Origin of the sequence: Mesorhizobium sp. M6A.T.Cr.TU.014.01.1.1 (genome assembly GCF_004022765.1) — a bacterium.
GTDB lineage: Bacteria > Pseudomonadota > Alphaproteobacteria > Rhizobiales > Rhizobiaceae > Mesorhizobium > Mesorhizobium mediterraneum.
Genome location: NZ_RZPG01000017.1, coordinates 55943 through 111076, shown reverse-complemented (window position 1 = coordinate 111076; position 55134 = coordinate 55943). Strand labels below are relative to the sequence as shown.

Genomic DNA, 55134 nt, shown 5'->3' with positions numbered 1-55134 from the left:
GAAGACGAGCTCGCTATAGGCCGCCTGCCACAGAAGAAAATTCGACAGCCTGAGTTCGCCGCTGGTGCGGATGACCAGTTCAGGGTCCGGAATACCCTGGGTATCGAGAGAGCCGGCAAAGGATTCGGCCGTGATCGCCTCGCTGTCGAGCTCGCCGCGTGCCACCGCCGAGGCAAGCTTGCGCGCCGTGCGCACGATCTCGTCACGCCCGCCATAGTTGAAGGCGATGACCAGGGTCAGCGCCTCATTGCGCATGGTCAGCGTTTCGGCCTCTTCAAGCAGGGTCCTGATATCAGGCTGCAACCCTGCCCTGTCGCCGATGATCCTGACCCGCACGCCGCTCTGGTGCAGTTCGGCGAGATCGCGGCGGATGAAGATTTTCAAGAGACCCATCAGGTCGCTGACTTCGGACTTCGGTCGCGACCAGTTTTCCGACGAGAAAGCGTAGACGGTCAGGAAGGAGATGCCGAGGCCAGGAGCGGCGCGTACCGTGTTGCGTAGCGCCTCGACGCCGGCACGATGCCCGGCAAGCCGCGGCATGCCGCGCGCTTTGGCCCAGCGTCCGTTTCCGTCCATGATGATCGCGACATGCGCGGGGCTTGTCATAGTTTCGCTTTCGGGTCGGACCCTTAAACCTGCATGATTTCAGCTTCCTTGTCGGAAAGCAGATGGTCGATGGTGCCGATCATCTCGTCGGTGAGCTTCTGCACCTGGTCGGACCGCTTGCGCTGATCGTCCTCGCTGATATCGCCGTCCTTTTCCGCCTTTTTGAGAAACTCCATGCCGTCCCGGCGCACGTGGCGCACGGCGATGCGGGCATTCTCGGCATAACCATGCGAGATCTTGACCAGCTCCTTGCGGCGCTGCTCGTTGAGCTCGGGCAGCGGAATTCTAAGATTGGTGCCGTCGACGATCGGATTGAAGCCGAGATTGGATTCGCGGATGGCGCGATCGACCGCGCCGACCATCGACTTGTCCCAGACCGAAACCGAAATCATGCGCGGCTCCGGCACCGACACGTTCGCCACTTGGTTGATAGGCATGGTGGTGCCATAGGCCTGCACCTGGATTGCGTCGAGCAGGTTGCTCGAGGCGCGACCGGTCCGCAGCGAAGCCAGATCGTGCTTGAACGCAGCGATCGCCCCGTCCATACGCCGTTTGAGATCATCGTATTCGCCACTCATCATCGTCTCCTCGACCCGTTAGCCCGGGTTCACTGTTCAGGGATAACCCCGTGTTCGAGCCTCAATCCGAAACCGGCTCCCGCTTTTCGCTTACGCGGACCCTCGGTTCGGGATAGTGCTCCCGATCAGTCGTCCGCGACGACCGTGCAACGGCCGCCGCCCCTCAGAATATCACCGAAACCACCCTTCTCGTGGATCGAATAGACGATTATCGGAATGTTGTTTTCGCGCGCAAGTGCAATCGCGGCTGTATCCATGATCGAAAGGCCGCGTTTTATGACTTCGCCATGGCTGATGCGCTCGAAGCGTGTAGCATTCGGGTCCTTCTTGGGATCGGCCGAATAGACGCCGTCGACCTGCGTGCCCTTGAACAGCGCATCGGCGCCGATTTCCGCCGCGCGAAGCGCCGCGGCCGAATCGGTGGTGAAGAACGGATTGCCGGTGCCGCCGGCGAAAATGACGACCTTGCCCTGGTTCATGTAGGCGGTCGCCTGGCGCTGCGAAAAGCTCTCGCAAAGCTCTGGCATGGCGATTGCCGACAGCACCACCGCGTCGACGCCGATCTTGTTCAGCGAAGTGCGCAGCGCCAGCGAGTTGATGACGGTGGCGAGCATGCCCATGTGGTCGCCGGTGACCCGGTCACCGCCCTTGGACGCAACCGCCACGCCGCGAAAGATGTTGCCGCCGCCGATGACGACGCCGACCTCGATGCCCAGGGCGCGGGCCTCGGCGATATCGGCAGCGATGCGATCGACCACCGATACGTCGATGCCGAAATGCTGTTCACCCATCAGCGCTTCGCCCGAAGCTTTCAGCAAGACACGTCGATAGAGGGGCTTCACCGTCATCTGGTCCTCATCATTATGCATGTGACGCGTCTGGGGCGGCTTCCCCGCGCAGGCGCTGCCCCGAAACATTGGCGTTCCGATACACGAAGGGCGCCGCGATGTCACGCGGCGCCCGAGCCGGAAAACTCTCTTCCCCTCTTAGCTTACGCCAGCAAAAGCACCTTGCATGAGCAGATCCGGCAGATAGCCAGCCGGCTTATCGCCGACCGCCTGGCCTCCCGTAAGGCCGCCCTGTATTTCCGAGCCGAAGAACGAATACGGAAAGGGTGTGATCGGTCGGCTCACCGCATCGAGCCGTGCCCGAAGCTCCTGCGGAATGTCGAAATCGAGCGCGCCGAGATTGTCCTTGAGTTGATCCAGCTTCGTCGCACCGATGATCACCGACGCAATGCCGGGCTGGGTCGCGGCCCAGTTCAAGGCGACCTGAGCCATGCTGCGGCCGAGCTGACTTGCGACCTTTTCCAGCTCGGCGACGATCTCCCAGTTGCGATCGTTGAATTTCTGAAACCCAGGATTGGTCGAGCCGCGCATCGTCTCCAGCCTGCCGCCTGCCTCATTCACTGTATCGGAACGATATTTCCCGCTGAGCAGACCGCTGGCCAACGGGCTCCAGACCATTATACCCGCACCGTGGCGCGTGCCGAATGGCACGAACTCATGTTCGATGTTGCGCTCCGCCAGCGAATATTCGAGCTGAAGCGCCGAAACCGGTTCATAGCCGCGGTGCTCGGCTACCGACTGGGCCCGGCTTGCGTACCACGCCGGCACGTCCGACAGGCCGACATGGCGGATCTTTCCGGCGCGGACCAGATCATCCAGCGTCCGCATCACCTCCTCCGGAGGCGTCAGCCTGTCCCAGGCATGCAGGATGTAGAGATCGATATAATCGGTGCTGAGGCGCTTCAACGAGCCTTCGACCGCGCGGATGATGTTCTTGCGGCCGTTGCCTCCGGCATTCGGATTGCCTTCTTCGAGGTTCATGCTGAATTTGGTGCTGATCACCGCCTTGTCGCGCAGCCCACGCTCGGCGATGAATTCGCCAAGCCAGGTTTCGGATGTGCCTCCGGTATAGGCGTCGGCCGTATCGAAGAAATTGCCGCCTGCCTCGACATAGGCATCGACCATCGCGCGGGCCGTTTCCTTTTCGGCTCCCCAGCCCCATTCCGTGCCGAAGGTCATAGTGCCGAACGCGAGGCGGGTGACACGCAGCCCGCTGTTGCCGAGCGTGTAATAGGACATGGTCATTGGTCGTCTCCTTGCTGCTTACAGAATTGGTGTTCAATGCAGCCTAGATGCGCCTCCTCTGTCCGATTGATAAGTTTGCATTATTAGCATGGACTATGCGATGTTGTTCATGAATGGATCGAGACCTGCTCAGCCATCTTCCTGTCGTCGTCGCTGTGGCGCGGCGCGGCGGCTTTGCCTTGGCCGCCGCCGAACTCGGCATGAGTCCGTCGGCAGTCAGCCATGCGGTGCGGCTGGTGGAGGAGCGGATCGGCCAACCGCTGTTTGCCCGCACCACGCGCAGTGTCGCTCTGACTGAGGCCGGCGAGGCGCTTGTCGCGGCAGCGGAGCCGGCGCTGGGAGACATCGCGGACCGGATGGAGCGTATCCGCTCGGTCAAAGGCAGAGCGAGCGGGCTGCTCAGGATCAACGCGCCGCGCATTGCGCTGCCTCTGGCCCTGATGCCCATCCTGTCGGCAATGGCGGAGCGTTATCCCGACGTGACGGTGGAGATCGTCACCGACGAACGCTTGAGCGACATCGTCGGCGAAGGTTTCGACGCTGGCATCCGGCTTGGCGAGATGATCGCCGAGGACATGGTGACGGTGCGGCTGACCCAGCCTTTCCGCACCATCGTCGTCGCCTCTCCGGCCTATGTCGGCCGTCATGGGCAGCCACGGACGCTGGCCGATCTCTCGGCGCACAACTGCATCGGATACAGGCTGCTGCGATCGCGTGCTCTCTACCGCTGGGACCTGAACGACCAGGGCAAGGATATCAGCGTCGAGACGCGCGGCAGCGTCGTCCTCACCGATCCGCTTTCGGCGCGAGATATGGCGCTGGCCGGCATCGGCCTCGCCTATCTGTTCGAGCCGCTTGTCCGGGCTGACGTAGAGGCCGGCCGGCTGGTAGAAGTCCTGCGCGACACCTCGATCGATGAACCGGGGCTGTTCCTCTATTTTCCACGCCGGGCGGCGATGGCGCCGAAGCTCAGGGCCTTCATCGACACCGCGCAAGAAATCGGCCGGGCATCCTCGCGGACACCCGGCCGTAAAGTCTTTTCAGAAAGATAGAGTGCGGTTTACTTCTTGACCGCTGCCGCGACTTCCGCCGCGAAATCGGTCTCTTCCTTCTCGATGCCCTCGCCGAGCGCGAAGCGCAGATAGGCAGTGATCTTGGCCGGTGCGCCTATTTCCTTTTCGGCATCCGTCAGCGCCTTCTCGACGGTGATGTCGGGATTGAGCACAAAAGCCTGCTTGAGCAGCACGACCTCTTCGTAGAACTTGCGCAGACGGCCCTCGACCATCTTCTCGATAATCGCTTCCGGCTTGCCGGACTGGCGCGCCTGGTCGGCGAAGATCGCCTTCTCGCGCTCGACCGCGGCCGGATCGAGTTGTTCCGTCGTCAGCGCCATCGGGTTGGTGGCGGCGACATGCATGGCGACCTGGCGGGCAAAGGCGTTGGCTGCCTGCGCGTTGCCTGTTGTTTCGATGGCGACCAGCACGCCGAGCTTGCCAAGGCCGTCGGCAACCGCATTGTGGACGTAGGTCGCAACAGCGCCGTGTTCGACGGTGAGCTTGGCCGAACGGCGGAAACCAAGATTCTCGCCGATCGTGCCGACAGCGTCCTTGATGGTCTCGGTGACCGACTTGTCCGAACCCGGATACGGCGCGGCTGCGACGGCCTCCGTCTTGCCGCCATAGGCGAGCGCGACCTTGGCAACCTTGGCGACGATCTCCTGGAAGGCGGCGTTGCGGGCAACGAAGTCCGTCTCGGAATTGACCTCGACGACTGCCGCCTCGCGGATACCGGAATCGACGCCGATGAGACCCTCGGCCGCGGTACGGCCGGCCTTCTTGTCGGCCTTGGAGATGCCCTTCTTGCGCAGCCAGTCGACGGCCTCTTCCATGTTGCCGTTGGTCTCGTTCAACGCCGCCTTGCAATCCATCATGCCCGCGCCGGTCAAGTCGCGGAGTTCTTTGACCTGTGCAGCCGAAATGCTCATTGTCGCCTCTTTGTTTTAAAATGCACCGACGCACCACCGGTCCTCGATGATGCGCCTGGCGCCAGCGCTCAGCGCGCCAAAATATGAGAAAGATGAAGGCCGAAACCGGCCTTCGCTGTTACGCTTCCGGTGTCTGGGCAGCCGGTGTCTCGGCGGCCGGCGTCGGCTCGACCGGAGCCTCGGCCAAAGCGCCGACATCGACGCCGAGCGCGCCCTGCTGGCGGGCGATGCCGTCGATTGCAGCCTTGGCGATCAGATCGCAATAGAGCTGGATGGCGCGGGCAGCGTCGTCATTGCCCGGAATCGGGAAATCGATCTTGTCCGGGTCGCAGTTGGAATCGATGATGGCGACGACCGGGATGCCGAGACGCTTGGCCTCGAGGATGGCGATCGCTTCCTTGTTGGTGTCGATCACGAACATCAGGTCGGGCGTCGAGCCCATGTCCTTGATGCCGCCCAGCGCCTTGTCGAGCTTCTCGCGCTCGCGATCGAGGTTGAGGCGCTCCTTCTTGGTGAGCCCTTGGGCCTCGCCTGCCAGCATCTCGTCGAGCTTGCGCAAGCGCTGGATGGAATTCGAGATCGTCTTCCAGTTGGTCATCATGCCGCCGAGCCAGCGGGAGTTGACATAGTACTGGGCCGAGCGCTGCGCGGCGTCGGCGACGATGTCGGACGCCTGACGCTTGGTGCCGACGAACAGCACGCGGCCACCCTTGGCGACGGTGTCGGAAACCTGCTTCAGCGCCTGGTGCAGCAGCGGCACCGTCTGCGAGAGGTCGATGATGTGGATGTTATTGCGGGCGCCATAGATATAGGGCGCCATCTTCGGGTTCCAGCGGTGGGTCTGGTGGCCGAAGTGAATGCCAGCTTCCAAAAGCTGACGCATGCTGAAATCAGGCAGAGCCATTCTCGAGTATCCTTTCCGGTTAGCCTCCACGGACACAGGCATTTCTGGACTTTGTCCTCGAACGCCACCGGAGGTTTCAGCCGGATTTCTCCCGGGCAGACACCAAAGTCCGTGTGTGGAATGAGCGCGCATATAGAGGGGATGCGCGACAAACGCAAGCGCTGCGGTGTCTTGCGGCTCAACGTGCGGCGATCAGCGCACCGGTGCCGATCATGGCGCCGCCGGCAAACCTGTTCATCAAGCGCATCCGCCTCGGCGTTTTGAACCAGCTCGAAGCCTGCCCGGCAAGCACCGCATAGACGCCCATGGTGATAATATTGACGCCGATCACGACCGCAACCACGAGCAGCCCCTCAGCGAGGCTCATCGTGTTGAGATCGAGGATCAGCGGCATAATCGAGGCGTGGAACAGGATCGCCTTGGGATTACCCAGAGCAATGGAGATGCCGAGGAAAAACGATCGGGACAGTCTTGCCTGCGTTGCCTGCAGTCCGCTCGATTCCGCCGAAGCCGATCGCCACATCCTGATGCCAAGAAACATCAGATAGGCAGCACCCGCATATTTCAGGATGAGAAAAACCCATTCGAAGGTCTGTGCCAGTGCCACGAGACCGAGCAGCGCCAAAGTCACCAGCACCGCGTCGCCGGCGGCGATGCCGAGACCAGCCAGGAAAGCGCGAACGAAGCCACGCGAGACGCCGTTGGCGATGACCGTGAATACAGCCGGGCCAGGCGTGGCGGCGGCAAATGTGATCGCAGCGCAGTAAGCCAGAAATACCGTCAGCGTCATGGTCGTATCTTCCCCTTCGGCACGCGAACACGCCGGAAAACAGCAACGATCTCCTCGCGGCTGCATTCGAGGGCGCCTAGCCGTACCGCGCGGTCGCGTTCGAAGCCGGTTATGTCATAATGCGGCGCCGATGTCTTCGGCGGTCCCTGATAGGACGAACGCTTGACGCCGAGCTGTGCTGCAAAACGGTGCAACTCGTCGGTGTCGTCGGCCAGCAGGTGACACCAGCGGTGGCCGACCCATTTCCAGATCGCCGCGTCGACATAGACCGCCATGAGGCTCGCCGCACTCCTTCATCTTGCGCCGTCCAGCGGAGCCAGCTCAAATGGAGCCAAGATCCAATGCTAGTGATGATAGAAGGGATTCGGATAGAAAATGAAGCCGCCGGCGGCTTCGAGTTCGGCTACGGTCCTGGTGACGGCCTCCTGCATGCGGCTGTGCAACTCTGCAAGCGCATCTTCGATCGAGCCGGGATAGGCGTGCAATCCCAACGGCTCCGGCACCCGGATATGAGCGCAGCGCGGCCCGGCCGGTTGCGGCACGAAGCGGTTAATCGTATCGCGCAGCCCGCCCTTGCAATAATCGTTGCGAATGCGCTTCAGATGTTCCGCGATCTCCTCCTGCGTGATGCGCGGGTTGGCTGAGGCCCACCGTCCGACGCGTTGGAGACGCTGGATCGTGTCTGCCAGCGCCCGGACCTGTTTTTGCCGTTCGGTGTCGCCGATCTCTTCCCGCAGCCAGCGGCGCGACCTGCGCAAAAGCTCGGCGATCTCGTTGGCGTCGGGATCGACCGAAATACCCTCCCCCAGGCGCCGGCTCAATTCGAGCAGCAGTTGCTTCTGACGCGCGGCATACGAAGCCCGTTCGTCGGGCGCCATGCCACAGGCGATCTCATCGCGTGACAGCAGCGCCGCATAGATATGGTGGACGCGCTCCGGCAGCGTATCGATGGCACGACGTTCGATCTTCAGGCTTTTCTCGACATAGGCACACTCCTGCGCCAGCGCCGGCTCGACATTTTTGGTGAAGGCGAGCTTCCAGACAACCGGCGCGATCCAAACCCTGGAATCCTGATCGGTGGCGCGACCGCGCTTGAGCGCTTCGAACCCCATCTCGACAGCGCCCGGAAGAAGCGGACCGACGACATTGGCATGCCAGCCGACGCCGCCTTCGGGATGCAAGAGCACACCATGCCCTTTCAGCGCCCAGGCGATCGAGTGCTCCTTGGCAGCCCCGCTGTTGCCGGGAATCTGGGCGATCAGATTGTTGGCCAGCCAGAATTTCTGCATGATCCGGCCGAGGCCGTTGACGACGCCATGCGTGGCCCAGGATGCCGCGAGTGGACTGACCTGCGAGACGATCTCCTTGTCGATCATCCAGTCAGTAAAGAATTCCGGATGGTTGGGCGTGATGAACGTCGCCTTGCCTGCGCCGCAACAGGCCTTCAGCCGCTGCCGGTCGTCGTCGGGAAAGTCGATATGGCGAACATAGGCGACGCCGCGCAATCCGGCCAGGCGGTTGAACGGCAACAGATCGCGAAACCCGGGAATGCCGTGCAGCATGACAAGCCGGTTGACGACGGTCATGATCCTGATCAGCGCCGGATTAGGCCTCGGCGCCACGAACACATCGATTCTGCTCAACCCACCCCCCGATCGACCCGTCGGCATAGAGGTTGAGATGCAAATGCGGCGTGTTCAAGTCATTCGTCGCCGCCTTGCGGGCGTGATTAACCTGAAGCCCCTATTTCGGCGGACAGGGCTTCGACTGATCGAACAACGACAGATTGACCAGCTTGCCGGTCATCGAGAACTCGCCGTAGTCCATGACGAGGTCGCGCGTGATGCCGTTCTCATGCAGCTTGAAGCTGATCCGGTACTCCGGCACCTCCTCGCCTGACTTGTCGGTGCCGTCGAAATAGGCGATGTCGACTGGCCAGTATTTGTCGGTGGCGAGTTTCGCCAGTGCCGGCGCTTCCGGATCAGTCTTGTCGGCATCGGCTTTCTTGCCGACGACGACGGTGGTGGTCATCACCTTGTCTGCATCTTCCGAGCCGTCGAATAGGTTGGTTTCGTAGAAATTTTCGCCCTTTTCGGCCTTGTCGATCAGTTCGACCAGGTGCTGGGTCGGAAACTGGGTGGCGGTCAATTCGAGGCTGTTCTTCTCCGGCTTGTCGATGTCGACCTTGAGGCCTTTCGTCTCCTTCGTCGCCGTGCCCTTGACCTCCTTGTCAAGGTTCTGGTCGACGAAGGATTTTGTCACGAACGAGAAGGTCTTGCCTTCGGCGTCCTCGAAAGTGGTCGTCTGCTGGTCGGTCAGCTTTGTTGTATTGTCATTGGTGGCGATCTGGGTGACGAAGCGGAACTTCACCGTGTACCCTTCGCAAGGCGAGCCGTTGAACTCATAGACCATGCGGCCGGAAATGCCGGTGATGCCCGAGCGGTCGGAAGCCTTGTCCAGGCTCAGATCGTAAACCGCGCGATGCGCCTGCAGTGCCGGTACCGCAAAAGCCGGCGCCATCGAGAACACCGCTGGCAGCAGGACTGCATGGAATGCGAGGCGTGTTGCGCGCATGAGGAGCTCCGATCATCGCGCCTGATGGCAGGCAGCAGGGAAAGATGGTCCAGCTTAAAAAAAGTCGTGGCGGAAGCGAGGCAAAAATAGCAATTTCGGCCCGACCTGCGCGGCGTCATCAAGCAATAGGGAAATACCATGAATGAAACAATCGAAAAGCGGCTAAGCGACCTCGGCGTGACGCTTCCGATCGCCGCCGCGCCCGCCGCCAACTACGTGCCCTTTTGCAGGTCAGGCAATCTGCTGTTCACCGCCGGACAGCTGCCGCTCAAGGACGGCAAGGTGCAGGCGAGCGGACTGCTCGGCCGCGATGTCGACACCGCAACTGGCAAGGAAGCGGCAAAATACTGCGCGATCAACATATTGGCGCAGGCCAAGGCAGCACTTGGCGATCTCGAGAGAATCCGCCGCCTGGTGAAGATCACCGTCTTCGTCGCCTCGGCGCCCGATTTTGTAGAGCAGCATCTGGTTGCCAACGGCGCCTCGGATTTTCTGGTTGCAGTGCTTGGCGATCACGGCAAACATGCCCGCTCCGCCGTCGGCGCCGCCTCCCTGCCGCTTAATGCCGCAGTGGAAATCGAAGCCACTTTCGAAGTCGAATGAGCCAGACATGACCGACCTTTCCTGGCTGACCGCCCGACCCGTGGCCCATCGCGGCCTCCACGACATGAACAAGACGCGCTGGGAGAACACTCTCTCCGCCTTCGCCGCGGCAGCCGAACGCGGCTATGCGATCGAATGCGACGTGCATCTGTCGTCTGACCGCATCCCGGTCATCATCCATGACCGTGATCTGAAGCGGCTGACCGGCCAGGACGGTTTCGTCTGGCAGCGCACGGCAGCGGAAATGACGGCGCTCAAGATCGGCGGCACATCGGACCATCTGCCGACCCTGCAGCAGGCACTCGACCTGGTCGATGGTCGTGTGCCGATGGTCGTCGAGCTGAAAGGGGCCCCCGGCCATGACGAAGGCCTGGTGGAAAGCGTCGGCAAGATGCTCAAGCGCTACAAGGGCAAGGCGGCAATCATGTCGTTCGACCACTGGCTGATCCGCGATTTCCCGAAACACGCGCCCGGCATTCCGGGCGGGCTGACCGCCTATGGCAAAGACACACCCCTGATCGAGGCGCATTTCGCCATGCTGGCGCATGACATCGCCTTCACCTCCTATGCCGCCGGCGACCTGCCGAACCGGTTCGTCTCCTTCGTGCGCGAAAGGCTCAAAATGCCGGTAATCACCTGGACGGTGCTCGACCAGCCGGCGGTCGACCTGACCTTCAGATATGCCGATCAGATGACGTTCGAAGGATTCGAACCCGATCTTATACAGGTCGCTTGAACCGGGCTTGCATGGACCGGCATGGAGCTTAAATAAGCCCAATGGATCAAGGCGATGAAGGCGACGGGCAAACGGCGAATGGAGAGTATGCGATCCGGGTTGCCTCCGGCATCGGAGCCTTTACCTGCGCGGAATGGGATGGCCTCGGCGGCACCACCCGCAGCGATACAGAAAACGGCTACAACCCACTCGTTTCATTCGCTTTTCTGAGTGCACTCGAGGATTCCGGCTGCGCCGTGCGGCGCACCGGCTGGCAGGGCCATCATCTCAGGCTGGAGACGGCGCAGGGAAAACTGCTCGGCGCCGTTCCCTGCTACCTGAAATCGCACAGCCAGGGCGAATATGTTTTCGACCACGGCTGGTCGGACGCGTTTGAGCGCGCCGGCGGGCGCTATTATCCAAAACTCCAATGCGCCGTGCCGTTCACGCCGGTCACCGGCCCTCGCCTGCTGGCCAACAAGGGCGAGGACAGTTGCGCAGTGAAAGCCGGCTTGGCAGCAGGCCTGAAGGCGGTGACGGAAAAGCTCGGCGTGTCTTCCGCGCACGTGACCTTCGCGCAGGAAAAAGATGTTGGGGCATTGGAAGCGGCGGGCTTCCTGCACCGCACCGACCAGCAGTTCCACTTCTTCAATGAAGGTTTTTCGACCTACGACGATTTTCTCGCCACTCTGGCATCGCGTAAGCGCAAGGCGTTGAAGAAGGAGCGGCGCGAGGCGCTCGCTCACGGCATCTCGATCGACTGGCTGACCGGCAAGGATCTGACCGAAAGGGTCTGGGACGACTTCTTTGCCTTCTACATGGATACCGGCAGCAGGAAATGGGGGCGGCCCTATCTCAGCCGCGAGTTCTTCTCGATGATCGGCGAGCGCATGGCCGACGACATCCTGCTGGTGATGGCCAAGCGCAATGGGCGCTACATTGCCGGCGCCATCAATTTCATCGGTTCCGATGCGCTCTACGGGCGCAACTGGGGCTGCATCGAAGACCATCCCTTCCTGCATTTCGAGGTCTGCTATCACCAGGCGATCGACTTCGCGATCGACCGCAAGCTGAAAGTGGTCGAAGCGGGCGCGCAGGGCGAGCACAAGCTGGCGCGTGGCTACAGGCCGGTTACCATGCATTCGGCGCATTACATCGCGCATCCCGGCTTGCGCAACGCGGTCGCCGACTATCTCAGGCGCGAGCGGCGTGAAGTGGAGCGGATGGGCGGCTATCTCGAAGAGCACACCCCGTTCCGCAAGGATCTGGCGGACGATTAAAGTAAGGAACAATCGGGAGCGCACGCCATGGCCGACCCCACCTACGACAGCAACAATATCTTCGCGAAAATCCTGCTCGGTGAAATCCCGTCGCATCGCGTCTATGAAGATGACGCGGTCGTCGCCTTCATGGACGTAATGCCGCAAGGGCCGGGTCATACACTGGTTGTGCCGAAGGCGCAGTCGCGCAACCTGCTCGACGCGGACCCAGCAACATTCGGCCCGCTCTTTGCCGTCGTGCAGAAGGTGGCGTTAGCGGTGAAGAAGGCTTTCGGCGCCGATGGTGTCACCATCCTGCAGTTCAACGAGCCTGCCTCGGGCCAGACCGTCTATCACCTCCATGTCCATGTCATTCCTCGCTTCGAAGGAATTCCTTTGACGCCGCATAGCGGGCAGATGGAGAAACCGGAAGTATTGGCTGAGAACGCTGGTAAGATACGAACGGCGCTGGGAAACTGAAGCTGGGCGTCGCACACAACGCCCCCGACCACTCATTATCCAATAAAAAAGCCCCGTTTCCGGGGCTTTTTTCAGCTTTCAGGGCCATCACGCCTTGCGGGGCAGTTGCGGCACCAGGCTGCGCTTACTGCCATCCTTGCTCTTAGGCCCCGCCTTCTGCGCTATCGCCTTTTTCGCGACGGGCTTCTTGGCGGCAGCCTTCTTGGGCTTCGGCGTGTCGTCCGGTTCTTCCTTCTTCGGCTTGACCGGCGCCTCGTCGGCGAGCGACTCGAGCTTCAGGCCGGTCTCGCCGGTCTCCTTCTTCTCGACGGTGACACGCACCGTGCCGCCCTTCTTGAGCTTGCCGAACAGCACCTCGTCCGCCAGCGGCTTCTTGATGTGCTCCTGGATGACGCGGCCGAGCGGCCGTGCTCCCATGCGCTCGTCATAGCCCTTCTCGGCCAGCCAGGCGATCGCCTCCTGCGACAGGTCGAAGGTGACGCCACGCTCGGAAAGCTGGGCCTCAAGCTGCATGACGAACTTCTGCACCACCTGGTGGATGACCGGAACCGGCAGCGAGCCGAATGGGATGATCGCATCGAGACGGTTGCGGAATTCCGGCGTGAACAGCCGGTTGATCGCCTCGACGTCGTCGCCTTCGCGCTTGGTCGAGCCGAAACCGATCGCCGCGCGCTGCGCATCCGAGGCGCCCGCATTGGTGGTCATGATCAAGATGACATTGCGGAAGTCGATCTGCTTGCCGTTGTGGTCGGTCAGCTTGCCATGGTCCATGACCTGCAACAGGATGTTGAACAGGTCCGGATGCGCCTTCTCGACCTCATCCAGCAACAGCACGCAATGCGGATGCTGGTCGACGCCGTCGGTCAACAGGCCGCCCTGGTCGAAGCCGACATAGCCGGGAGGCGCGCCGATCAGCCGCGAGACGGTGTGGCGTTCCATATATTCCGACATGTCGAAGCGGATCAGCTCGACACCGAGCGAAGCGGCGAGCTGCTTTGCCACTTCGGTCTTGCCGACGCCGGTCGGTCCCGAGAACAGATAGGAGCCGATCGGCTTCTCCGGCTCGCGCAGGCCCGCCCGGGCCAGCTTGATCGCCGAGGTCAACGCCGTGATCGCGGTATCCTGACCGTAGACGACGCGCTTCAGCTCAACATCGAGACCGGCCAGCACCTTCTCGTCGTCGGCGGAAACCGTCTTCGGCGGAATGCGGGCGATAGTGGCGATCGTCGCTTCGATCTCCTTGATGCCGATGGTCTTCTTGCGCTTGGCCTCCGGCACCAGCATTTGCGAGGCGCCGGTCTCGTCGATCACGTCGATCGCCTTGTCCGGCAGCTTGCGGTCGTTGATGTAGCGCGCCGACAATTCGACCGAAGCCTTGATCGCCTCAGCCGTATAGCGAACCTTGTGGAACTCCTCGAAATACGGCTTCAGGCCCTTCATGATCTCGATGGCGTCCTCGATGGTCGGCTCGTTGACGTCGATCTTCTGGAAGCGCCGCACCAGGGCGCGATCCTTCTCGAAGAACTGGCGGAATTCCTTGTAGGTGGTCGAGCCGATGCAGCGGATCGCGCCGGACGACAGCGCCGGCTTCAACAGATTCGACGCATCCATGGCGCCACCCGACGTCGCCCCTGCCCCGATCACCGTGTGGATCTCATCGATGAACAGGACCGCGCCCGGATAATCCTCGAGTTCCTTGACGACCTGCTTCAGCCGCTCCTCGAAATCGCCGCGATAGCGCGTGCCGGCCAGCAATGTTCCCATGTCGAGCGCGAAGATGGTGGCGTTGTGCAGCACTTCCGGCACGTCGCCCTCAACGATGCGTTTGGCAAGGCCTTCGGCGATCGCCGTCTTGCCGACGCCGGGGTCGCCGACGTAGAGCGGATTGTTCTTGGAGCGGCGGCACAGCACCTGGATGGTGCGGTTGATCTCGGACTCGCGGCCGATCAGCGGATCGATCTTGCCGGCCTTGGCCTTGTTGTTCAGGTTGACGCAATAGGCGGTAAGCGCGTCCTGCTGCTGCTTTTTCTTGCCGCCTTCCTCCTGCGGCTCGGCGCCGTTCTGACCGCCCTGCTCGTCATCGGCACCGCGCGGCGACCGCGTCTCGGATGCGCCGGGGCGCTTGGCGATGCCGTGCGAGATGTAGTTGACCGCGTCATAGCGGGTCATCTGCTGTTCCTGCAGGAAATAGGCGGCATGGCTCTCACGCTCGGCGAAGATGGCAACGAGCACGTTCGCGCCAGACACTTCCTCGCGGCCGGACGACTGAACATGGATCACCGCGCGCTGGATGACGCGCTGGAAACCGGCCGTCGGCTTGGAATCCTCGTCGTATCCGGTGACGAGATTGTCGAGCTCGGTGTCGATATAGGTGAGAACCGTATGCTTCAGCTCGTCGAGATCGACGTTGCAGGCGCGCATGACCGCGGCCGCCTCGGTATCATCGATGAGGGCGAGCAGCAAATGTTCAAGGGTTGCGTATTCGTGGTGCCGCTCGTTGGCGAGCGTCAGCGCCTGGTGAAGCGCCTTTTCCAGGCCTTGGGAGAAAGCCGGCATGTTACCTCACTTCTTCTCCATCACGCATTGCAGCGGATGCTGATTCTGTCGGGCGAAATCCATGACCTGAGACACTTTGGTCTCGGCCACCTCGAATGTATAGACCCCGCACTCGCCAACTCCATGATTGTGAACATGTAGCATGATGCGTGTGGCGGCTTCACGGTCCTTCTGGAAAAAACGCTCTAGCACGTGAACCACGAATTCCATGGGTGTGTAGTCGTCGTTGAGAATGAGGACCCGATAAAGGCTAGGCTTCTTGGTCTTGGTTTTAGTGCGCGTGATAACAGCCGTGCCGCGACCGGCCTCGTTGCCGTCGCTGCCGTTTTGCATACGCACCACATCTCCTGTGGCAGTCAAACCTGTAGTCACGTAGTCCTGCCTTTTTCGAATCCCCAAGCGAGTTCGACATGTAGGTGTTCGATGGACGATTTTAAGCCCTTCTGTTTAGCTGACAATATGGCTAGGTGGCCAAACTTGGCCGATTTTCGAAATCGTGAAGGCGGCAGAGCCCCTAATTTCAAATTGCCACGAAAAAACCCGGCCGCGCGTTCGCGACCGGGTCTGTCTTGCAGGCCCGAGGGCCATCTTCACATTTTATAGCGAGATTACTTCGCTTTTGCGACGATTGATTCGAACGGCTTGTAGGCTTCTTTGGCGAGCTCGGCATAGAGATCGCCGATCTTCGTCGCTTCGGTGACGAAGGATTCGTAGGACTGCTTGGCAAAATCGGACTGGATCTCGATCGCCTTCTCCAGTGACTTGGCCGACAAAAGTTTCTCTGCTGCTGCACTGCCGGCTTCGAAGCTCTTCTTGGTGTACTCGCCCGCCTCGGTGGCGATGGCCTGCGCACCCTTGGAAAGGGATGCGAAGCTCTTCAAGCCGGTGTCGGCAAACTCCTTGCCGTATTTGCTGAAATCTTCATAGGTCTGGGTCATTTCACGCTCCCTTGACGGTTGCCCTTGAACGGCGGACGCGCCCTGTCCGGGCCGCGTTGTGCAATGCAAGCAATATATTGTGCAATGCACAAAAAGTCAATGTTCGCCGAGTGCGACGCCAGCATGCCGGCCCGGCACATCGACCCGGTCGCCGGCCCAGGCACTAGCGGTGGCTAAAATTCGAATAAAGAGAAGCTCAAACCCGAAGAAAGTGGTGAACGTGGCGGTTACCATAAACGGATTGGTAACGCTGACCGCGATAGCTTGGCTGGAAGTGAGGCAGGAACCTTTGCCGCCTCCAGGGCAACAAAAAATCCAAAGGAACCATCGGTGCGTCAGGCGTTGTCGGGCATTCTCTCCAAATCCTCTTTGAAAACGATCATGATCCTCGCTTTGGCGATGACATTCGTCGTCGCCGACGCTGCTTCGTCCATGGCGGCGAGGTCGGCGGCCATCGTCATCGACGCCAAGACCGGCAAGGTGCTTTATTCTTCGAATGCGGATGGTCGGCGCTATCCCGCCTCGCTCACCAAGATGATGACGCTTTACATGGCCTTCGAGGCCATGGCGAAGGGCAAGATCAGCAAGAACTCCCGGGTCGTCTTCTCGGCCAATGCTGCTGCCGAACCGCCGACGAAACTCGGCGTCAGACCGGGCGGCGCGATCACGGTCGAGACCGCGATCCTGTCGATGGTGACCAAGTCGGCAAACGACTCGGCAACGGCGCTCGGCGAGCTTCTCGGCGGCAACGAAGCCAATTTCGCCCACATGATGACAGCCAAGGCGCGTGCACTGGGCATGAAGGGGACCGTTTTCCGCAACGCCCACGGCTTGCCAAATCCCGGTCAGTTCACGACCGCGCGCGACATGGCGGTGCTCGGCATCGCGCTACGGGAGCATTTTCCCCAATACTACGGCTATTTCTCACAACGTTCATTTCTCTACGGCCGCAAGCGCATCAACGGCCATAACCGCCTGCTTGGGCGCATCAAGGGGGTCGACGGCATCAAGACGGGTTACACCCGCGCCTCCGGCTACAATCTCGTCTCCTCGGTCGACGACGGCGATCGCCGCATCGTAGCAGTTGTCATAGGCGGGAAATCCGGCGGCAGCCGCGACAACCAGATGGCCGAATTGATCAACACCTACATGCCGAAGGCGTCGTCGCGCGGCAGCGGCATGCTGATCGCCAAGGCAGGCGGCGGCAATCCGATCACCGCGCTGGCAAAAGTGTTCCTGCCCAAGCGCGATGCGCCGACGCCGGACAGCAGGCCGGACGACGACGTCATTGCCTCCCTTGTTGAGGAAAGCGAGCCGGTCGTCGAAGAAACCACCCCCGTCGTTGAGACCAGGAAGGTCAAGACAGTGGCCGTGGCCACGGCGGACGATGTGGCGACCGCACGGGTCGCAGCAGCCTACGCCGAACCCGCGGCGGTCGACCCCGTCAACACGGCATCGGTGCCGTCCGGCTGGGCAGTCCAGGTCGCCTCTTCGCCAAAACAGTCCGAAGCTCAGGCTCTCCTGGACGAGACTAGCAAGCAGGCGCCTTCGATCCTCGCCGATGCCACAGGTTTCACCGTCGCCTTCGAAAAGGACGGCGTCACCTACTACCGCGCCCGGTTCGGCTTTGGTTCGAAGACTGCCGCCTGGAAAGCCTGCAACGCCCTGAAGAAAAAGAAAATCGAGTGCTACGCCGTCCAGCAGTAGACGACGTCGAAAACATCTCCCGGAAAAATTCTGCGTCGAAGGAGAACTAGTTGTGATTGGAGAGCAAGACGTCCTTGGCTTCATTGATCCGCGCCGCCAGAAAAGACGTGCCGCCGATATCGGGGTGCAGGCGCTGCATCAGGCGGCGGTGCGCCTTGCGGACATCCGCCGCGGCGGCCCCCGCTTCAAGACCAAGGATCTTGTAGGCCTCCTCCTTAGTCATGGCGCCCGAACCTGGCGAAACACCCAGCCCTTCGCCACCATTCGCCTCAGCGTCTTTGCGCCAGATGGGAAATCTGCCGTCAAGATACGTCTCTAGCAGCTGGCGGCTCTCCGGGTCGCCGGCGAGTTCGCGATAAAGCTGCTGCAATTCCGCAAGGCTCATGGTGCCGAGCATCTTGCCTTCATGCCGGCCGGCAAGCACCAGCCCCTCCAGACTGCCGGTATCGTGATCAAGCTCCATCTCAAGTGCCGCGGTACGCACCGTCGAATGCTTGCCCGGCTCCAGTTTCGCCGTCGGCCGCTTCATCCGCATGGAGCCATACCAGGCGAGCGCCGCCGACAGGATCAAGCCGCCGATGCCTTCGCGTCCGACCAGGAGCACGGCGACGCCGATCAGCGCCAACAGGACGGGCCCAAGCGTCCTCATTCCGCTGGCGAGTTTGGCAGGGTCGGCGCGGAGAAAGACCGTGACCACGCCGAGCAGCACCAAAAGCAACGCCACGAATGCGATAATCGCGCCCATCATTTCCTGCCGCCCCGCAGATGCTCGATCATCAGCCGGTCTTCCGCCCTGCCCCTGGCCTCCAGTGCCTTCAGCCCGCCGGTCGCAAACACGGCGACCGCCGAGAGCAGGCTGGCCAAGGTTGCGCCAGCCCGTCGATCAAATCGGAACCAAGCTCCTTTGGACAGCCGCGCAATTTCCTTGAACGCCTTTTCTGCGCCGGAATCATGGCCCTCCTGAAAGACGAAGACAGGAACGCCGTGCAGGCCCAGGCTGCCGGCCTTTTCCGCCAGATCGTCTATATTTTCTTCCATCGCATCGCCGATATAGACCAACGCGTTGACCTTGGCCGCAGCAGTCTGTTTCAGCGTATGGGCGAGGACCTTGCCGATCTGGGTGTGTCCGCTGCGGCAATCGATCCTCGTCATCAACTGTTTCAGCGCCTCCGTATCGCTGACGAATGCGGATGAGCGGCACTCGCCAAGGCCCCGAAAATAGACCAGTTGAACCTTGAGCGCTCCGGCCTTGCCGACCGCGTCGAACATCTCGCCCTGCAGCGCACAGGCGAGATCCCAGGTCGGCTGACGGCTCATCGTCGCGTCGAGTGACAGAATGAGCCTGCCAGAACCGGTCGCGGATGCTGCGAGCGTTTTTGCCTGACGGATAAAGGCGTCGATCTCGCCGGTGCTCGATTGGGGCTCGACCGGCGCAGGATTGGCCTTGGCGGGCACGGGCTGCTTCTTGTCGCTCATGACATTCAAGATGTGGCGTTGTCGCACAGCTTGCAAGCCCAGATGAGGCGACCTGGAGGGCCAGCGGCAGCTTTGAATTTGGGCCTTCCTAGAGAAGGCCGAGATCGGCAAGCTCGCGCCTGAGTTTCGGCGGCATCTCGACCAGCCCCGCTTTGCCCTTACCGAGATCGGCCGGTGCGTCCGACGGTTTCAGGTAGCGCCAGCCTTGAAAGGCCCGGCGCGGCTGCCAGTCGGTGCGCACGACCACAGGATCGAGCATCAGGTGACAGCGGCCAATGCCGTCATCATCGGTGAAAGGGCGGATTTCGGTGATCAACTGGCGGCACTGCACATTGCCCTTGATCACCCAGTAGAGGGAACCGCCATCGGTGACCTCGGCGCCGCGCGTCGGCATCATGCGTGTGGTGTGGTAATGCTCGGCCGGCTCGCCGGCGCGCCGCCGTTCGTCGAGGCGGAAGGCGATCCACTCTTCGAGATCTTCGACGCTGTCGCAGCCGACACAGAGCTTTATGATATTGAGAGACATGGATTAAGGTTTAGTCCTGCGCGCGAAGGCGTCAACGGCCTGGTCGACTTTCTCCACAGTGCCAATCCACGGTGCAAGGTTGGCTCAGCACTCCACGATATTGACGGCCAGTCCGCCGAGGCTGGTTTCCTTGTATTTCTCGTTCATGTCGAGGCCGGTCTGGCGCATGGTCTCGATCGCGGCATCAAGCGGCACGAAATGAACGCCGTCGCCCTTGATGGCCAGCGACGCGGCAGTCACCGCCTTGACGGCACCGAGCGCATTGCGCTCGATGCAAGGCACCTGCACCAGTCCGCCAACCGGATCGCAGGTCATGCCCAGATGATGTTCGAGCGCGATCTCGGCGGCGTTCTCGACCTGCTCCGGCGTGCCGCCCATGACGGCGCACAGCCCCGCCGCCGCCATCGCCGAGGCCGAACCGACCTCGCCCTGGCAGCCGACTTCGGCGCCTGAGATCGAAGCGTTGGTCTTGATGATGCCGCCGATCGCCGCCGCGGTCAGCAGGAAATCGCGGATACTTGGTTGGTCGGCCTCGGGATGGAAATGCAGCCAGTAGCGCAGCACCGCGGGCAGCGTGCCTGCAGCACCATTGGTCGGCGCGGTGACGACGCGCCCGCCGGCGGCGTTCTCCTCGTTCACCGCCATGGCATAGATCGACAGCCAGTCATTCGCGAGCAGCGGGTTGGGCCGGTTCTGCCGCCACTGCTCTTGCAGCTTGTCATGCAATTGCCGCGCGCGTCGGCGCACCTTCAGTCCGCCCGGCATGATGCCGTCCTGCGACAGGCCGCGTTCGATGCAGCTCTTCATGGCGCTCCAGATGCCGTCAAGACCGGCGTCGAGCTCCTCGCGCGACATCTGCGTCTCTTCGTTGACGCGCTTCATGTCGGCGATGGAAAGGCCGCTTTTCGCAGCCATCGACAGCATCTCGACGGCATTCTTGAAGGGGTATGGAACCTTCTTGCCTTCCGTCGTCACCGAGCCCTTCGCCTTCATACGCTGCAGCTCCTCCTCCGAAACCACGAAGCCGCCGCCGATCGAATAATAGATACGCTTGAGCAGCAGCCGGTCGTCGGCATCATAGGCGGAGAAAGCCATGCCGTTGGCATGGCCGGAAAGCGGCGTCTTGCGATCCAGCACCAGATCCGTTGCCGGGTCGAAGCGGTAGGAGGGATGGCCGGGCGGTGAAATCCGCTTCTCGGCAGCGATGCTGGCGACGATTCCATCCGCCTGATCGGGGTCCACCGTCTGGGGCGTCTGGCCGGCAAGGCCGAGCACAACGGCACGGTCGGAACCATGGCCGATGCCGGTATAGGCGAGCGAGCCGTGCAGGCTGGCGGCGATGCGGTCGACCCGGGCGCCGGCCGGGCGCGGCCAGTCATCTCCCGCGATCTCGTCGAGGAAACGCCGCGCAGCCGTCATCGGTCCCATCGTGTGCGAACTCGATGGTCCAATACCGATCTTGAACAGGTCGAAAACCGAAAGGAACACGCGCCGCTCTCTCCTATTGGAATTTACATATAGGAATTCCTGTGATGTTTCCGCTCTTTCGAAGATCGCGGCGCTGCACCTGCCGACCTTGTTTGCTCCGGCAGCGACATCGTTGCGCTCCGCCATCGAAGCGGCACCACCGCTTGTGGTAAAAGGGTCGCATGGGCGATTCCTTCCATTTGTCGACGGCAGACCTCGTGGCGCTGGCCTTCTTCCTTTTCGTATGGGTGCTGCATACGCTCGCCTCCGACGGAAAGCTGGTCAGCCGCATGTCGCTGACGACGGCGATGAACGTGCAGCGTGAAGCCTGGATGCGGACCATGGCCGAACGCGAGATTCGCATTGTCGACACCGCCATCATGGCAGGTCTTCAACAGGGAACCGCCTTTTTCGCCTCCAGCTCGCTGATTGCGATCGGCGGCTGTTTCGCCCTGCTCGGTGCCTCCGATCAGGTTGTTTCGGTGCTGAGCAACCTGCCGCTCGGCGCGACATCATCCCGCTCCGCCTTTCAGATGAAGGTGTTCGGATTGGTGCTGATCCTGGCCTATTCCTTCTTCAAGTTCGGCTGGGCCTACCGGCTGTTCAACTACTGCTCGATTCTGATCGGCGCGGTGCCGATCCCGCATGGCGAAGCCTCACGCAACCCGATCAGCGAGACGGCGGTATGGCGGGCGGCGCGCATGAACATGCTGGCCGGAAAACACTTCAATTCCGGCATGCGCGGTGTGTTCTTCTCGATCGGCTATCTCGGCTGGTTCGTCGATCCAAGTGTGTTCGTGCTGTCGACGCTGTTGTTGCTGGCGGTTCTGGTACGTCGCCAGTTCTTCTCAGCGGCGCGGCAAGCCGTGATCGGTCAGCCGCCCGAGCCGACACCAGGTCCGGGGAAAAGCCGATCGATGCGGCCCGACAGCCAATAGGTGACGAGCCCTATCCATTCACGGACCGCCGTGGTGGTGACCTCCAACCCGTTGTAAGGGGGAAGCGTGGCTATGTTTTCCTTACCGGAGGTCATGTAGTCGACCGGCCACGCAACGGTCGGAAAACCTGCTTTGTCGAACAGCGCCGTGGCCCGCGGCATGTGGAAGGCCGAGGTCACCAGCAGCCAGGTCTCGCCCGGTTTCGCCGTCACCAATTCCCTGGTGAAGATTGCGTTCTCGTAGGTGTTGCGGGATTTGTTCTCTAGGACCAGCCGATCGGCCGTCACGCCAAGCGCAGTGAGCAGGCGCGGGCCTGTGTCCGCATCGCCCTCACCTGCGGTCATCATCTCAACGGTGCCGCCGGAGATGACGATTTTCGCAGTCGGAAAACGCCGTGCCAGTACGGCCGCCTCGACGATCCGGTCGCCAGCGCCATTGATTTCATAGCCGCCACGCACGGCATTGATGGGGCTCTCCAGACCGCCGCCCAGCACAATGATACCATCAACCTTTTCCGGCAGCGGCGGCTTGGGGAAGCGATCTTCCAGCGGACTGATCATTATTGCGCCGAGCTCCGTCCATGTCGAAAGCGCAAGAATGAGAACGGCAAGGACGGTGCCGGCGGTCGCCCATCGCCGCCGTCCGAACATCGCCGCCACCAGCCCCGCCAGCAACAGGAAGATTGCAAAATTCAACGGCTGGACAAAGAACCAGAGCAATTTGGAAAGATAGAAGAACATCCCTCACCCCCACATCGGCCCAAATCGGAATCGATTCTCGGAAAGCACGATGCGCAGATTCAACGTGCTAGAGCGTACTTTGTGCGTCCAAGTGGACGCACGTCGCTCTAATGCATACCGCTCCATAAGCACGTGGCGCTTTTAGAGTAACAACATGCATAAACCAGGACCAAAGCGCCCCGCATCATTCAAATGCGATGCCTAAGGGACGACACTACCACCACTTTTCCGGCTGGAACGTACCCGCCGCCTGTTCGATGACGTGGGCGGTCTGGAACAAGGTTTCCTCATCGAAGGGCCGGCCGATGAGCTGCAGGCCGAGCGGCAGGCCCTTGGCGTCAAGCCCTGCGGGCACGGCGATACCCGGCAGTCCGGCCATGTTCACCGTCACCGTAAAGATGTCATTGAGGTACATTTTGACTGGGTCGGCGGCCATGTCCTCGTCGGCGATGCCAAAAGCCGCCGACGGCGTCGCCGGCGTCAGGATGACGTCGACGCCCGCCGCGAATGCATTTTCGAAATCCCGCTTGATGAGGTTCCGCACCTTCTGCGCCTGCAGATAGTAGGCATCGTAGTAGCCGGCGGAGAGCACATAAGTGCCGATCATGATGCGGCGCTTGACCTCGCGGCCGAAGCCGGCGGCGCGGGTCCTCTCGTACATGTCGACGATGTCCTTGCCCGGCACCCGCAACCCGTAGCGGACGCCGTCATAGCGGGCGAGGTTCGACGAGGCTTCGGCAGGCGCAACGATGTAATAGGCCGGCAGCGCATATTTCGTATGCGGGAGCGAAATGTCGACGATCTCGGCGCCGGCATCTTTCAGCCAGGCAATACCCTTCTGCCACAGCGCCTCGATCTCCTCGGGCATGCCGTCGACGCGGTATTCCCCGGGGATGCCGATCTTCATGCCCTTGATCGGCTTGCCGATCGCCGCCTCGTAATCCGGCACCGGCCGGTCGACCGAGGTGGTGTCCTTCGGATCGACCGAGGCCATGGATTTCAAGAGGATCGCGGCATCACGCACATCGCGGGCGATCGGTCCGGCCTGGTCGAGCGACGAAGCGAAGGCGACGATGCCCCAGCGCGAGCAGCGGCCGTAGGTCGGCTTGATGCCGACCGTGCCGGTGAAGGCGGCGGGCTGGCGGATCGAGCCGCCGGTGTCGGTGGCCGTGGCGCCGGCACATAGAAACGCGGAGACAGCCGAGGCCGAGCCGCCTGACGAACCGCCCGGCACCAGCTGGGCGTTGTCCAGCGTGCGCGCGGTCCTGGTGCCGCCGGCCGAGACGAAACCGCCATCGCCCTGATGCGTGGTCGGCATCACCACCGTATCGAGCCGCGAACGCCGCCACGGATTGACCACGGGGCCGTAATAGGAGGTCTCGTTGGACGAGCCCATGGCGAACTCGTCCATGTTGAGCTTGCCGAGCATCACGGCGCCGTCGGCCCACAGATTGGCGGTGACGGTCGATTCGTAGTGCGGCTTGAACCCATCCAGCACATGGCTGCAGGCCTGGGTGTGAATGCCTTCGGTGCCGAACAGGTCCTTGATCCCGAGCGGAATGCCTTCGAGCGACCCGCCCTCGCCCTTCGCCAGCTTGGCGTCCGAGGCCCTGGCCATGTCGCGCGCCTTGTCGTCGGTGACGACGACATAGGCGTTGAGCGCCGGATTGGCCCGCTCGATCGCCTGGAGATAGGCTTCGGTGAGTTCGGCTGCGGTGATTTCCTTGGCGCGCAGCTTGGCGCGGGCCTGCGAAATCGTGAGTTGCGTCAGGTCGCTCATCAGGCAAGGCTCTTTTCGTAAAACACCGACCACTCGGTATCGGGATAGTCCAGCACCGGGCCGCAGCGCGAGAATCCGGCGCGTTCATAAACGGTCCACGCAGCCGGATGGCGGTCGCCCGTTTCCAGCACCAGACGCTTCAGCCCTTCATTGCGCGCCAACGCCTCGACCCGCTCGACGATCCTGGCGCCGATCTTCTGTCCACGATGCGACGGCCGCGTGTACATGCGCTTGACCTCGCCGATGGTGCCATCGTGGCGCTTGAGCGCGCCGCAGCCGATGGCAAGGCCGTTGTCACGGGCGATGAAGACAGTCGTGTCGTTGTCGGCCATCTGTTCGACGGTCATGTGGTAGCAGTGCTCCGGCGGCGTCAATTCCAGCAGCGTGGCGTTGAGCTCCTTAACCAGCCCGCGCACATCGTCCTGCAGCGGCGTCTCGATGGCGATCTCGATTGCCATCGGCCCGCTACTCCACGACCTTCGGAACGAGGAAGAAATTCTCTTCGGTCGCCGGCGCGTTGGCGACGATGTCGGCCGCCTTGCTGCCGTCGGTGACGACGTCCTGGCGCTTCTTCATCTCCATCGGGGTGACCGAAGTCATTGGCTCGACGCCGGAAACGTCGACCTCGTTCAGCTGCTCGACAAAGCCCAGAATGGCATTCAACTCACCGGTCATGCGCTCGGCATCCTCCTCGCTCACCGCAATGCGGGCGAGACGCGCGACGCGCTTCACAGTCTGAAGATCAACGGACATATTTGTTTGTGCCTCGGGAAAACCAGTCCGCGCTATAGCGGCGCGGCGCGTGCCGCGCAACATGCATCGTGCCGAGAACCGGGCCCATAGGTCTATGGCAGGGCCACGCCGTCGCAGAGGAAATAGCTGCCGCTGTTGCTGCCCCCTTCGCTTTCGTCTTCCGCAGGCCGGACCGAAACCAGATCGACCTGCTTCGCGTTCATTTGCGTTACGGAGAGAACGTCCGGAAAGACGTGGCCGGGCTCCTGGCATATGGCTGTCACCGCCCAGCTCGGCGAGAGCGTCGCCTTGGTGATCTGAAGGAACTCGCAATCGTATTCGACGCTTTGCAGGCCACGCGCCGAGAGCACAATGTTGCCAGCGTCGATCAGCGACTGCAGTGTGTCCTTCCTGGCCTGCGCACAAAGATCCTCGGACTGGAGATAGACGCCTTCGATGAAGTCCTCCGCGGCGGACGCCGGGGAAGCCACAGAAACAGAAATGAAAAGAAAGCCCCTCAAAACCATGTTTTCACTCCATTTTGACGCCTTATACCTAGCGTCTTCCTACAAGCTAATCGTCTCGCCGATCTTCGGCAATGCCACTTTCACGTCCGATCCATCCATCCCCGCCACGAACTTTTCGGCAGTCTGATCGATGATCGGGAACGTGCCGAAGTGACTGGGGATGACAGTCTCGAACTGAAAGAAGCGCCGGCAGGCAAGGGCTGCTACCGCGCCACCCATGGTGAAGCGGTCACCGACCGGCACGATCCCGATCTTCGGCTCGTGCAACTCGTTGATCAGCGCCATGTCCGAAAAGATGTCGGTGTCGCCCATGTGATAGAGCGTCTTGTCTTCCGGGAAATGCAGAACGAGCCCGCCCGGATTGCCGAGGTAGGTGTTCTGGCCATTGTCGCGTGGAAACGACGATGAATGGAGCGCCTGGACGAAGGTGGTGGTGAAACCGCCGCAATCCACGGTGCCGCCGATATTGCCGGGATTGATCTTCTTGTCGCTGGCGCCCTGGCCGACCAGATACATGCAAAGCTCGAAATTGGCGACCAGCATGGCGCCGCTTTTCCCAAGCACTTCCAGCGCACCGCTGATGTGGTCGCTATGGCCGTGGGTCAAAAGGACATGCGTGACCCCTTCCGCCGGTCCTTCCCAGCCGCCCGTCCATGACGGATTGCCGACCAGATAGGGATCGATGAGGATTTTCGCGTCGGCGGTTTCGACGCAAAATGCGGAATGTCCGTACCAGGTCAGTTTCATGAATGCTTTCCTCGATTTTTGCTTCGGCAAAGGATAGAACGCCGGCACTAAAATTAAAGTCCCACAGCGTCCTTTGCGACGTGTAATCCAAGGAAAGCCGTTGAGCATCATCACCATCGAAGAGTTGCCGGCGCGGCTCAGCGGCGGCAAGACGCTGGCCGGGCTCGACCTCGGCGACAAGACCATTGGCGTGGCGGTTTCCGACCGGGGCTTTGCCTTCGCCCATCCGCGCCCCGTCATCATGCGCAGGAAATTCTCGCTGGATGCAGCTGTGCTGCTCGCCTTGCTGCAGAAAGAGAATGTCGGCGCCGTGGTGCTCGGCCTGCCGATCAACATGGACGGGTCAGAAGGTCCGCGTGCCCAGAAATCCCGCGCCTTCGCCCGCAACATGGCTGGTATGACCGACCTGCCCTTCGTTTTATGGGACGAGCGACTGTCGACGGTGGCGGCTGAGCGGACATTGATCGAGATGGATTTTTCGCGCCGCAAACGCGCCGGCAAGATCGATTCGGCCGCGGCAGCGTTTATCCTGCAGGGCGTTCTCGACCGGCTTCAGGCGCTCGGCGTCGATGCCTGGTCGAAATAACGGTCGCGCATTATCCTGATCCAGCCACCGATCACCCGGCGGCGGCGAAACGCCCAAAACGCCATCAGCAGCAGACTGTCGAGGATGCAGGCCTTTGCCACCATGCCAGGAATGAGCGCCGGATCAATGCCAAGCATTTCCCCATAGAGCTGGAAAACCAGGTCATGCAATTGGCGGCTCAGCATGACATAGCCGAAATTGATGTCGTTGAGCGACAGGAAGAACCAGCCCCAGAACAGAGCGAGCGGTGCCGCCCATAGCGCGAACAAGGTGCGCATCAGCGGCCATCCCTCAAGTTCGTGTCCGGCCTCAAGTTTGTGTCCGGCCGGCCGGAAATGCGCGAAAGCGCCGAGTTGTGCGCCGCCGCCTTCGCCATCACATGCGCTGCGGCACGGATTTCGCCGGTGCCCGGATCCGCTGCGGCAAAAGCCGACCGCCGCTCTGCGAGCATGGCGACATAGGAAGCCAGCAATGCCGCCAGCTGCACCGCGACGACCATGAACAGCCCGTTGATGCCTTGCGCGGCGCCGCCGACCACGATCAGCGACAGCACGCCGGAAGCGGAGATGAAGGCGACCCGCACAACGCTGTCGGTGGCGTCCGGATTTGTCGGGACGCTGAATAGAGACTCGACAAAAGCCCAGCAGAACAGCACCGCGACGACAAGCAGCGCCACGGCAAGCGGCGCCACCACGATGGCATTTTCGAGGTCGACGAAGCGGGTGTCCTGGACGGCAACGCCGAGCACGCCAAGCGCTGCAGCAACACCGCGATTTCCGTCGATGCAGATGAACGCCAGCAGGGCGAAAACGACCGCCCAGTGCAAGGCCAGAAAGGAGCTCAATATGTGCCGCATGGCGTTCCTGCTTCAGTAAACAGGACAGTGGGCTTTGCGGCTTGCGACCGCAATGGAAACCATTTGTTAAGGTTAACGGCTTTCCACAGAGCGGCGATCGACGAGGAAAATCCGTCCCCGAAGCCTTCTCAGGTGACCGGCGGATAGAGCGTGTCGATGATCATGCGCGCGTCATGGCGCGAATCGAGCATGCCATAGGTGTTGCGCCACTGGCCGGCGAGGCGCGTCTCGACGAAGGCGTCGGCGATCCGCCCTGCCCCCAGCCTGCGAAGCTCCGCCGCTGCCGCCGACAGTGCCAGTTGTTCGGTGAGCAGACGAGCCGAGCCCTCATCGGTTGCCGCGACCTGCATTGCCGCCTTGAGCACACCGACGGTGCCGCGTCCGCCGGCGCCGAGATCGCGGTCGATGCCGGCCAGCACCTCCTCGAACAGGCCGGGCGCACGCCCCAGCACGCGCAGCACGTCGAGCGCCATGACGTTGCCGGACCCCTCCCAGATCGCGTTGACCGGAGCTTCGCGATAGTAGCGGGCGAGCGGCCCCTCCTCGACATAGCCGTTGCCGCCGAGGCACTCCATCGCTTCATAGAGCAGCGGCGGCGCGATCTTGCAAACCCAGTATTTGACGACCGGCGTCATGGCGCGCGCGAAGGCCGCCTCGCCACGGTCGCCGGCCGCCTCGTCGAAGGAGCGCGCCAGCCGGAACGACAGTGCGGTGGCGGCAGCAACGTCGAGCGCCATGTCGGCCAGCACGCGCTGCATCAGCGGCTGCTCGATCAGATTGGTCCCAAACACCTGGCGGTGACGGGCGTGGTGGACGGCCTCGGCCAGCCCGGCACGCATGATCGCCGACGAGGCGATCGCGCAGTCGAGCCGGGTCAGCGTCACCATGTCCATGATCGTCTTCACACCCGCCCCGGGCTCGCCGATCATCTCGCCGATGGCGTTGACGAACTCCACTTCCGACGAGGCGTTGGAGCGGTTGCCGAGCTTGTCCTTCAGCCGCTGGAAGCGAAAGCCATTGCCCGAACCATCGCCGAGAATGCGGGGAACGAGAAAGCACGAAAGCCCTTCCGGCGCCTGTCCAAGCACCAGGAATGCGTCCGACATCGGCGCCGACATGAACCATTTGTGGCCAGTCAGCCGATAGAAGCCGCTGCCGGCGCGCTCGGCCCGGGTGACGTTGGCGCGGACGTCGGTGCCGCCTTGCTTCTCGGTCATGCCCATGCCGAGCGTCAGCCCGGCCTTTTCGACCGGCGGCTTCTGGCTCTGATCGTATTTGCGTGTCGTCACGCGCGGCGCCCATTCGCGAAACAGCTTCGGGCTTGCCATCAGCGCTGCCAGCGATGCGCTGGTCATGGTGATGGGACAGAGATGCCCGGTTTCGAGCTCGGCCGTCAGGTAGAAACGGGCGGCGCGCACCTGATGACGGCGGCCGATCTCGGCATCGCCATTTTCCCAGACCGACGAATGCAGCCCGTTCGCCACCGACCGGCGCATCAGCGCATGATAGGCAGGATGGAACTCGACCAGGTCGATGCGTCGGCCCTGGCGGTCATGGGTCCTGAGCTTCGGCGTCTCGACATTGGCGAGGCGGGCCAGCTCCTGCGCCTCCTGCGTCAGAACGAAACGGCCGAGCCCATCGAGATCCTTGCGCACCGGATCGGAAAAACGCTCGGCAAGCTGGATCAGCAACGGATCGCCCCGCCAGGCGTTACCGCCTGCCAGCGGCGGTGGCTGGTTCGTCACGTCGTCGGTCACGCCCAATCCTTCTATCGGCAGAAAGGCCTTATCATCACAAGGCCACGAATCCGAAGCCATCAGCTAGATATAGCCCAAGCCGCGCAACGCGCGCGACGAAAATACCGGGGAGAAAGGCCGCAATCCAAAGCTGGTGCTTGCAGCCAAAGGTCCTCCACCCTATAGCAGCGCCTTGAGATGACTGACGCTTCGTCCCTGCCGCTCTATCCCCACCGCCATCTTCTGGGCATCCGCGATCTTTCCCCCGCCGACATCGAGCTTTTGCTGGACCGGGCGGACCGAGCGGTCGCGATCTCGCGGCAATCGGAGAAGAAGACCTCGACGCTGCGCGGCCGCACCCAGATCAACCTTTTCTACGAAGCGTCGACCCGCACGCAATCGTCGTTCGAGCTGGCGGGAAAACGGCTCGGCGCCGACGTCATGAACATGTCGGTGGCCAGTTCTTCGGTGAAGAAGGGCGAGACGCTGATCGACACGGCGATGACGCTGAATGCCATGCGCCCCGACATATTGATCATCCGCCACCAGTCGGCCGGTGCTGCGGCGCTGCTGGCGCAGAAAGTCGGCTGCTCGGTGATCAATGCCGGCGACGGCGCCCATGAGCATCCGACGCAGGCGCTGCTCGACGCGCTGACCATCCGCCGCGCCAGGGGTCCGCTGTCGAAGCTGATCGTGGCGATCTGCGGCGACATCCTGCATTCGCGCGTGGCGCGCTCCAACATCATGCTGCTCAACGCGCTCGGTGCCCAGGTCCGCGTCGTGGCACCGTCGACGCTTCTGCCCGCCGGCATCGAGAAAATGGGCGTGATCGTCACCCGTTCGATGGCCGAAGGGCTCAAGGATGCGGATGTGGTGATGATGCTGCGCCTGCAGCGCGAGCGGATGGAAGGCGCCTTCGTGCCTTCGGTGCGGGAATATTTCCGCTATTTCGGCCTCGATGCCGAGAAGCTGAAGGCGGCCAAGGACGGCGCTCTGGTCATGCATCCCGGCCCGATGAACCGCGGCGTCGAGATCGCCTCGGAAATCGCTGACGGTCCGCAGAGCGTCATCCAGGAACAGGTGGAAATGGGCGTTGCCGTGCGCATGGCGGTGATGGAAGCGCTGCTCGATCCTCGCCGCAATCGCGAGGTTGCATGATGAGCACGACGGTCTTCAGCCGGGCTCGCATCGTCGATCCGTCGCGCGGCATCGATGAGGTCGGCACGGTCATTGTCGAGGGCCGCAAGATCGTCGCTGCCGGCAAGGCGGCCTTGAACCAGGGCGCTCCGCAGGATGCTGCCGTCATCGACTGCGCCGGCAAGGCTGTTATCCCCGGCCTGATCGATGCGCGCGTCTTCATCGGCGAGCCCGGCGGCGAACACCGCGAAACCATCGCCTCGGCCAGCGTGGCGGCGGCAGCCGGCGGCGTCACTTCCATCGTCATGATGCCCGACACCGACCCGGTGATCGACAATGTCGCGCTGGTCGAATTCGTGCTGCGCACCGCCAAGGATACGGCGATCGTCAACATCTTTCCGGCGGCGGCGATCACCAAGGGCCTCGAAGGCCGCGAGATGACTGAATTCGGCCTGCTGCGAGAGGCCGGCGCGGTCGCTTTCACCGACGGGCGGCACACGATATCAAGCGCACTGGTGATGCGCCGCGCGCTGACTTACGCGCGCGATTTCGGCGGCGTGATCGCCCATGAAACCCAAGACGCCGACCTCGCTTCATCCGGCGTCATGAATGAAGGCCTCTATGCCAGCTGGCTCGGCCTTGCCGGCATTCCGCGCGAGGCCGAGTCCATTCCGCTGGAGCGCGATCTGGCGTTGGCGCGGCTGACCGGCGGCGCCTATCACGCGGCCAAGATTTCGACGGCGATGGCAGCAAAAGCGGTAACGCGGGCGAAAGCCGACGGCGCGAATGTCACAGCAGGCGTCTCGATCCACAATCTGTCGCTCAACGAGAACGATGTCGGCGAATATCGCACCTTCTTCCGGCTGACACCGCCGCTGCGCGCCGAGGAAGACCGGCTGGCGATGATCGAGGCGGTCAAGGACGGCACGATCGACCTCATCGTCTCCTCGCACGACCCGCAGGACGTCGACACCAAGCGCCTGCCCTTTGCCGATGCCGCGGCCGGTGCCATCGGGCTCGAAACGCTGCTGGGCGCGGCGCTGCGGCTCTATCACAATGGCGACGTGACGCTGCTTAGATTGATCGAGACATTGTCCACCGCACCGGCAAGGCTGTTCGGCCTGCCCGGCGGCACGCTGAAGCCGGGCACTGTCGCCGATCTTGCGCTGATCGATCTCGACGAACCGTGGATCGTCAGCGAAAGCGGCATCCGTTCGCGCTCGAAAAACACCTGTTTCGAAGGTGCGCGGCTGCAGGGCAAGGTCTTGCAAACCATGGTGGCGGGCCGCACAGTGTTTTCAGCCTAGGGAGTGTCGATATTCAGTGATGCCGGCCTGCGAACGGCGGTTTCCTGCGCTTCCGGTACTCACGTACCCAAAAGTACGCTGCGTTCCGGTTCTCGGAAACCACCATTCTCGACTCGGCCTGACCTGAATCTCGACACTCCCTAAAGCCGGCAGTTGGAGTTCAGGGGGAACAATGGCTTACGACATCGTCTTGGCGCTGGTGTTCGGCTATCTGCTCGGCTCGATCCCGTTCGGGCTTCTGATCACCCGCGCAGCCGGCCTTGGCGACGTCCGCAACATCGGCTCCGGCAATATCGGCGCTACCAATGTGCTGCGCACCGGCAACAAGGGCCTGGCCGCCGCCACGCTGCTGCTCGACGCGCTGAAAGGCACGGCGGCTGTGCTGATCGCCGGTCACTTTGCACCGGAGCTCGGGCCTTGGGCCGGCCTTGGCGCCTTCCTCGGCCATCTCTTTCCGGTCTGGCTCGGCTTCAAGGGCGGCAAGGGTGTCGCCACCTATCTCGGCGTGCTGATCGCCCTTGCCTGGCAAGTGGCGCTGATCTTCGCCGTCGTCTGGCTGGCCGTTGCATTCCTGTTCCGTTACTCCTCGCTGGCGGCGCTGACGGCAGCAGTCGTCGTGCCGATCGCGCTTTATGTCCTCAGCACGCCGCAGATTGCCGGGCTGTTCGCGCTGATGAGCCTGATCGTCATCGTAAAACACCGGGCCAACATCGCGCGGCTGCTGGCCGGAACCGAGGGCAAGATCGGGGCCAAGGAGTGAGCCAGCGCGCCGCCGGGCCGCGGCTCAGCGATCGGCAGCGGTTGAGCTGGCTTCGTTTGATCCGCACGCCGAATGTCGGCCCGGCCACCTTTCGCGACCTGATCAACCGCTTCGGCTCGGCCGAGACGGCTCTGGAGATGCTACCCGAGCTGATGATTTCGGGCGGCGCCAGAAAGATCGTCCGCATCCCGTCGATTGCCGAGGCCGAGGTGGAGCTGGAAGCAGCCCACCGGGCCGGCGCGCGCTTCGTCGGGATTGGCGAGGCCGACTATCCGCCGCTGATGAAAAGCATGGACCATCCGCCGCCGCTGCTCGCGGTCAAGGGCGAAGGCGCGGTCTTCCGGCTGCCGGCAGTCGCCATCGTCGGCGCCCGCAACGCCTCGCTGGCCGGCATCAAGATGGCGCGGACACTCGCCGCCGAACTCGGCCGCGACGGCTACGGCATTGTCTCCGGCCTGGCGCGCGGCATCGACACGGCAGCACACCAAGGCAGCCTTGCGACCGGCACGATCGGGGTGCTGGCCGGCGGCCTCGACCTGCCCTACCCGCCCGAGAATGCCGGCTTGTGTGAGGAGATTGCCGCGCGCGGCGGCGCCATCATTACGGAAATGCCGTTCGGCTGGCAGCCGCGAGCCCAGGATTTTCCGCGCCGCAACCGCCTTGTCGCCGGCGCAGCACTGGGGCTGGTCGTTGTCGAGGCGGCACAACGCTCCGGCTCGCTGATCAGCGCCAGGCTTGCCGGCGAAATGGGCCGGCTGGTCTTCGCCGTCCCCGGCTCGCCGCTCGATCCGCGCGCCGCCGGCACCAACGCTCTGCTCAAGGACGGTGCCACCCTTGTCACCGAGGCATCGGACATTACCAGTGCGATCGCGCCGCTGGTCGGCGCGCTGGCACCAAGGACGGCTCCACTTGGCGAGCCGCCCGACTTTTCGGCAACGCCGCCACCCGGCGAGGACGACCGCGCCAGTGTCGTCGAAGCCCTCGGCCCGACGCCCGTAGCGATCGACGAGATCATCCGCCACACCGGCCTGCATCCCGCTCAGGTTTTCATGGTGCTGCTGGAACTCGACCTCGCCGGCCGCCTGGAGCGCCACGCCGGCGGGAACGTGTCGCTGGTTTTTTGGGGATATTTAGCAGGGTCGGTAGCCGGAAGCATCGCGTGATTGCGAGAAAATGTTCTCGCATGGCCTCGCATTTTCTCGCACGTTCCGGCGCTGTTCCAGACGCTAAAGCGCTAACTTACTGATTTCTCGCACGAAACAATGGTGAGCGCGCAGGGATTCGAACCCTGGACCTACTGATTAAAAGTCAGTTGCTCTACCGGCTGAGCTACGCGCTCCCGCGGGCTCAGAATGCCGCCCTCGAAATTGCGCGGAACATAGGGAGAGTGCCTCGACCGGTCAACCGGAAAAAGAGGGCGCGCAAGTCGGGCTTTTCCACGCACTTGCAGCGCCTCGCACATCGCGTCAGCAAAGGGCGGAACGGCCTTTGACAGACAAGCCCAATACCGGCTTTTCGTCGAGGCCGAGCAGGAGAGAGAACGTTACAGATCAGCAGCTTGCTACTTTGACGGAACAATTGCGCAGCCTGCCCGTTTTTGTCGCTACAAGGGACGACGCTTTCAAGGAGAAGATCATGAACAGGATCATGTCGGGCCTGCTGGCGACCGCGTTGTCAGCGTCATTCGCTGTAGCGGAGATCGTGCCCGTCAACGCCCAGCCCACCTACGTGCCGCTTGGTCAGAACGTTTCGTCGGATGTCCAGACTGTCGACCACAGGCGGTGGAGGCGTAGTTTCAACCGCGATCGCGATTTTCCCGCCGCGATTTTCGTCGTGGTTTCGCGCGTGACGACGGCAGGTATTGGCGCGGCCATCGCGGTTATCGCTATTATCGTCGCGGCTATCGCCGTCACGGCGACTTCTGGTTCCCGTTGGCTGCCTTTGCGACCGGCGCGCTGATCACCGGTGCGATCGTCAACCAGAACCGCCGCGTCTATCGAGGCGATTCGCACGTGGAGTGGTGCTACAGCCGCTACAGATCTTACCGGGCATATGACAACACGTACCAGCCTTACTATGGCCCGCGCCGGCAGTGCATCTCGCCCTATTGATAAAGCTCGGGCGGAGCTGAGTAAGAGTTATTGAAGAGCCTGCGCCGGCAACGGCGCGGGCTTCCGTGGTGACATCTTGCTCGAAGAACTTATTGCACGCTCAGCGTCCTGCGCACAGCATCGCGCCAGCCCGCCAGCTTGGCGGAACGGGCGGACGCATTCATCTCCGGCTTGAACCGCCGCTCGAGCGCCCAGCTCTTGGCGAAGTCTCTCGCCTTCGGCCAGACGCCCGCCTTAGAGCCGGCCAGCCATGCCGCGCCGAGCGCCGTCGTCTCCAGGATCGTCGGGCGGTCTACCGGCGCATCGAGGATGTCGGCAAGCCGCTGCATGGTCCAGTCCGAGGCCACCATGCCACCATCGACCCTGAGAACGGTCTTTACTGACGCGCCCTTCCAGTCCTTGCGCATCGCGTCGAGCAGGTCGCGGGTCTGGAAAGCCACAGATTCCAGTGCGGCGCGGGCAAATTCCGCCGGGCCCGAATTGCGGGTCAGCCCGAAGATGGCGCCGCGCGCTTCGGCATCCCAGTGCGGCGCGCCAAGCCCGACAAAAGCCGGCACCAGATAGACTTCCTGCGTCGGGTCGGCGCCCGCCGCCAGCATGCCGCTCTGCTCCGCCTTGCCGATCACCTTGATGCCGTCGCGCAGCCACTGCACGGCTGCACCGGCGATGAAGATCGACCCTTCCAGAGCATAAGTGGTCTTTCCGTTCAGCCTGTAGGCAATGGTCGTCAACAACCGGTTCTTCGAGCGCACCAGATCGCTTCCGGTGTTGAGCAGCGCGAAGCACCCCGTGCCATAGGTGGATTTCATCATGCCCGGCTCGAAACAGGCCTGGCCGATGGCCGCTGCGTGCTGATCGCCAGCCACGCCGAGGATTTTTATCTCTGCGCCGAACAGGCTTTCCTCTGTGATTCCATAGTCGTCAGCGCAATCCTTCACCTGCGGCAGCATTTTTGCCGGTATGCCGAGAATCGCCAGAAGCTCGTCGTCCCAGGTATTCTTTTCGATGTTGTAGACCAGCGTGCGCGAGGCATTGGTGGCGTCGGTGGCGTGAACCTTGCCGCCGGTCAGCCGCCAGATCAGAAAGCTGTCGATCGTGCCGGCCAGCAATTCGCCCTTCTCGGCACGTTTTCTGGCACCCTTCACCTTGTCCAGCATCCAGGCGATCTTGGTGCCGGAGAAGTAGGGATCGAGCAGCAAGCCGGTCTTTCTGGTGAACTTCTTCTCCAGCCCCTGCTTCTTCAATTTCTGGCACAGCGGCGCGGTGCGGCGATCCTGCCAGACAATCGCGTTGTGGATCGGCTTGCCGGTCGCCCTGTCCCAGATGACGACGGTCTCGCGCTGGTTGGTGATGCCGATCGCCGCGACATCCGACGCATGGCGGCCGGCGCTCTTCAGCGCAGCCTTCACCGTCGCCACGACGCTCGACCAGATCTCCTCGGGATCATGCTCGACCCAGCCGGAGGCCGGATAATGCTGGGTGAATTCCTTCTGCCCGCTGCCCACCATCTTCATCTCACGGTCGAACAGGATCGCCCGGCTCGATGTCGTTCCCTGGTCGATTGCAAGGATAAAGCTGTTCATTTCCATTCCCCTCGGCGCAAACAGGGGAGACGGCAAGATGCCGCCTCCCCCGATTGTCGCGATGCGGGCGCGAACGCCCGGATCGATGCTCAGTTGCTCCAGCTCTTGACCAGCTCGTCGTAGTTGATGGTCTGCGCCTTATCCTTCTCCGGCTCGATCTTCAGCTGCGGCGCGAGATTGCCCTTGGCGACGGCATCGGCGTTCCACTCTTCGAGGGTCTTTTCCTCGGCGAGTTTCGGTCCGATGTCGCCCTGCACGCCGGCGCGCTCAAGGCGCTCAAGCACCTTTTCCTGCTCGGCGCAGAGCGAGTCCATCGCCTCCTGCGGGGTTTTGGCACCCGACGAAGCATCGCCGATCGCCTGCCACCAGAGCTGTGCCAGCTTCGGATAGTCAGGAACGTTCGTACCCGTCGGCGACCACTGGACGCGGGCCGGCGAGCGGTAGAACTCGATCAGGCCGCCGAGCTTCGGGGCGCGGTCCGTGAAGCTCTTGTGCTGGATCGTGCTCTCGCGGATCAGCGTCAGGCCAACGTGGCTTTTCTTCACGTCGACTGTCTTCGAGGTGACGAACTGCGCGTAGAGCCAGGCTGCCTTGGCGCGATCGTCAGGCGTCGACTTGAGAAGCGTCCAGGAACCCACGTCCTGGTAGCCGAGCTTCATGCCGTCCTTCCAGTAGACGCCGTGCGGCGACGGAGCGAAGCGCCATTTCGGCGTACCGTCCTCGTTCACGACGGGAAGGCCGTCCTTCACCATGTCGGCGGTGAAGGCCGTGTACATGAACATCTGCTGGGCAATTTCGCCCTGCGCCGGTACCGGTCCGGATTCCGAGAAGGTCATGCCCTGGGCCGCGGCCGGAGCGTAGGCCTTCATCCAGTCGAGATATTTCTGGATGGCGTAGACCGACGCCGGACCGTTGGTGTCGCCGCCCCGAGCCACGCAGGAGCCGACAGGCCGCGACTTCTCGTCGACCTTGATGCCCCATTCGTCGACCGGAAGACCGTTCGGCAGTCCCTTGTCGCCATTGCCGGCCATCGAAAGCCAGGCATCGGTGAAGCGCCAGCCGAGCGAAGGGTCCTTCTTGCCGTAGTCCATGTGGCCGTAGACCTTCTTGCCGTCGATCTCGCGGCCGGTGAAGAATTCGGCGATATCCTCATAGGCTGACCAGTTGACCGGCACGCCGAGGTCGTAGCCGTACTTCGCTTTGAAGTCCGCCTTGTTCTTCTCGTCGTTGAACCAGTCGTAGCGGAACCAGTAGAGGTTCGCGAACTGCTGGTCGGGCAGCTGATAAAGATCGCCGTCCGGAGCCGTCGTGAACTTGGTGCCGATGAAGTCTGCGAGGTCGAGGTTCGGGTTGGTGACGTCCTTGCCCTCGTTCGCCATCCAGTCGGTCAGGCTGCGCGCCTGCTGGTAGCGCCAATGGGTGCCGATCAGGTCGGAGTCGTTGACATAGGCGTCGTAGACGTTTTCGCCCGACTGCATCTGCGTTTGCAGCTTCTCGACGACATCGCCTTCGCCGATCAGATCATGGGTGATCTTGATGCCCGTAATGTCGGCGAACGCCTTGGCCAGCGTCTTCGATTCATACTCGTGCGTCGTGATGGTTTCCGAGACGACCTTGATGTCCATGCCCGCAAAGGGTTTTGCAGCATCGATGAACCATTGCATCTCGGCTTCCTGGGCAGCGCGATCGAGCGTCGACATGTCCTTGATCTCGGCGTCGAGAAACGCCTTGGCTTCGTCCATCCCGGCATAGGCATTGCCTGCCCCGAGCAATAGGACAAGCGCTGTCGTTGATGTCAAAAATTGCCGTCTCATGTGTTTCCTCCACTGTTTCAGTTTCAAGTGCGATCGGAGCAGCCGCCGGCACGCGGCCGCTCCAACAGTTTCCCCCTCTATACGTAGCGGAACACGCCAATGGCGTAGACCACGGAGAGAGCGAGAGCCCACCACAGGTTGGGTCCGACAAGACCCAGCCAAGCGAGATGGATAAAGGCGCTGCCAAGCAGCGATAGGAAGAGACGGTCGCCGCGCGTCGTCTCGAACCGCAGCACGCCAACCCGCGGATTGCCGCCCGGCGAGGCGTATTCCCAGATCGCCATGCCGCAGAGCAGCACCAGGATCGTGATGAAAAAGATCGCCGTCGGTAGCGTCCATGCCATCCAGGTAAGGTTCATGGTCATACCCTCCCCAAGGCAAAGCCTTTGGCGATGGTGTTGCGTATGAACTCTTGCGTTCGTTTCATCACACCCTCCCCAGGGCAAAGCCTTTGGCGATGTAGTTGCGGACGAACCAGATCACGAGCGCGCCTGGAAGGATGGTGAGCACGCCGGCGGCGGCCAGAACGCCCCAGTCGAGGCCCGAGGCCGAGACCGTGCGCGTCATGATCGCGGCGATCGGCTTGGCGGCGGTCGTGGTCAACGTTCGTGCGATCAGCAGCTCGACCCACGAGAACATGAAGCAGAAGAAGCAGGCCACGCCTACACCGCTCGCGATCAGCGGCATGAATATCCTGAGGAAGAAACGCGGGAAGGAATAGCCGTCAATATAGGCGGTCTCGTCGATTTCCTTCGGCACGCCCGACATGAAGCCTTCGAGAATCCAGACCGCCAGCGGGACGTTGAATAGGCAGTGCGCCAGCGCCACCGCGATATGCGTGTCGATCAGGCCAAATGCCGAATAAAGCTGGAAGAACGGCAGCGCGAACACCGCCGGTGGCGCCATGCGGTTGGTCAGGAGCCAGAAAAACAGGTGCTTGTCGCCAAGGAAGCGGTAGCGCGAGAAGGCATAGGCTGCCGGAAGCGCCACGGCGACGGAAATCACCGTGTTCATAACCACATAGATGATCGAGTTGATGTAACCCTTGTACCAGGACGGGTCGGTAAAGATCACCATGTAATTGGCGATCGTCGGGTTCCTCGGCCACAGCGAGAAGGCGCCGAGTATCTCCTGGTTGGTCTTGAAGCTCATATTGACCAGCCAGTAGATCGGCAGCATCAGGAAGATGATGTAGATGGTCGGCACCAGCCACCAGAACCGCGACTCCTCGCCCCGTCGCCGCATCTTGCGGGCCAGCGTGGCGTTCGCTATCTGCGCTTCCGCGCTAGCGGGGGTTTGCCGCATCAGCGTTCGTCCGTCGGCCGTGCTTTCCTCGAGTCGCGCCATCTCACTGCTCCGCGTCGTAGGCTGTCATGACGGTGTAGAACACCCAGGACAGGAGCATGATGATCAAGAAATAGACGATCGACATGGCCGCTGCCTCACCGAGGTTGAACTCTCCGATGGCCAGCTTCACCAGATCGATCGACAGGAAAGTGGTGGTGTTGCCGGGCCCGCCGCCGGTGACGACGAACGGCTCGGTGTAGATCATGAAACTATCCATGAAGCGCAGCAGAACCGCGATCAGCAGCACGCGGTTCATCTTCGGCAGCTGGATATAGCGGAAGATCGCCCAGCGCGACGCACCGTCGATCTTGGCCGCCTGGTAATAGGCGTCGGGGATCGAGACCAATCCCGCGTAGCAGAGCAAGACCACGAGGCTCGTCCAGTGCCAGACGTCCATGACGATAACGGTGATCCAGGCGTCGAACGGGTCGTTGACATAGTTGTAGTTGAAGCCGAGCGCCCGCAGCGTATATCCGAGCAGGCCGATATCGACGCGGCCGAACACTTGCCAGATCGTGCCGACGACGTTCCAAGGAATGAGCAGCGGCAGCGCCATCAGCACCAGGCAGACCGGAACGCCCCAGCCCTTCTTCGGCATGTTGAGCGCAATGAAGATGCCGAGCGGAATCTCGATGATCAGGATGATGGCCGAGAAGGCCAGGTTGCGGGCCATCGCTTCCCAAAAACGGTCGGAATGCAGGATTTCCTCGAACCATTCCGAGCCCGCCCAGAAGAAGACGTTGTTGCCGAAAGTGTCCTGCACCGAATAATTCACGACCGTCATCAGCGGGATGATCGCCGAGAAAGCCACCAGCAAGAGCACCGGCAGCACCATGAACCAGGCCTTGTTGTTCCAGGTCCTTTCCATGCTCAGCCTCCCATCTCGACGCGCCAGGAATCGGCATAGATGTTGATGCCGGCCGGGTCGAAAGCGATCTTCGGATCGGCGGGAATGTCCTCATCCTCGCCGACGATCGCCGCGATGTCGCGGCCTTCGAAACTGGCCCGCACCACCTTGTGGCGGCCGATATCCTCGACCTTTCGGATTGAAACCGGCATGCCGGTAGCGCCAAGCCTGACATATTCGGGGCGGATACCAAGTTCGATCACGCCTGAGGTTCCAGCCTTGGGCGCGCCCGGCAATTCGATCGTCTGGCTGCCGAGCCGCGCGCTCCTGCCTTCGACCGCGACCGGCATGACGTTCATGCCCGGCGAGCCGATGAAATAGCCGACGAATGTATGCTTGGGGCGCTCGAACAATTCGGCCGGAGAGCCGATCTGCACGATCTCGCCCTCATACATGACGACGACGTTCTCGGCGAAGGTGAGCGCCTCGGTCTGGTCGTGCGTGACATACACCATGGTGAAACCAAAGCGCCTGTGCAGCTGCTTCAGCTGCGAGCGCAGCACCCACTTCATATGCGGGTCGATGACGGTCAGCGGCTCGTCGAACAGGATCGCGTTGACATCGGAACGCACCAGCCCGCGCCCGAGCGAGATCTTCTGTTTCTGGTCGGCAGTCAGCCCCCTCGCCTTTCTCCGGGCCATATCGGCCAACCCCGTCATTTCCAGCGTTTCGCGCACCTTGCGGTCGACGTCGGGTTCCGGAACGCCGCGGTTGCGCAGCGGGAAGGCCAGATTGTCGTAGACGGTCATGGTGTCGTAGATGACCGGGAACTGGAACACCTGCGCGATGTTGCGCTCCTGCGTCGACAGATTGGTCACATCCTTGCCGTCGAACAGAAGCTCGCCATGCGACGGGTACAACAGCCCGGAAATGATGTTGAGCAGCGTGGTCTTGCCGCAGCCCGACGGTCCGAGCAGCGCATAGGCGCCGCCATCCTCGAAGGCGTGATGCACCTCCTTCAGCGCATAGTCCTTGTCCGACTTCGGATGCGGCCCGTAGGCGTGGCGGATGTGGTTGCAGTCGATGCGCGCCATGTGCCCTCCTCCCTCAAGCCGCCAGCATCTGTGGCGGCGCGGCCGAGCGGCCGTTCGCGTCGAAAACCATGATGTGCCGCGGATCGATGAACACCTCGATGGTCTGGTCGGGCTCGAACACCAGGATGCCGTGCTCCAGCATCACCCAGCGGACATCGGCGAAGTCGAGATGCACAAAGCTTTCCGAACCGGTAATCTCAGTGACCGAGACCTTGGCTCTCACCGGAACCGCTGACGGGCTCGGCCGGGTAAGAGAGAGATGGTGGGGCTGGAAGCCGATCGTGTAACTCGTATCGGCAATACCGGCGAGCTCAGCCGGCACCGGGAGGTTCACCCCACCATCAAGAAGGAAGCTCGAGCCGCTCTTCTTCAGCACAATCGTGTTGAGCGGCGGATCGGCGAACGTCTTGGCCGTGACGAGGTCGTTCGGCCTGCGGAAGACGTCGATCGTCGGGCCGAACTGCGTGATGCGGCCTTCGGAAAGCGTCGCCGTGTTGCCGCCGAGCAGCAAGGCTTCGTGCGGCTCCGTCGTGGCGTAGACGAAGATGGTGCCGCTCGCCGCGAAGATTTTCGGCAATTCCGCACGCAGCTCCTCGCGCAGTTTGTAATCGAGATTGGCGAGCGGCTCGTCGAGCAGCACGAGGCTGGCGTTCTTGACGATGGCGCGCGCCAGCGCGGTGCGCTGCTGCTGGCCGCCCGAGAGGCTGAGCGGCGTGCGGTCGAGAAAGGGCGTCAGCTTGAGCAGGGCTGCAGCATTGCGCACCTCCTTGTCGATCTTTGCCCGCTCGGTCCCGGCCACCCTCAGCGGCGAGGCGATGTTCTCGTAAACGGTCATCGCCGGATAGTTGATGAACTGCTGGTAGACCATGGCGACGTTGCGCTTCTGCACCGGGATACCGGTGACATCCTTGCCGTCGAACCAGACCGAACCGGATGTCGGAACATCAAGGCCGGCCATCAGCCGCATCAGGCTGGTCTTGCCGGAGAGCGTCGGTCCGAGAAGGACGTTGAGCGAGCCGTGCTGAAGCGTCAGGGACACGTCGCGTATATGCTCCGTCGCGCCGACCGTCTTCGTCACGTTTCTCAGTTCCAGCATGATGCCTCCTCCCAGGCTTTCTGCATCAGTCAGACCCCACTATTCGGCAGCCGCGACATGGCGCCGGCTTATCCCGCGCATGAATTCGTCGAGCGCTGCCGCCTGCTCGCGGCCCAGATGCAGGCCGCGCTTGGTCCTGCGCCACAATACATCTTCGGCCGTCATCGCCCATTCATTTTGAACGAGGTACCGCACCTCGGCCTCGTAGAGATCGGCGCCGAAGTTCCGGCCAAGGTCGGCATTCGATCTGGCGAGGCCCAGCAGCATCCTTGCGCGAGTCCCGTAAAGCCGGGTCAGGCGGCGCGCCAGGCGCGCGTCGAGGAACGGATAGGCCGTTTTCAGTTTCGCCACTTCGGCATCGAAGCCGCTCGCCGGGAAATCGCCGCCCGGAAGCGGCGCGTTTGCCGTCCACGGCTTGCCGCGCTTGCCGAGAAAACCCTCGATTTTCTCGAGCATCGATTCCGACAGTCGGCGATAAGTGGTGATCTTGCCGCCAAAAGTGTTGACGATCGGTGCCGTGCCCTCGCCGCCGTCGGCCTTCAGCACATAGTCGCGGGTCGCTTCCTGCGCCTTGGAGGCGCCGTCGTCATAAAGCGGGCGCACGGCGGAATAAGTCCAGACGATGTCCGAACGCTTGACCGGTTTCGCGAAATATTCGCTCGCCGCAGCACAGAGGTAATCGATCTCTGCGTCGCTGATCTTCACGCCATGCGGGTCGCCAGGATAGTCCTGGTCGGTGGTGCCGATCAGCGTGAACTCTTCCTCGTAGGGAATCGCGAAAATTATGCGGCCGTCCTTGTTCTGGAAAAAATAGGCGCGCGGATCGTCGAACTTCTTAGCGATGACGATATGGCTGCCCTGTACCAGCCGGACATTGTGCACGTCGTTCAAGCCGACGGTCGCGGACAGCACCTGGTCAACCCATGGACCGGCGGCGTTGACCAAAAGCCGCGCCTTGACCTCCTCGGTGTCCCCGGTCTGCGTGTTTTCCAGCCTAACCGCCCAAAGCCCGCCTTCACGGCGTGCGCCGATGACTTTCGTTCGGGTTCGGATCGTCGCGCCGCGGTCGGCGGCGTCGCGGGCGTTCAACGCCACCAGCCGCGCATCGTTGACCCAGCCGTCGGAATACTCGAAGGCCTTTCGAAACAACGGCTTCAGCGGCTTGCCGGCCGGATCCCTTGCCATGTCCAGCGTCTTGGTCGCCGGCAGCAACTTGCGTCCGCCAATGTGGTCGTAAAGGAAAAGGCCGAGCCTGATCAGCCAGGCCGGGCGCAGACCCTTGGCATAGGGCAGCACGAAGCGCATCGGCCAGATGATGTGCGGCGCGTTCTTCCACAGAATCTCGCGTTCCATCAGCGCCTCGCGCACCAGGCGGAACTCATAGAACTCGAGGTAGCGCAAGCCGCCATGGATCAGTTTGGTCGAGCCGGAGGAGGTTCCGCTGGCCAGATCGTTCATTTCGGCAAGGAAGACCGAAAAGCCGCGCCCAACTGCATCGCGGGCAATGCCGCAGCCGTTGATACCGCCACCGATGACGAAGATGTCATGGATCGGGGGTGCGTCCACAAAAGTCCTCCCGGATTTCGCATTGCAGCATTTTTAGGTTTTTACGAAACCGTGACGGGATTATTTCGAAATGAGAACGAATGTCAAACGAAATATAACCGGCGACAATTGCCGCAACGGCACCCTTTAGGAGAGCGACGTTTCGATCAGTTGAACCTCTGCCTCCTGGCAGATTTTGCGCACCGACGGGATGTCGCAGCGATCGGTGATGAAGGTGTTGACCTGCGACAGGTGGCCGATCCGGACCGGCGCCGTCCGCTCGAACTTGGTCTGGTCGGAGACGAGGATCACATGCCGGGCATTGGCGATGATCGCCTGCGCCACCTTCACTTCACGAAAATCGAAATCGAGCAGCGCACCGTCATGGTCGATCGCCGAGGCGCCGATCACCGCGTAGTCGACCTTGAACTGCCTGATGAAATCGACCGCCGCCTCGCCGACCACGCCGCCGTCGGAACCACGCACGACGCCGCCGGCGATCACCACCTCGATCGAAGGATATATACGCATCCTGTTGGCAACATTGATGTTATTGGTGATGACCATCAGGCCACTATGATCAAGAAGCGCCTTGCTGACCGACTCCGTCGTGGTGCCGATATTGATGAACAGCGAGGCATTATCCGGGATCAGCCTGGCCGCCGCGCGACCGATCGCCTCCTTCTCGTCGGCGGCGATCTTGCGCCGTGCCTCATATTCCATGTTCTCGATGCCGGAGGGAAACAGCGCCCCGCCATGAATGCGCGACAGCAGCCGCTGGTCGCACAGATCGTTGAGATCCTTGCGGATGGTCTGCGGCGTCACGTTGAAATGCGTTGCCAGATCGTCGACCAGCACGCGGCCATGGTCCTTGGCCATCTGGATGATTTCGGAATGACGCGGCGACAGGTACATTGGGGAAGCTCCCGTTTTCGTTTTTCTTGTCTATAGAGGAAAACGAAAGCGATGAAAAGGCATAAGCCGGCTAACGAAATCACATGCGTCCAAAGACAAACCTCGGCGCAACTTTGCCGACCAATTCAACTCAACCCAGACCGCGGGCGATTTCGGTGACGACTTCGAAAGCGGTGTCGACATCCGCCGCCGTCGTCTCGAACTGGCCGACCTGAAAGCGGATCGCCACCTGTCCGCCCACCCGTGTCTGGGTCAGGTAGATGCGGCCATCGTTGTTGATCGCGTTGACCAGCCGCAGATTGTGTTCGTCCGAATCGATTCCCGCCGCAGCCAGATGCCGGAACGAGAACAACGACAGCATCGGTTCCGTGACGATCTCGAAATCCGGTTCCCCGGCCAGCCGCTCGGCAAGGCCTTCGCTCCAGGCGACATGGTTGCGGATCATGCTCCGGAGATTTTCAAGCCCGTGGGCGCGTAGCAGGAACCATAGTTTCAGTGCGCGAAAGCGCCGCCCGAGCGGCACCGACCATTCGGAATAGTTGATGATGCCGTCGCGCCCGTGCGTCTTCAGGTAATCCGGCTTGATGGCGAGCGTCCGCACCAGGTCTTCCGGCCGGCGGATAAACTGGACCGAGCAGTCGAATTGCGCACCCAGCCATTTGTGCGGGTTGAAGACGATAGAATCCGCGTGCTCCACGCCCGCCCAGAAATGCCGGTATTCCGGACATATCATCGCCGAACCGGCCCAGGCGGCATCGACATGCACATAGAGCCCCTGCCGCTTTGCCACCGCGGCGACGCCGGCGATATCATCGGTGCCGCCGGTGCTGGTGCCGCCCACACAGGCAATGATGCCGGCCGGCAGCATGCCCGCCTCCCGGTCGGCGACGATCGCCTCTTCCAGGGCTGCGACATCCATGGCGCGAAAGCGGCCGGCAACCGGAATGCGCACGAGGTTGTCCTCGCCGATGCCCGATACCCAGATCGCCCGGTCGATGGAGGTATGAACCTGGTCGGAAGAATAGACGCGCAATGTCGGCTGGCCTTGCAGGCCCTTCTCGTTGCCCTGCCAGTCGAGCGCGCGCTCGCGCATGGTCAATACAGCGGCGAGCGTCGCCGACGATGCCGAATCCTGCATGACGCCGGAAAACCCTTCCGGCAGACCAAGCGCCTGACGCATCCAGTCGACGACGCGCGTCTCGAGCTCGGTCGCTGCCGGCGAGGTCTGCCAGAGCATGCATTGCGCGGCCATCACCGAGACCAGATATTCGGCCACCACCGAAACCGGTGCGGCGTTGGCCGGGAAATAGGCGAAGAAGCGCGGATGCTGCCAATGCGTCATGCCCGGCAGGATCTTTTGCTCGAAGTCGGCGAAGATCTCATCCATCGGCTCCGCCGCTTCAGGCGGCGAAGTCTCTACGCTCTTGAAAATGCCACCCGGCTCGACCAGCGGCCGCACCGGTCTTTCGCGCAGCGAGTTGCGATAGTCGGCGCCCCAATCCGCAGCGCGCCTCGACCATTGCCGGAAATCGTCGTTGTTCATCGCACCTCCGGAAAGACGGGCCGTCTATTCGGGAAAATCAGGCAAGCTCGCAAAGGCAGTCTTCAGCGCGTTCGACCAGCCGTCTGAGATGGTGCGGTAGTATTGATCGTCCTGGGCTATCCGCTTCTTCAGGCTGACCTTGTAGGCGTCCTTTTCGTAGAATAGCAGGTCGAGCGGCAGACCGACCGACAGGTTCGATTTCAGCGTCGAGTCGAACGAGACCAGCAGTAGCTTCACCGTCTCGGCGAAACTCATCGTCTTTTCATAGGCGCGGATGATGATCGGCTTGCCGTATTTGGTCTCGCCGATCTGGAAAAACGGCGTGTCGTCGGTCGATTCGATGAAATTGCCTTCCGGATAGATCATGAACAGCCGCGGCGCGCTGCCCTTGATCTGGCCGCCGAGGATGAAGGAGGCATTGAAATAGGAATCCGCCCTGTCGCCGGTTGGTGACGAACTGGCGATGACTTCCTTGACGGTATCACCGACCATCCGCACCGTCTGGTACATGGAGGGCGTTTCGAGCAGTGTCGCGTGGCGATCGCCAACTGCCTTGGTGCGCTCGTCGAGCAGGCTGACGACCGCCTGCGTCGTCGCCAGATTGCCGGCCGACATCAGCACGATGACGCGCTCGCCCGGTTCCTCCCAGACATGCATCTTCTTGAAGGTCGAGATCGAATCCATGCCGGCATTGGTGCGCGTGTCGGACATGAACACGAGCCCGCGATCGATCTTCAGGCCGACGCAATAGGTCATCGAATCTCTTTGGCAGCAATCTTGCCGGGGATTACTGCTCTACCGTGACGGTGACCGCAAGCTGTTCTTCCGCTTGTCCCAGCCGAATTCCCGATACGGGCGTGGCGTCGCGGTAATCACGGCCGGTCGCCACCTTTACATAGCGTTCGTCGGGCGAAATGCCGTTGGCGACGTCGAACGCGACCCAGCCCAGGCCCGCAACATGCGCCTCGGCCCAGGCATGGCTTGCCGCCTGCTCGACCGCAGCATCCATCATCAGATAGCCGCTGACGTAGCGGGCCGGAAACCCCATGGCGCGCGCGGCGGCGGCAAAGATGTGGCTGTGGTCCTGGCAGACGCCGGTCTTGAGCGCCAGCGCGTCCTCGGCCGGGGTCGTCGCGTTGGTAGTGCCTGGCGTATAGGCGACACGCTCGCCGATCACGGCCATCAGCCGGTGCAACCTTTCGATATCGGTCCCCTCGCCGACCGACGCCGCGAGTTCGCGAATGCCGCTGCCGATCGTGGTCAACGGCGTTTCATGGCCAAACAGCCAGAGCGGCGCGAAGCCCTGGTGTGGCCCGGAGACGCCCGATGTGTCGCGTGTCACCACCTCGCCTGATGCCTCGACGGTGATGAAATCGCGCTCGCCTTCGACGCTCAACAGTCGCGTGTCGTTGCCGAAATGGTCGCTGAAGCGCACTTCCTCGCGAGCCCCTTCGATCTTCAGCGACCAGGACAAGACGGTCTGCGTCGATCCGCTGACCGGAAGCAGCCGCAGCCGCTGCAGCAGATAATGCACCGGCGCATCGTAGCGGTATTCGGTCCGGTGGGTGATCTTCAGCCGCATGGCTTCCTCAATAGAATCGATAGTCCTGCGCGATCTCGTCGCCGAGCCTGATGTTGTCGCGGATGAAATTCGCCAGGAATTCATGCAGGCCGGCGTCGAATATGTCCTTGATCGAGCCGGCCGCCAGCATGGCCTGGGTCTTGCCGGCTGTCGCATGACAGGCATGGCGCTCGCCATAATCGTCGCCCAGGAATCTGAGATGCTCCGTCAGGAAACGATAGCAGAAGGTCAGCGAGCGCGGCATGCGAACGTTGAGGATCAGATAGTCGGCGATGTTGCTCGGCTTGTAGTCGGCCTCGTAGACCCAGCGATAGGAGCGATGCGCCGACACCGAGCGCAGGATCGATTCCCACTGGTAATTGTCGAGCGTGGAGCCGACCCACGAGATCGACGGCAACAGCACGTAGTATTTCACATCCAGGATGCGTGCCGTGTTGTCGGCGCGTTCGACATAGGTGCCGAGCTGCGAGAAATCGAAGATCTCATTGCGCAGCATGGTGCCGTAGAACGAGCCGCGGATCAGGGCCGTCTCGCGCTTGATCGCGTCGAGCACACTGGGCAGGTCGCGCTCGTCGATCGGCCTGGCCAGCATCCGCTTAAGCGACATCCAGGCTTCGTTGATGCTTTCCCAGGTTTCGCGCGTCAGCGCAGTGCGCACCATGCGGGCATTGTTGCGGGCCGTCTCGATCGACGCCATCGTGCTCGACGGGTTCGATGTGTCGCGCAGCAGGAAATCGGCGACGTTGGCGGCGGTATAGTCGGAATATTTCTGCGTGAAGGCAGCATCCGAGCCGGCGCTGAGCAGCACCGAATTCCACTCTTCGGAGGCATTCTGGGTGCGGGTCAGCGCCATGCGCAGCCCGGCATCGACCAGCCGCGCCATGTTTTCCGCCCGCTCGATATAGCGGTTCATCCAGTAGAGCCCGTTGGCGGTGCGGCCTAAAAGCATCAAAAAACCTTCAAGTGAAAATTAATCATCGAGCACCCACGTATCCTTGGTGCCGCCGCCCTGCGATGAGTTGACCACCAGCGAGCCTTCCTTGAGCGCCACGCGCGTCAGCCCGCCCGGCACGATCTGGATGCGGTCGGAAACCAGCACATAGGGCCTGAGATCGACATGGCGCGGCGCCAGTCCTTTGTCGGTCAGGATCGGACAGGTCGACAGCGCCAGTGTCGGCTGGGCGATGTAGTTCGACGGTTTTGCCGCGAGTTTCTTGGAAAAATCCTCGCATTCCTTCTTGGTCGCCGCCGGCCCGACCAACATGCCGTAGCCGCCGGACCCGTGAACTTCCTTCACCACCAGCTCATGGATGTGTTCGAGCACATATTTCAGGCTGTCCGGCTCCGAGCAGCGCCAGGTCGGGATGTTGCCGAGGATCGCCTTGCGGCCGGTGTAGAATTCGACGATCTCGGGCATGTAGGAATAGATCGCCTTGTCGTCGGCGATGCCGGTTCCCGGCGCATTGGCGATGGTGATGTTGCCGGCGCGGTAGACATCCATGATGCCCGGCACGCCAAGTGCCGAGTCCGCCCGAAACGTCAGCGGATCGAGGAAAGAATCATCGACCCTTCGATAAAGCACGTCGATCTGCTTGTAGCCTTCGGTCGTGCGCATCGCGACATGGCCGTCGACGACGCGCAGATCCTGTCCCTCGACAAGCTGCACGCCCATCTGATCGGCAAGGAAGGCATGCTCGAAATAGGCGGAGTTGAAGCTGCCAGGCGTCAGCACGGCGATGGTCGGCGCGCCCTTGGTGCTTTGCGGCCGCACCGCTGCCAGCGATTGGCGCAAGAGCTGCGGATAGTTTTCCACCGGCCGTACCTTGATCTGCTGGAACAGCTCGGGAAAGAGCTGCATCATCGTCTCGCGGTTCTCCAGCATGTAGGAGACGCCGGACGGCGTGCGCGCATTGTCCTCCAGCACGTAGAACTCGTTCTCGCTGATGCGCACGATATCGACGCCGATGATATGGGTGTAGACGCCCGCCGGCGGCCGCACTCCGATCATCTCCGGCAGGAACGCCTCGTTCTTGGCGATCAATTCCTTGGGGACGCGCCCGGCGCGCAAGATCTCCTGGCGGTGGTAGATATCGTCGAGGAAGGCGTTCAGCGCCTGGACGCGCTGCTCGATGCCTTGCGTCAGCCGTCGCCATTCATTGCCGGATATGATGCGCGGAACGATATCGAAGGGAATCAGGCGTTCGGAGGCTTCCTGCTCGCCATAGACGGCAAAGGTGATGCCGGTCTTGCGAAAGACGCGTTCGGCGTCCTGCATCTTTTCAGTAAGCCTGGCCGGATCCTGCTCCTTCAGCCAGCGATCGTAAGCCGAATACGGTTTTCTCAATCCGGAGATTTCCGGAAGCATTTCGTCGAACGCTGCCAATCGCATACTCCCCTGTGAGGCCATTTCACTGGCGTCACCGGAGAAAATCAAGCGCAATCGGCGATTTGGAGGACGCGGGCGATCAGTATGTGGCGGCTGCCTAAAATTAGGGCAGCACCAATATGGCTGCGATCAGGCTTTGCCTTATGTCCAGGCAGGCGGCAGGCGCTGCTCAGAACGCGCGAAAGGTGACGACCGTGAACGTGTCCTTGATGCCTGGAAGAATCTGCACCTTCTCGTTGACGAAATGGCCGATGTCTTCCTCGTCGTCGACGTAGAATTTGGCGAGCAGATCGTAGTTGCCGGCTGTCGAGTAGATTTCCGAAGCGATCTCGGCATCGGCCAAAGCGCTGGCAACGTCATAGGCCTTGCCCAGATCGCACTTTATCTGCACGAAAAATGCCTTCATTGACCGGTCCTGCTCAAGCTTGCGCCTACAGCGCCGCGCGTCCTTTAGAACTCGCAAAGGACGCTGTAGCACTTTGATTGCGCATGATCCTTTCCGAAAATCGATTCCGATTTTCGGGGTCATGCGCATAGGCGGCCCTTGTGGCAGACTGCCGCCCGGCTTTCAAGCATCAGGACGGCGCTCAGGCAGAACCCGATTTAAAGGAAGAAGCTTAACTGCGGCCGGACGGCGAATGTTCGCGGCTGCTGAAACCGTGAAGCGCCGCCGACCGTATGTTATCGTCAGGCCGGATGGCAAGGATTACACGGCCGTCTACACGCAACAGCCCGACGGCAGCTTCCGCATCACCGGCTGCAGCCTGCGCGCTTCCACTTCGCTGAGCACCTGAGCGCGTGCCCGAGCCGCGACGGTCTGATCAATCGCGCCGCCGGTAAAGCGTCCAGCTCAGCCCTGATAGGCCCCAGTTCCTTGACGCATCAATTCGCTCATAGGCAAGTGCGCAAGCCGACGCGGGTTCGACCCGTTTCGATTGCATGTCAGGATCACCCTCCATGATCAGCCAAGCGGGACGTCGAATGCATAGTTCGTCTTTCGGGACGAACCAAGCCTGACGGCCTGTCCGCGCTGCAAAGTAGTCGACGACCATCGCAGTCCGGAAGTCGTGGTTGCTGGCATAGGTGGTGGCACCGTTTTGCGTCATCTGCCCCACGATCGAGGCATAGGAACCGCGGCCATATTCGTAGAACTGCAGCAGCGACGATATGCTGCCGCTCATCATGACCGCGAGCGCTCCTGCCGCCAGATATCTTTTGAACCCGCCCGCATCGAAGCCGCGACCGAGCATCTCGCCAGTCCAAAGCAGCAACAACGTTCCACTGACGATGAAATAGCGTGGGATCTGGAGATTGGGCAGATTCGCTGCGCACATGAGGGCAGGCAATCCCACAATTCCGATGACGTAGAGACTGGCCCGACGATCACGCCATATGCCGGCAGAGATGCAGACCATGCCGCAGGCAGCAGCGATGCAGGCCCAATCGCCAATCCAGGACGGCAGGCCCAGCAGATATCTGATCACCCCGCCATATCCCTTTGCGAACGCCTGGAACGAGAAAGGCGAAACACCCCCGACGACGAAGCCGGACAGCTGGGCGCCGACGACCACGCAGATGGCCAACGGCAGCACCGCAAGGACGGCAGGCGTGAAAGTCAAACCGACGTCAGCGAGTGTGCGGCCAATCCTTTCCGTGCGCAGCCAAGTGACCCATGTGGTCCAGGCTACAAGGACCGGCACCATTTCGATCATCGTGAGGTGAGACAGCAGGCCCAGCAGGATCGCCGCGGCCAAAGCGATGACCGATGAACCTCTTTTGTCGAGCCAGCGTTCCAGAAAAACCACAGAAAGGAGCGTGAACAGCACCAGCCCGGCGTAGCCGCGCGCTTCCGAGCCATAGTGGACCATCGGATAGCTCACTGCAAACAGCAGACTTGTGGAAATCATCGCCCATCGCCCGCGTGGCACTGCCGCAGCTGCAACAATCGTGCTGGCGCCGAACGCGATGGACAGGCCTCGTTGGAGCAGCGGCGAAGTATCAGGGCCGATCAGATACAGATAGGCCGAATTGAGGAAATGATTGTTGTCGTGATTTACGCGCCAGAAGATCTGGTTGATCGAGGTGAGCGGCTCGATGAGAGAAAAACTCCAGATCTCGTCCAGCCAGAGATCGCCGCGTGCGCCCAGCAACCGCAGAACAAGGCCAGCCACAACGATCGCAAAAATCGCAAGCGATGGCTTGGCCATCCATCGCCGGACCGACATGAAAGAAGAGGCGCAAGGTTCGGCAACGCCGTTCGTCCGCGCCGTCACTTCTGAAGCTGAAGCTTGTCCCGAGACGAACAGGTTCTTGGTCCCCGCCCAATGCCATGCCGGCAATGCTTATTCGTCAGTCGTTTCAAAACAGTTCCCGGACAGGCTTTAGCGGGCTGGAATATCGCCCCTTGCCCAGCCCTCAGAAATTTCCACCGCCCGAGCCTCGAAGGCGCCGGCCTCGATGGCGGCACGAATGTCCTGCATCAGCTTCTGGTAGTAGGAAAGATTGTTCCAGGTCAGCAGCATCGCCCCCAACGCCTCTTGCGAGCGGACCAGATGGTGCAGATAGGCGCGCGAATAATCTCTGGCGGCCGGGCAGTCGCTCTCCTCGTCCAGCGGGCGCGGATCGTCGGCATGGCGAGCGTTGCGCAGATTGACCTTGCCGCGCCGTGTATAGGCGAGGCCATGACGGCCGGCGCGCGTCGGCATCACGCAATCGAACATGTCGATGCCGCGCGCCACCGATTTCAAGATGTCGTCAGGCGTGCCGACACCCATCAGATAGCGCGGCCTGTCCGCCGGCAGCTCCGGGCAGGTGATTTCGAGCATTTCGAGCATCACCGCTTGCGGCTCGCCGACGGCCAGCCCGCCTATCGCATAGCCCTTGAGGTCCATCGCTTTCAGCGCCTGCGACGAGCGCAGCCGCAAGGCCGGTATGTCGCCGCCCTGGACGATGCCGAACATCGCCTTGCCCTGCTGATCGCCGAATGCCGTCTTGCAACGCTCGGCCCAGCGCAGCGACAGCTCCATGGCCCGCTCGATCTCTTTCTCCATGGCCGGCAGCGCTGTGCATTCGTCGAGCTGCATCTGGATGTCGGAATCGAGCAGTCCCTGGATCTCGATCGAGCGCTCGGGCGACATCTCATAGGCGGCGCCGTCGATGTGCGAGCGGAAGGTGACGCCCTTCTCGGTGAGTTTCCTCAGCTTCGACAGCGACATAACCTGGAAGCCGCCGCTGTCGGTCAGGATCGGATGCGGCCAGCGGGCGAATTCATGCAGGCCGCCAAGCCGCGCCACACGTTCGGCGCCGGGCCGCAGCATCAGATGATAGGTGTTGCCCAGGATGATGTCCGAGCCGACGCCACGCACCTGATCCATATACATGGTCTTGACCGTGCCGCCGGTGCCGACCGGCATGAAGGCGGGCGTGCGGATTTCTCCGCGCGGCATGGTGATCGCGCCGCGCCGCGCTTTGCCGTCGGTCGCCAGCACCTCGAAGGTAAACGCCTTAGTCATTGAATTCCTTGTGTATACCGGACGCGCGTCCATCGTTCTCCTCCTTGAACAGCAGACTTGCGTCTCCGTAGGAATAAAACCTGTAGCGGTTCTCGATCGCATGCGCATAGGCCGCACGCATCGTTTCCAGACCGCAAAACGCCGAAACCAGCATGAACAGCGTCGAGCGCGGCAGATGGAAATTGGTCATCAGCATGTCGGCGGCCTTGAAACGGTAGCCGGGCGTGATGAAGATGTCCGTCGGGCCGGACCACGCGGCGAGCCGGCCGTCCTCCCGCGCAGCGCTTTCAAGCAGGCGCAGCGACGTCGTGCCGACGGCGATGATGCGCCCGCCACGCGCCTTTGCCGCGTTCAGCGCCTCGGCGGTTTCCGCGCTGACCGAGCCGATCTCGGCATGCATCTTGTGATCGGCGGTGTCGTCGACTTTCACCGGCAGGAACGTGCCGGCGCCGACATGCAGGGTGACGAAGCGCCGCTCGACGCCTTTGGCATCGAGCGCGGCGAAAAGCTCCGGCGTGAAATGCAGGCCGGCCGTGGGTGCCGCCACGGCGCCCTCCTCCCTGGCATAGATGGTCTGGTAGTCGCTGCGGTCGCGCTCGTCGTCATCGCGCTTCGAGGCGATGTAGGGCGGCAACGGAATGTGGCCGACGGCATGCA

At 62.0% G+C, this 55134-nt stretch carries 57 protein-coding genes, 1 tRNA gene and 2 pseudogenes (2 of these 60 only partly in view); 15 read left to right on the top strand and 45 right to left on the bottom strand.

What is annotated here, in order from left to right:
* The 4 genes and pseudogenes from EN885_RS20075 to EN885_RS20060 form a co-directional block, all read right to left on the bottom strand.
* A pseudogene (locus tag EN885_RS20075) lies at positions 1-618 on the bottom strand (isoprenyl transferase) (its annotated part extends 126 nt beyond the left edge of the window); the annotation flags it as partial.
* A gap of 11 nt (positions 619-629) precedes the next feature.
* Positions 630-1184, bottom strand: a complete 555-nt coding sequence (frr, locus tag EN885_RS20070) for a ribosome recycling factor (protein WP_095485252.1) — start codon at positions 1182-1184, stop codon at positions 630-632.
* A gap of 125 nt (positions 1185-1309) precedes the next feature.
* Positions 1310-2032 (bottom strand): UMP kinase, encoded by a 723-nt coding sequence (gene pyrH / locus EN885_RS20065; RefSeq protein ID WP_111546675.1) that lies wholly within the window; start codon positions 2030-2032, stop codon positions 1310-1312.
* 138 nt (positions 2033-2170) lie between these two features.
* The gene (locus EN885_RS20060) at positions 2171-3277 is read right to left on the bottom strand and encodes an aldo/keto reductase (protein WP_128242568.1); all 1107 of its coding nucleotides are present in this window, start codon (positions 3275-3277) and stop codon (positions 2171-2173) included.
* A 113-nt stretch (positions 3278-3390) separates the two neighbouring features.
* Between EN885_RS20060 and EN885_RS20055 the strand changes: the two genes are divergently transcribed.
* On the top strand, positions 3391-4329 hold the full coding sequence (locus EN885_RS20055; RefSeq protein WP_128242567.1) for a LysR family transcriptional regulator: 939 nt from the start codon (positions 3391-3393) through the stop codon (positions 4327-4329).
* An 8-nt stretch (positions 4330-4337) separates the two neighbouring features.
* On the opposite strand, the gene tsf is transcribed toward EN885_RS20055, so the two are convergent.
* From tsf to EN885_RS20025, 6 genes are all read right to left on the bottom strand, one after another.
* Positions 4338-5261 carry a translation elongation factor Ts gene (gene tsf, locus EN885_RS20050; protein WP_095485255.1) on the bottom strand — a complete coding sequence of 308 codons (924 nt, stop codon included), beginning with the start codon at positions 5259-5261 and terminating at the stop codon, positions 4338-4340.
* 118 nt (positions 5262-5379) lie between these two features.
* Positions 5380-6165, bottom strand: coding sequence for a 30S ribosomal protein S2 (gene rpsB / locus EN885_RS20045; RefSeq protein WP_128242566.1), 786 nt, complete (start codon positions 6163-6165; stop codon positions 5380-5382).
* A gap of 178 nt (positions 6166-6343) precedes the next feature.
* Positions 6344-6955 (bottom strand): LysE family translocator, encoded by a 612-nt coding sequence (locus tag EN885_RS20040; protein ID WP_127203835.1) that lies wholly within the window; start codon positions 6953-6955, stop codon positions 6344-6346.
* The gene (locus EN885_RS20035) at positions 6952-7230 is read right to left on the bottom strand and encodes a DUF4031 domain-containing protein (RefSeq protein ID WP_126106476.1); all 279 of its coding nucleotides are present in this window, start codon (positions 7228-7230) and stop codon (positions 6952-6954) included. The genes EN885_RS20040 and EN885_RS20035 overlap by 4 nt, the downstream gene beginning before the upstream one ends.
* Positions 7231-7299: 69 nt before the next feature.
* Entirely contained in the window at positions 7300-8598 is a 1299-nt protein-coding gene (locus EN885_RS20030) for a hypothetical protein (protein ID WP_128242565.1), read from the bottom strand.
* Between the two features lie 100 nt (positions 8599-8698).
* Complete coding sequence (locus EN885_RS20025) at positions 8699-9529, bottom strand: cell envelope integrity EipB family protein (RefSeq protein WP_128242564.1); 831 nt, start codon at positions 9527-9529, stop codon at positions 8699-8701.
* Positions 9530-9667: 138 nt separating this feature from the next.
* Here EN885_RS20025 and EN885_RS20020 point away from each other — a divergent pair, with 138 nt between their 5' ends.
* The 4 genes from EN885_RS20020 to EN885_RS20005 are packed head-to-tail and all read left to right on the top strand — an operon-like array spanning position 9668 to position 12586.
* Positions 9668-10132, top strand: a complete 465-nt coding sequence (locus EN885_RS20020) for a RidA family protein (RefSeq protein WP_128242563.1) — start codon at positions 9668-9670, stop codon at positions 10130-10132.
* Positions 10133-10139: 7 nt separating this feature from the next.
* Complete coding sequence (locus tag EN885_RS20015) at positions 10140-10868, top strand: glycerophosphodiester phosphodiesterase (RefSeq protein ID WP_095485261.1); 729 nt, start codon at positions 10140-10142, stop codon at positions 10866-10868.
* Positions 10869-10909: 41 nt separating this feature from the next.
* Positions 10910-12127 (top strand): GNAT family N-acetyltransferase, encoded by a 1218-nt coding sequence (locus EN885_RS20010; protein WP_128242562.1) that lies wholly within the window; start codon positions 10910-10912, stop codon positions 12125-12127.
* A gap of 27 nt (positions 12128-12154) precedes the next feature.
* Positions 12155-12586, top strand: a complete 432-nt coding sequence (locus EN885_RS20005) for an HIT family protein (RefSeq protein WP_095485263.1) — start codon at positions 12155-12157, stop codon at positions 12584-12586.
* An 87-nt stretch (positions 12587-12673) separates the two neighbouring features.
* Here the strand turns inward: EN885_RS20005 and clpA are convergent, their stop codons facing one another.
* The 3 genes from clpA to EN885_RS19990 all read right to left on the bottom strand — a co-directional run bounded on the left by clpA (position 12674) and on the right by EN885_RS19990 (position 16080).
* Positions 12674-15142 carry an ATP-dependent Clp protease ATP-binding subunit ClpA gene (gene clpA / locus EN885_RS20000; RefSeq protein ID WP_127291670.1) on the bottom strand — a complete coding sequence of 823 codons (2469 nt, stop codon included), beginning with the start codon at positions 15140-15142 and terminating at the stop codon, positions 12674-12676.
* Positions 15143-15148: 6 nt separating this feature from the next.
* Positions 15149-15475 (bottom strand): ATP-dependent Clp protease adapter ClpS, encoded by a 327-nt coding sequence (clpS, locus tag EN885_RS19995; protein WP_036241697.1) that lies wholly within the window; start codon positions 15473-15475, stop codon positions 15149-15151.
* Positions 15476-15750: 275 nt separating this feature from the next.
* Positions 15751-16080, bottom strand: a complete 330-nt coding sequence (locus tag EN885_RS19990) for a phasin family protein (protein ID WP_127203828.1) — start codon at positions 16078-16080, stop codon at positions 15751-15753.
* A 330-nt stretch (positions 16081-16410) separates the two neighbouring features.
* Between EN885_RS19990 and EN885_RS19985 the strand changes: the two genes are divergently transcribed.
* Positions 16411-17787 (top strand): D-alanyl-D-alanine carboxypeptidase, encoded by a 1377-nt coding sequence (locus EN885_RS19985; RefSeq protein WP_127291668.1) that lies wholly within the window; start codon positions 16411-16413, stop codon positions 17785-17787.
* Positions 17788-17833: 46 nt separating this feature from the next.
* On the opposite strand, the gene EN885_RS19980 is transcribed toward EN885_RS19985, so the two are convergent.
* From EN885_RS19980 to EN885_RS19965, 4 genes are all read right to left on the bottom strand, one after another.
* Positions 17834-18535: a DnaJ domain-containing protein gene (locus EN885_RS19980; protein ID WP_185928245.1), complete on the bottom strand. Its 702-nt coding sequence runs from the start codon at positions 18533-18535 to the stop codon at positions 17834-17836.
* Positions 18532-19263, bottom strand: coding sequence for a hypothetical protein (locus EN885_RS19975; RefSeq protein WP_095485268.1), 732 nt, complete (start codon positions 19261-19263; stop codon positions 18532-18534). The genes EN885_RS19980 and EN885_RS19975 overlap by 4 nt, the downstream gene beginning before the upstream one ends.
* 88 nt (positions 19264-19351) lie before the next feature.
* On the bottom strand, positions 19352-19789 hold the full coding sequence (locus tag EN885_RS19970) for a DUF1489 family protein (protein WP_095485269.1): 438 nt from the start codon (positions 19787-19789) through the stop codon (positions 19352-19354).
* Between the two features lie 84 nt (positions 19790-19873).
* Positions 19874-21277, bottom strand: a complete 1404-nt coding sequence (locus EN885_RS19965; protein WP_095485562.1) for an L-serine ammonia-lyase — start codon at positions 21275-21277, stop codon at positions 19874-19876.
* A gap of 161 nt (positions 21278-21438) precedes the next feature.
* Here EN885_RS19965 and EN885_RS19960 point away from each other — a divergent pair, with 161 nt between their 5' ends.
* Entirely contained in the window at positions 21439-22194 is a 756-nt protein-coding gene (locus EN885_RS19960) for a DUF599 domain-containing protein (RefSeq protein WP_127205639.1), read from the top strand.
* Here the strand turns inward: EN885_RS19960 and EN885_RS19955 are convergent.
* The 6 genes from EN885_RS19955 to EN885_RS19930 form a co-directional block, all read right to left on the bottom strand.
* Positions 22131-22934 (bottom strand): YdcF family protein, encoded by an 804-nt coding sequence (locus EN885_RS19955; RefSeq protein ID WP_127205640.1) that lies wholly within the window; start codon positions 22932-22934, stop codon positions 22131-22133. The two genes, EN885_RS19960 and EN885_RS19955, sit on opposite strands and share 64 nt — an antisense overlap.
* A 214-nt stretch (positions 22935-23148) precedes the next feature.
* Positions 23149-24714, bottom strand: coding sequence for an amidase family protein (locus EN885_RS19950; protein WP_128242561.1), 1566 nt, complete (start codon positions 24712-24714; stop codon positions 23149-23151).
* Positions 24714-25172, bottom strand: a complete 459-nt coding sequence (locus EN885_RS19945; RefSeq protein WP_127205642.1) for a GNAT family N-acetyltransferase — start codon at positions 25170-25172, stop codon at positions 24714-24716. The genes EN885_RS19950 and EN885_RS19945 overlap by 1 nt, the downstream gene beginning before the upstream one ends.
* A gap of 7 nt (positions 25173-25179) precedes the next feature.
* Complete coding sequence (gene gatC, locus EN885_RS19940; RefSeq protein ID WP_095793007.1) at positions 25180-25467, bottom strand: Asp-tRNA(Asn)/Glu-tRNA(Gln) amidotransferase subunit GatC; 288 nt, start codon at positions 25465-25467, stop codon at positions 25180-25182.
* Between the two features lie 92 nt (positions 25468-25559).
* Positions 25560-25973, bottom strand: coding sequence for a hypothetical protein (locus tag EN885_RS19935; protein WP_127291660.1), 414 nt, complete (start codon positions 25971-25973; stop codon positions 25560-25562).
* A gap of 39 nt (positions 25974-26012) precedes the next feature.
* The gene (locus tag EN885_RS19930; protein ID WP_095485276.1) at positions 26013-26720 is read right to left on the bottom strand and encodes a metal-dependent hydrolase; all 708 of its coding nucleotides are present in this window, start codon (positions 26718-26720) and stop codon (positions 26013-26015) included.
* Positions 26721-26820: 100 nt separating this feature from the next.
* On the opposite strand from EN885_RS19930, the gene ruvX reads away from it, so the two are divergent.
* Entirely contained in the window at positions 26821-27306 is a 486-nt protein-coding gene (gene ruvX, locus EN885_RS19925; RefSeq protein WP_095485277.1) for a Holliday junction resolvase RuvX, read from the top strand.
* Here the strand turns inward: ruvX and EN885_RS19920 are convergent.
* The 3 genes from EN885_RS19920 to EN885_RS19910 all read right to left on the bottom strand — a co-directional run bounded on the left by EN885_RS19920 (position 27273) and on the right by EN885_RS19910 (position 29919).
* Complete coding sequence (locus tag EN885_RS19920; RefSeq protein WP_077384057.1) at positions 27273-27584, bottom strand: DUF6105 family protein; 312 nt, start codon at positions 27582-27584, stop codon at positions 27273-27275. The genes ruvX and EN885_RS19920 overlap by 34 nt on opposite strands.
* The gene (locus EN885_RS19915) at positions 27584-28162 is read right to left on the bottom strand and encodes a hypothetical protein (RefSeq protein ID WP_095485278.1); all 579 of its coding nucleotides are present in this window, start codon (positions 28160-28162) and stop codon (positions 27584-27586) included. The genes EN885_RS19920 and EN885_RS19915 overlap by 1 nt, the downstream gene beginning before the upstream one ends.
* A gap of 128 nt (positions 28163-28290) precedes the next feature.
* Entirely contained in the window at positions 28291-29919 is a 1629-nt protein-coding gene (locus EN885_RS19910; RefSeq protein WP_095485563.1) for a DNA alkylation response protein, read from the bottom strand.
* A 177-nt stretch (positions 29920-30096) separates the two neighbouring features.
* On the opposite strand from EN885_RS19910, the gene EN885_RS19905 reads away from it, so the two are divergent.
* The 4 genes from EN885_RS19905 to dprA all read left to right on the top strand — a co-directional run bounded on the left by EN885_RS19905 (position 30097) and on the right by dprA (position 34265).
* Positions 30097-31056, top strand: a complete 960-nt coding sequence (locus EN885_RS19905) for an aspartate carbamoyltransferase catalytic subunit (RefSeq protein WP_095485279.1) — start codon at positions 30097-30099, stop codon at positions 31054-31056.
* A complete protein-coding gene (locus EN885_RS19900; RefSeq protein ID WP_128242594.1) occupies positions 31056-32342 on the top strand; it encodes a dihydroorotase in 1287 nt (428 codons plus the stop codon). The genes EN885_RS19905 and EN885_RS19900 overlap by 1 nt, the downstream gene beginning before the upstream one ends.
* 172 nt (positions 32343-32514) lie before the next feature.
* Entirely contained in the window at positions 32515-33102 is a 588-nt protein-coding gene (gene plsY / locus EN885_RS19895) for a glycerol-3-phosphate 1-O-acyltransferase PlsY (protein WP_128242560.1), read from the top strand.
* Positions 33099-34265, top strand: a complete 1167-nt coding sequence (dprA, locus tag EN885_RS19890; protein WP_128242559.1) for a DNA-processing protein DprA — start codon at positions 33099-33101, stop codon at positions 34263-34265. The genes plsY and dprA overlap by 4 nt, the downstream gene beginning before the upstream one ends.
* Positions 34266-34365: 100 nt before the next feature.
* On the opposite strand, the gene EN885_RS19885 is transcribed toward dprA, so the two are convergent.
* A tRNA-Lys gene (locus EN885_RS19885) sits at positions 34366-34441 on the bottom strand.
* Between the two features lie 149 nt (positions 34442-34590).
* Between EN885_RS19885 and EN885_RS34865 the strand changes: the two genes are divergently transcribed.
* Together EN885_RS34865 and EN885_RS34860 are read left to right on the top strand one after the other, a co-directional pair.
* Positions 34591-35061 carry a hypothetical protein gene (locus EN885_RS34865; protein ID WP_348631647.1) on the top strand — a complete coding sequence of 157 codons (471 nt, stop codon included), beginning with the start codon at positions 34591-34593 and terminating at the stop codon, positions 35059-35061.
* A gap of 53 nt (positions 35062-35114) precedes the next feature.
* Positions 35115-35213 (top strand): BA14K family protein, encoded by a 99-nt coding sequence (locus tag EN885_RS34860; RefSeq protein ID WP_348631649.1) that lies wholly within the window; start codon positions 35115-35117, stop codon positions 35211-35213.
* Positions 35214-35302: 89 nt separating this feature from the next.
* On the opposite strand, the gene glpK is transcribed toward EN885_RS34860, so the two are convergent.
* From glpK to EN885_RS19805, 15 genes are all read right to left on the bottom strand, one after another.
* On the bottom strand, positions 35303-36796 hold the full coding sequence (gene glpK / locus EN885_RS19875) for a glycerol kinase GlpK (RefSeq protein WP_095485565.1): 1494 nt from the start codon (positions 36794-36796) through the stop codon (positions 35303-35305).
* Between the two features lie 89 nt (positions 36797-36885).
* Positions 36886-38610, bottom strand: a complete 1725-nt coding sequence (locus tag EN885_RS19870) for an ABC transporter substrate-binding protein (RefSeq protein WP_095485283.1) — start codon at positions 38608-38610, stop codon at positions 36886-36888.
* 77 nt (positions 38611-38687) lie between these two features.
* Complete coding sequence (locus EN885_RS19865) at positions 38688-38969, bottom strand: DUF2160 domain-containing protein (protein WP_164547197.1); 282 nt, start codon at positions 38967-38969, stop codon at positions 38688-38690.
* 67 nt (positions 38970-39036) lie between these two features.
* Positions 39037-39957: a carbohydrate ABC transporter permease gene (locus tag EN885_RS19860; RefSeq protein WP_185928244.1), complete on the bottom strand. Its 921-nt coding sequence runs from the start codon at positions 39955-39957 to the stop codon at positions 39037-39039.
* Position 39958: 1 nt separating this feature from the next.
* Positions 39959-40825 (bottom strand): sugar ABC transporter permease, encoded by an 867-nt coding sequence (locus EN885_RS19855; protein WP_095485285.1) that lies wholly within the window; start codon positions 40823-40825, stop codon positions 39959-39961.
* 2 nt (positions 40826-40827) lie between these two features.
* Positions 40828-41898: an ABC transporter ATP-binding protein gene (locus EN885_RS19850; RefSeq protein WP_127205646.1), complete on the bottom strand. Its 1071-nt coding sequence runs from the start codon at positions 41896-41898 to the stop codon at positions 40828-40830.
* 13 nt (positions 41899-41911) lie between these two features.
* Positions 41912-42994: an ABC transporter ATP-binding protein gene (locus EN885_RS19845; RefSeq protein ID WP_095485287.1), complete on the bottom strand. Its 1083-nt coding sequence runs from the start codon at positions 42992-42994 to the stop codon at positions 41912-41914.
* A 39-nt stretch (positions 42995-43033) separates the two neighbouring features.
* Positions 43034-44560: a glycerol-3-phosphate dehydrogenase gene (gene glpD / locus EN885_RS19840; protein ID WP_126106459.1), complete on the bottom strand. Its 1527-nt coding sequence runs from the start codon at positions 44558-44560 to the stop codon at positions 43034-43036.
* 126 nt (positions 44561-44686) lie between these two features.
* A complete protein-coding gene (locus EN885_RS19835; RefSeq protein WP_095485289.1) occupies positions 44687-45454 on the bottom strand; it encodes a DeoR/GlpR family DNA-binding transcription regulator in 768 nt (255 codons plus the stop codon).
* A 130-nt stretch (positions 45455-45584) separates the two neighbouring features.
* On the bottom strand, positions 45585-46997 hold the full coding sequence (locus EN885_RS19830; protein ID WP_128242558.1) for an aspartate aminotransferase family protein: 1413 nt from the start codon (positions 46995-46997) through the stop codon (positions 45585-45587).
* Between the two features lie 24 nt (positions 46998-47021).
* Positions 47022-47753, bottom strand: coding sequence for a peptidase (locus EN885_RS19825; protein WP_095485291.1), 732 nt, complete (start codon positions 47751-47753; stop codon positions 47022-47024).
* 31 nt (positions 47754-47784) lie between these two features.
* Entirely contained in the window at positions 47785-48579 is a 795-nt protein-coding gene (locus EN885_RS19820) for a transglutaminase family protein (protein WP_095485292.1), read from the bottom strand.
* 7 nt (positions 48580-48586) lie between these two features.
* Complete coding sequence (locus EN885_RS19815; protein ID WP_095485293.1) at positions 48587-49528, bottom strand: alpha-E domain-containing protein; 942 nt, start codon at positions 49526-49528, stop codon at positions 48587-48589.
* A gap of 21 nt (positions 49529-49549) precedes the next feature.
* A complete protein-coding gene (locus tag EN885_RS19810; RefSeq protein WP_164897880.1) occupies positions 49550-50962 on the bottom strand; it encodes a circularly permuted type 2 ATP-grasp protein in 1413 nt (470 codons plus the stop codon).
* 172 nt (positions 50963-51134) lie between these two features.
* Entirely contained in the window at positions 51135-51371 is a 237-nt protein-coding gene (locus tag EN885_RS19805) for an Lrp/AsnC ligand binding domain-containing protein (RefSeq protein WP_023674883.1), read from the bottom strand.
* A 274-nt stretch (positions 51372-51645) separates the two neighbouring features.
* Between EN885_RS19805 and EN885_RS19800 the strand changes: the two are divergent.
* A pseudogene (locus EN885_RS19800) lies at positions 51646-51759 on the top strand (DUF4864 domain-containing protein); the annotation flags it as partial.
* A gap of 27 nt (positions 51760-51786) precedes the next feature.
* On the opposite strand, the gene EN885_RS19795 reads toward EN885_RS19800, so the two are convergent.
* The 3 genes from EN885_RS19795 to queA form a co-directional block, all read right to left on the bottom strand.
* Positions 51787-53172, bottom strand: a complete 1386-nt coding sequence (locus tag EN885_RS19795) for a hypothetical protein (RefSeq protein ID WP_128242556.1) — start codon at positions 53170-53172, stop codon at positions 51787-51789.
* A 174-nt stretch (positions 53173-53346) separates the two neighbouring features.
* Positions 53347-54477 carry a tRNA guanosine(34) transglycosylase Tgt gene (gene tgt / locus EN885_RS19790; protein WP_127204112.1) on the bottom strand — a complete coding sequence of 377 codons (1131 nt, stop codon included), beginning with the start codon at positions 54475-54477 and terminating at the stop codon, positions 53347-53349.
* A protein-coding gene (queA, locus tag EN885_RS19785; RefSeq protein ID WP_128242555.1) for a tRNA preQ1(34) S-adenosylmethionine ribosyltransferase-isomerase QueA crosses the window boundary here: on the bottom strand, positions 54470-55134 show its 3' portion. The gene runs 451 nt beyond the window's last position; 665 of the gene's 1116 nt are visible here — the last part of the coding sequence; its start codon lies off the right edge, out of view; the stop codon is at positions 54470-54472. Before queA ends, tgt begins: the two co-directional genes overlap by 8 nt.

What these genes read in the sequence shown, in the direction of transcription:
- frr (WP_095485252.1), bottom strand. Translation starts at nt 1,184, where the DNA reads ATGAGTGGCGAATACGATGATCTCAAACGGCGTATGGACGGGGCGATC.
- pyrH (WP_111546675.1), bottom strand. Translation starts at nt 2,032, where the DNA reads ATGACGGTGAAGCCCCTCTATCGACGTGTCTTGCTGAAAGCTTCGGGC.
- EN885_RS20060 (WP_128242568.1), bottom strand. Translation starts at nt 3,277, where the DNA reads ATGACCATGTCCTATTACACGCTCGGCAACAGCGGGCTGCGTGTCACC.
- EN885_RS20055 (WP_128242567.1), top strand. Translation starts at nt 3,391, where the DNA reads ATGGATCGAGACCTGCTCAGCCATCTTCCTGTCGTCGTCGCTGTGGCG.
- tsf (WP_095485255.1), bottom strand. Translation starts at nt 5,261, where the DNA reads ATGAGCATTTCGGCTGCACAGGTCAAAGAACTCCGCGACTTGACCGGC.
- rpsB (WP_128242566.1), bottom strand. Translation starts at nt 6,165, where the DNA reads ATGGCTCTGCCTGATTTCAGCATGCGTCAGCTTTTGGAAGCTGGCATT.
- EN885_RS20040 (WP_127203835.1), bottom strand. Translation starts at nt 6,955, where the DNA reads ATGACGCTGACGGTATTTCTGGCTTACTGCGCTGCGATCACATTTGCC.
- EN885_RS20035 (WP_126106476.1), bottom strand. Translation starts at nt 7,230, where the DNA reads ATGGCGGTCTATGTCGACGCGGCGATCTGGAAATGGGTCGGCCACCGC.
- EN885_RS20025 (WP_128242564.1), bottom strand. Translation starts at nt 9,529, where the DNA reads ATGCGCGCAACACGCCTCGCATTCCATGCAGTCCTGCTGCCAGCGGTG.
- EN885_RS20020 (WP_128242563.1), top strand. Translation starts at nt 9,668, where the DNA reads ATGAATGAAACAATCGAAAAGCGGCTAAGCGACCTCGGCGTGACGCTT.
- EN885_RS20015 (WP_095485261.1), top strand. Translation starts at nt 10,140, where the DNA reads ATGACCGACCTTTCCTGGCTGACCGCCCGACCCGTGGCCCATCGCGGC.
- EN885_RS20010 (WP_128242562.1), top strand. Translation starts at nt 10,910, where the DNA reads ATGGATCAAGGCGATGAAGGCGACGGGCAAACGGCGAATGGAGAGTAT.
- EN885_RS20005 (WP_095485263.1), top strand. Translation starts at nt 12,155, where the DNA reads ATGGCCGACCCCACCTACGACAGCAACAATATCTTCGCGAAAATCCTG.
- clpA (WP_127291670.1), bottom strand. Translation starts at nt 15,142, where the DNA reads ATGCCGGCTTTCTCCCAAGGCCTGGAAAAGGCGCTTCACCAGGCGCTG.
- clpS (WP_036241697.1), bottom strand. Translation starts at nt 15,475, where the DNA reads ATGCAAAACGGCAGCGACGGCAACGAGGCCGGTCGCGGCACGGCTGTT.
- EN885_RS19990 (WP_127203828.1), bottom strand. Translation starts at nt 16,080, where the DNA reads ATGACCCAGACCTATGAAGATTTCAGCAAATACGGCAAGGAGTTTGCC.
- EN885_RS19980 (WP_185928245.1), bottom strand. Translation starts at nt 18,535, where the DNA reads ATGATGGGCGCGATTATCGCATTCGTGGCGTTGCTTTTGGTGCTGCTC.
- EN885_RS19975 (WP_095485268.1), bottom strand. Translation starts at nt 19,263, where the DNA reads ATGAGCGACAAGAAGCAGCCCGTGCCCGCCAAGGCCAATCCTGCGCCG.
- EN885_RS19970 (WP_095485269.1), bottom strand. Translation starts at nt 19,789, where the DNA reads ATGTCTCTCAATATCATAAAGCTCTGTGTCGGCTGCGACAGCGTCGAA.
- EN885_RS19960 (WP_127205639.1), top strand. Translation starts at nt 21,439, where the DNA reads ATGGGCGATTCCTTCCATTTGTCGACGGCAGACCTCGTGGCGCTGGCC.
- EN885_RS19955 (WP_127205640.1), bottom strand. Translation starts at nt 22,934, where the DNA reads ATGTTCTTCTATCTTTCCAAATTGCTCTGGTTCTTTGTCCAGCCGTTG.
- EN885_RS19950 (WP_128242561.1), bottom strand. Translation starts at nt 24,714, where the DNA reads ATGAGCGACCTGACGCAACTCACGATTTCGCAGGCCCGCGCCAAGCTG.
- EN885_RS19945 (WP_127205642.1), bottom strand. Translation starts at nt 25,172, where the DNA reads ATGGCAATCGAGATCGCCATCGAGACGCCGCTGCAGGACGATGTGCGC.
- gatC (WP_095793007.1), bottom strand. Translation starts at nt 25,467, where the DNA reads ATGTCCGTTGATCTTCAGACTGTGAAGCGCGTCGCGCGTCTCGCCCGC.
- EN885_RS19935 (WP_127291660.1), bottom strand. Translation starts at nt 25,973, where the DNA reads ATGGTTTTGAGGGGCTTTCTTTTCATTTCTGTTTCTGTGGCTTCCCCG.
- EN885_RS19930 (WP_095485276.1), bottom strand. Translation starts at nt 26,720, where the DNA reads ATGAAACTGACCTGGTACGGACATTCCGCATTTTGCGTCGAAACCGCC.
- EN885_RS19920 (WP_077384057.1), bottom strand. Translation starts at nt 27,584, where the DNA reads ATGCGCACCTTGTTCGCGCTATGGGCGGCACCGCTCGCTCTGTTCTGG.
- EN885_RS19915 (WP_095485278.1), bottom strand. Translation starts at nt 28,162, where the DNA reads ATGCGGCACATATTGAGCTCCTTTCTGGCCTTGCACTGGGCGGTCGTT.
- EN885_RS19905 (WP_095485279.1), top strand. Translation starts at nt 30,097, where the DNA reads ATGACTGACGCTTCGTCCCTGCCGCTCTATCCCCACCGCCATCTTCTG.
- EN885_RS19900 (WP_128242594.1), top strand. Translation starts at nt 31,056, where the DNA reads ATGAGCACGACGGTCTTCAGCCGGGCTCGCATCGTCGATCCGTCGCGC.
- plsY (WP_128242560.1), top strand. Translation starts at nt 32,515, where the DNA reads ATGGCTTACGACATCGTCTTGGCGCTGGTGTTCGGCTATCTGCTCGGC.
- glpK (WP_095485565.1), bottom strand. Translation starts at nt 36,796, where the DNA reads ATGAACAGCTTTATCCTTGCAATCGACCAGGGAACGACATCGAGCCGG.
- EN885_RS19870 (WP_095485283.1), bottom strand. Translation starts at nt 38,610, where the DNA reads ATGAGACGGCAATTTTTGACATCAACGACAGCGCTTGTCCTATTGCTC.
- EN885_RS19865 (WP_164547197.1), bottom strand. Translation starts at nt 38,969, where the DNA reads ATGAACCTTACCTGGATGGCATGGACGCTACCGACGGCGATCTTTTTC.
- EN885_RS19860 (WP_185928244.1), bottom strand. Translation starts at nt 39,957, where the DNA reads ATGGCGCGACTCGAGGAAAGCACGGCCGACGGACGAACGCTGATGCGG.
- EN885_RS19855 (WP_095485285.1), bottom strand. Translation starts at nt 40,825, where the DNA reads ATGGAAAGGACCTGGAACAACAAGGCCTGGTTCATGGTGCTGCCGGTG.
- EN885_RS19850 (WP_127205646.1), bottom strand. Translation starts at nt 41,898, where the DNA reads ATGGCGCGCATCGACTGCAACCACATCCGCCACGCCTACGGGCCGCAT.
- EN885_RS19845 (WP_095485287.1), bottom strand. Translation starts at nt 42,994, where the DNA reads ATGCTGGAACTGAGAAACGTGACGAAGACGGTCGGCGCGACGGAGCAT.
- EN885_RS19835 (WP_095485289.1), bottom strand. Translation starts at nt 45,454, where the DNA reads ATGTACCTGTCGCCGCGTCATTCCGAAATCATCCAGATGGCCAAGGAC.
- EN885_RS19830 (WP_128242558.1), bottom strand. Translation starts at nt 46,997, where the DNA reads ATGAACAACGACGATTTCCGGCAATGGTCGAGGCGCGCTGCGGATTGG.
- EN885_RS19825 (WP_095485291.1), bottom strand. Translation starts at nt 47,753, where the DNA reads ATGACCTATTGCGTCGGCCTGAAGATCGATCGCGGGCTCGTGTTCATG.
- EN885_RS19820 (WP_095485292.1), bottom strand. Translation starts at nt 48,579, where the DNA reads ATGCGGCTGAAGATCACCCACCGGACCGAATACCGCTACGATGCGCCG.
- EN885_RS19815 (WP_095485293.1), bottom strand. Translation starts at nt 49,528, where the DNA reads ATGCTTTTAGGCCGCACCGCCAACGGGCTCTACTGGATGAACCGCTAT.
- EN885_RS19805 (WP_023674883.1), bottom strand. Translation starts at nt 51,371, where the DNA reads ATGAAGGCATTTTTCGTGCAGATAAAGTGCGATCTGGGCAAGGCCTAT.
- EN885_RS19795 (WP_128242556.1), bottom strand. Translation starts at nt 53,172, where the DNA reads ATGGCCAAGCCATCGCTTGCGATTTTTGCGATCGTTGTGGCTGGCCTT.
- tgt (WP_127204112.1), bottom strand. Translation starts at nt 54,477, where the DNA reads ATGACTAAGGCGTTTACCTTCGAGGTGCTGGCGACCGACGGCAAAGCG.